The 54,864-nt window shown below is 74.7% G+C and carries 60 protein-coding genes, 4 tRNA genes and 1 pseudogene (1 of these 65 only partly in view); 29 read left to right on the top strand and 36 right to left on the bottom strand.

The window, feature by feature from the left end:
• Positions 1-96: pseudogene (locus tag KVT14_RS09805) on the bottom strand (ArsR/SmtB family transcription factor) (its annotated part extends 81 nt beyond the left edge of the window); the annotation flags it as partial.
• A 344-nt stretch (positions 97-440) separates the two neighbouring features.
• Here KVT14_RS09805 and KVT14_RS09800 point away from each other — a divergent pair.
• Entirely contained in the window at positions 441-800 is a 360-nt protein-coding gene (locus KVT14_RS09800) for a lipopolysaccharide assembly LapA domain-containing protein (RefSeq protein WP_217615489.1), read from the top strand.
• Positions 797-1,234, top strand: a complete 438-nt coding sequence (locus tag KVT14_RS09795; protein WP_217615488.1) for a hypothetical protein — start codon at positions 797-799, stop codon at positions 1,232-1,234. Before KVT14_RS09800 ends, KVT14_RS09795 begins: the two co-directional genes overlap by 4 nt.
• A gap of 320 nt (positions 1,235-1,554) precedes the next feature.
• Here KVT14_RS09795 and KVT14_RS09790 read toward each other — a convergent pair whose 3' ends face one another.
• From KVT14_RS09790 to KVT14_RS09755, 8 genes are all read right to left on the bottom strand, one after another.
• Positions 1,555-1,896, bottom strand: a complete 342-nt coding sequence (locus KVT14_RS09790) for a hypothetical protein (protein WP_147794187.1) — start codon at positions 1,894-1,896, stop codon at positions 1,555-1,557.
• A 314-nt stretch (positions 1,897-2,210) separates the two neighbouring features.
• A complete protein-coding gene (locus KVT14_RS09785) occupies positions 2,211-3,197 on the bottom strand; it encodes an acyl-CoA desaturase (RefSeq protein WP_217615501.1) in 987 nt (328 codons plus the stop codon).
• A gap of 117 nt (positions 3,198-3,314) precedes the next feature.
• Positions 3,315-3,779, bottom strand: coding sequence for a hypothetical protein (locus tag KVT14_RS09780; RefSeq protein WP_217615487.1), 465 nt, complete (start codon positions 3,777-3,779; stop codon positions 3,315-3,317).
• A gap of 54 nt (positions 3,780-3,833) precedes the next feature.
• Complete coding sequence (locus KVT14_RS09775) at positions 3,834-4,190, bottom strand: lipopolysaccharide assembly LapA domain-containing protein (RefSeq protein WP_217615486.1); 357 nt, start codon at positions 4,188-4,190, stop codon at positions 3,834-3,836.
• 417 nt (positions 4,191-4,607) lie between these two features.
• On the bottom strand, positions 4,608-4,961 hold the full coding sequence (locus KVT14_RS09770) for a DUF6221 family protein (RefSeq protein WP_217615485.1): 354 nt from the start codon (positions 4,959-4,961) through the stop codon (positions 4,608-4,610).
• Positions 4,962-5,007: 46 nt separating this feature from the next.
• Entirely contained in the window at positions 5,008-5,400 is a 393-nt protein-coding gene (locus tag KVT14_RS09765; RefSeq protein WP_217615484.1) for a hypothetical protein, read from the bottom strand.
• 403 nt (positions 5,401-5,803) lie between these two features.
• A complete protein-coding gene (locus tag KVT14_RS09760) occupies positions 5,804-6,280 on the bottom strand; it encodes an ATP-binding protein (RefSeq protein ID WP_217615483.1) in 477 nt (158 codons plus the stop codon).
• A 240-nt stretch (positions 6,281-6,520) separates the two neighbouring features.
• Positions 6,521-6,850, bottom strand: coding sequence for a four-helix bundle copper-binding protein (locus KVT14_RS09755; protein ID WP_217615500.1), 330 nt, complete (start codon positions 6,848-6,850; stop codon positions 6,521-6,523).
• A 59-nt stretch (positions 6,851-6,909) separates the two neighbouring features.
• On the opposite strand from KVT14_RS09755, the gene KVT14_RS09750 reads away from it, so the two are divergent.
• On the top strand, positions 6,910-7,305 hold the full coding sequence (locus KVT14_RS09750) for a hypothetical protein (protein WP_217615482.1): 396 nt from the start codon (positions 6,910-6,912) through the stop codon (positions 7,303-7,305).
• Positions 7,306-7,464: 159 nt separating this feature from the next.
• Entirely contained in the window at positions 7,465-7,998 is a 534-nt protein-coding gene (locus KVT14_RS09745) for a helix-turn-helix transcriptional regulator (RefSeq protein ID WP_308160997.1), read from the top strand.
• Between the two features lie 164 nt (positions 7,999-8,162).
• On the opposite strand, the gene KVT14_RS09740 is transcribed toward KVT14_RS09745, so the two are convergent.
• The 4 genes from KVT14_RS09740 to KVT14_RS09725 form a co-directional block, all read right to left on the bottom strand.
• Positions 8,163-8,345, bottom strand: a complete 183-nt coding sequence (locus tag KVT14_RS09740) for a hypothetical protein (RefSeq protein ID WP_217615480.1) — start codon at positions 8,343-8,345, stop codon at positions 8,163-8,165.
• Positions 8,346-8,506: 161 nt separating this feature from the next.
• Positions 8,507-8,938 carry a hypothetical protein gene (locus tag KVT14_RS09735; protein ID WP_217615479.1) on the bottom strand — a complete coding sequence of 144 codons (432 nt, stop codon included), beginning with the start codon at positions 8,936-8,938 and terminating at the stop codon, positions 8,507-8,509.
• Positions 8,939-9,224: 286 nt separating this feature from the next.
• Complete coding sequence (locus tag KVT14_RS09730; protein ID WP_217615478.1) at positions 9,225-10,697, bottom strand: hypothetical protein; 1,473 nt, start codon at positions 10,695-10,697, stop codon at positions 9,225-9,227.
• Entirely contained in the window at positions 10,694-11,599 is a 906-nt protein-coding gene (locus KVT14_RS09725) for a tyrosine-type recombinase/integrase (protein ID WP_217615477.1), read from the bottom strand. Before KVT14_RS09725 ends, KVT14_RS09730 begins: the two co-directional genes overlap by 4 nt.
• Positions 11,600-11,916: 317 nt before the next feature.
• On the opposite strand from KVT14_RS09725, the gene KVT14_RS09720 reads away from it, so the two are divergent.
• The 6 genes from KVT14_RS09720 (at position 11,917) to KVT14_RS09695 (ending at position 18,108) form a co-directional block, all read left to right on the top strand.
• Positions 11,917-13,614, top strand: coding sequence for a hypothetical protein (locus tag KVT14_RS09720; protein ID WP_217615476.1), 1,698 nt, complete (start codon positions 11,917-11,919; stop codon positions 13,612-13,614).
• 121 nt (positions 13,615-13,735) lie between these two features.
• A complete protein-coding gene (locus KVT14_RS09715) occupies positions 13,736-14,698 on the top strand; it encodes a hypothetical protein (RefSeq protein WP_217615475.1) in 963 nt (320 codons plus the stop codon).
• Between the two features lie 258 nt (positions 14,699-14,956).
• Positions 14,957-15,029, top strand: a tRNA-Lys gene (locus KVT14_RS09710).
• A 166-nt stretch (positions 15,030-15,195) separates the two neighbouring features.
• The gene (locus KVT14_RS09705) at positions 15,196-15,438 is read left to right on the top strand and encodes a helix-turn-helix transcriptional regulator (protein WP_217615474.1); all 243 of its coding nucleotides are present in this window, start codon (positions 15,196-15,198) and stop codon (positions 15,436-15,438) included.
• Positions 15,435-16,718, top strand: coding sequence for a HipA domain-containing protein (locus KVT14_RS09700; RefSeq protein ID WP_217615473.1), 1,284 nt, complete (start codon positions 15,435-15,437; stop codon positions 16,716-16,718). Before KVT14_RS09705 ends, KVT14_RS09700 begins: the two co-directional genes overlap by 4 nt.
• Positions 16,719-16,791: 73 nt before the next feature.
• A complete protein-coding gene (locus tag KVT14_RS09695; protein WP_217615472.1) occupies positions 16,792-18,108 on the top strand; it encodes a glycoside hydrolase family 3 N-terminal domain-containing protein in 1,317 nt (438 codons plus the stop codon).
• Positions 18,109-18,159: 51 nt separating this feature from the next.
• Here the strand turns inward: KVT14_RS09695 and trpS are convergent, their stop codons facing one another.
• A complete protein-coding gene (trpS, locus tag KVT14_RS09690) occupies positions 18,160-19,149 on the bottom strand; it encodes a tryptophan--tRNA ligase (protein WP_308160996.1) in 990 nt (329 codons plus the stop codon).
• 210 nt (positions 19,150-19,359) lie between these two features.
• Positions 19,360-19,935, bottom strand: coding sequence for a GNAT family N-acetyltransferase (locus KVT14_RS09685; RefSeq protein WP_217615470.1), 576 nt, complete (start codon positions 19,933-19,935; stop codon positions 19,360-19,362).
• A 139-nt stretch (positions 19,936-20,074) separates the two neighbouring features.
• On the opposite strand from KVT14_RS09685, the gene KVT14_RS09680 reads away from it, so the two are divergent.
• Complete coding sequence (locus tag KVT14_RS09680) at positions 20,075-20,710, top strand: hypothetical protein (RefSeq protein ID WP_217615469.1); 636 nt, start codon at positions 20,075-20,077, stop codon at positions 20,708-20,710.
• A 70-nt stretch (positions 20,711-20,780) separates the two neighbouring features.
• Here the strand turns inward: KVT14_RS09680 and KVT14_RS09675 are convergent, their stop codons facing one another.
• The 3 genes from KVT14_RS09675 to KVT14_RS09665 are packed head-to-tail and all read right to left on the bottom strand — an operon-like array spanning position 20,781 to position 24,127.
• The gene (locus KVT14_RS09675; RefSeq protein WP_217615468.1) at positions 20,781-22,892 is read right to left on the bottom strand and encodes an alpha-galactosidase; all 2,112 of its coding nucleotides are present in this window, start codon (positions 22,890-22,892) and stop codon (positions 20,781-20,783) included.
• Between the two features lie 51 nt (positions 22,893-22,943).
• Entirely contained in the window at positions 22,944-23,531 is a 588-nt protein-coding gene (locus KVT14_RS09670) for a hypothetical protein (protein WP_217615467.1), read from the bottom strand.
• Positions 23,528-24,127 carry a DUF2231 domain-containing protein gene (locus KVT14_RS09665; protein WP_308160995.1) on the bottom strand — a complete coding sequence of 200 codons (600 nt, stop codon included), beginning with the start codon at positions 24,125-24,127 and terminating at the stop codon, positions 23,528-23,530. The genes KVT14_RS09670 and KVT14_RS09665 overlap by 4 nt, the downstream gene beginning before the upstream one ends.
• Positions 24,128-24,341: 214 nt before the next feature.
• Between KVT14_RS09665 and KVT14_RS09660 the strand changes: the two genes are divergently transcribed.
• Genes KVT14_RS09660 through KVT14_RS09650 form a run of 3 tightly spaced genes read left to right on the top strand, consistent with a single transcriptional unit; the run spans position 24,342 to position 25,893 of the window.
• Complete coding sequence (locus tag KVT14_RS09660) at positions 24,342-25,007, top strand: hypothetical protein (protein WP_217615466.1); 666 nt, start codon at positions 24,342-24,344, stop codon at positions 25,005-25,007.
• A 56-nt stretch (positions 25,008-25,063) separates the two neighbouring features.
• Complete coding sequence (locus tag KVT14_RS09655) at positions 25,064-25,438, top strand: helix-turn-helix transcriptional regulator (RefSeq protein WP_217615465.1); 375 nt, start codon at positions 25,064-25,066, stop codon at positions 25,436-25,438.
• Positions 25,435-25,893, top strand: a complete 459-nt coding sequence (locus tag KVT14_RS09650; RefSeq protein WP_217615464.1) for an SRPBCC domain-containing protein — start codon at positions 25,435-25,437, stop codon at positions 25,891-25,893. Before KVT14_RS09655 ends, KVT14_RS09650 begins: the two co-directional genes overlap by 4 nt.
• Before the next feature lie 45 nt (positions 25,894-25,938).
• Here the strand turns inward: KVT14_RS09650 and KVT14_RS09645 are convergent, their stop codons facing one another.
• Positions 25,939-26,547: a TetR/AcrR family transcriptional regulator gene (locus tag KVT14_RS09645; RefSeq protein ID WP_217615463.1), complete on the bottom strand. Its 609-nt coding sequence runs from the start codon at positions 26,545-26,547 to the stop codon at positions 25,939-25,941.
• A gap of 188 nt (positions 26,548-26,735) precedes the next feature.
• On the opposite strand from KVT14_RS09645, the gene KVT14_RS09640 reads away from it, so the two are divergent.
• The 3 genes from KVT14_RS09640 (at position 26,736) to KVT14_RS09630 (ending at position 27,946) form a co-directional block, all read left to right on the top strand.
• The gene (locus KVT14_RS09640; protein WP_217615462.1) at positions 26,736-27,083 is read left to right on the top strand and encodes a VOC family protein; all 348 of its coding nucleotides are present in this window, start codon (positions 26,736-26,738) and stop codon (positions 27,081-27,083) included.
• Positions 27,084-27,232: 149 nt separating this feature from the next.
• Positions 27,233-27,556, top strand: a complete 324-nt coding sequence (locus tag KVT14_RS09635) for a hypothetical protein (RefSeq protein WP_147794528.1) — start codon at positions 27,233-27,235, stop codon at positions 27,554-27,556.
• A 120-nt stretch (positions 27,557-27,676) separates the two neighbouring features.
• Positions 27,677-27,946, top strand: a complete 270-nt coding sequence (locus KVT14_RS09630) for a GlsB/YeaQ/YmgE family stress response membrane protein (protein ID WP_147794529.1) — start codon at positions 27,677-27,679, stop codon at positions 27,944-27,946.
• Between the two features lie 168 nt (positions 27,947-28,114).
• On the opposite strand, the gene KVT14_RS09625 is transcribed toward KVT14_RS09630, so the two are convergent.
• Together KVT14_RS09625 and KVT14_RS09620 are read right to left on the bottom strand one after the other, a co-directional pair.
• Positions 28,115-28,399, bottom strand: coding sequence for an adhesin (locus tag KVT14_RS09625; protein WP_217615461.1), 285 nt, complete (start codon positions 28,397-28,399; stop codon positions 28,115-28,117).
• Between the two features lie 305 nt (positions 28,400-28,704).
• Positions 28,705-30,633 carry a mechanosensitive ion channel domain-containing protein gene (locus tag KVT14_RS09620; protein ID WP_308160994.1) on the bottom strand — a complete coding sequence of 643 codons (1,929 nt, stop codon included), beginning with the start codon at positions 30,631-30,633 and terminating at the stop codon, positions 28,705-28,707.
• Positions 30,634-30,809: 176 nt separating this feature from the next.
• Here KVT14_RS09620 and KVT14_RS09615 point away from each other — a divergent pair, with 176 nt between their 5' ends.
• Both KVT14_RS09615 and surE read left to right on the top strand, forming a co-directional pair.
• The gene (locus KVT14_RS09615) at positions 30,810-31,823 is read left to right on the top strand and encodes a PfkB family carbohydrate kinase (protein WP_308160993.1); all 1,014 of its coding nucleotides are present in this window, start codon (positions 30,810-30,812) and stop codon (positions 31,821-31,823) included.
• Positions 31,824-31,880: 57 nt separating this feature from the next.
• Complete coding sequence (gene surE / locus KVT14_RS09610) at positions 31,881-32,660, top strand: 5'/3'-nucleotidase SurE (RefSeq protein WP_217615458.1); 780 nt, start codon at positions 31,881-31,883, stop codon at positions 32,658-32,660.
• A gap of 8 nt (positions 32,661-32,668) precedes the next feature.
• Here the strand turns inward: surE and KVT14_RS09605 are convergent, their stop codons facing one another.
• The 6 genes from KVT14_RS09605 to KVT14_RS09580 are packed head-to-tail and all read right to left on the bottom strand — an operon-like array spanning position 32,669 to position 38,042.
• Complete coding sequence (locus KVT14_RS09605) at positions 32,669-33,541, bottom strand: prenyltransferase (protein WP_217615457.1); 873 nt, start codon at positions 33,539-33,541, stop codon at positions 32,669-32,671.
• Entirely contained in the window at positions 33,538-33,876 is a 339-nt protein-coding gene (locus tag KVT14_RS09600; RefSeq protein WP_217615456.1) for a lycopene cyclase domain-containing protein, read from the bottom strand. The genes KVT14_RS09605 and KVT14_RS09600 overlap by 4 nt, the downstream gene beginning before the upstream one ends.
• Positions 33,873-34,238, bottom strand: coding sequence for a lycopene cyclase domain-containing protein (locus KVT14_RS09595; protein WP_308160992.1), 366 nt, complete (start codon positions 34,236-34,238; stop codon positions 33,873-33,875). The genes KVT14_RS09600 and KVT14_RS09595 overlap by 4 nt, the downstream gene beginning before the upstream one ends.
• Entirely contained in the window at positions 34,235-35,911 is a 1,677-nt protein-coding gene (crtI, locus tag KVT14_RS09590) for a phytoene desaturase family protein (protein WP_217615455.1), read from the bottom strand. Before crtI ends, KVT14_RS09595 begins: the two co-directional genes overlap by 4 nt.
• A complete protein-coding gene (locus KVT14_RS09585; RefSeq protein ID WP_217615454.1) occupies positions 35,908-36,867 on the bottom strand; it encodes a squalene/phytoene synthase family protein in 960 nt (319 codons plus the stop codon). The genes crtI and KVT14_RS09585 overlap by 4 nt, the downstream gene beginning before the upstream one ends.
• Positions 36,864-38,042: a polyprenyl synthetase family protein gene (locus KVT14_RS09580; protein ID WP_217615453.1), complete on the bottom strand. Its 1,179-nt coding sequence runs from the start codon at positions 38,040-38,042 to the stop codon at positions 36,864-36,866. Before KVT14_RS09580 ends, KVT14_RS09585 begins: the two co-directional genes overlap by 4 nt.
• 263 nt (positions 38,043-38,305) lie before the next feature.
• On the opposite strand from KVT14_RS09580, the gene galE reads away from it, so the two are divergent.
• Complete coding sequence (gene galE, locus KVT14_RS09575; protein ID WP_217615452.1) at positions 38,306-39,265, top strand: UDP-glucose 4-epimerase GalE; 960 nt, start codon at positions 38,306-38,308, stop codon at positions 39,263-39,265.
• 6 nt (positions 39,266-39,271) lie between these two features.
• On the opposite strand, the gene KVT14_RS09570 is transcribed toward galE, so the two are convergent.
• From KVT14_RS09570 to KVT14_RS09560, 3 genes are all read right to left on the bottom strand, one after another.
• A complete protein-coding gene (locus tag KVT14_RS09570) occupies positions 39,272-40,204 on the bottom strand; it encodes an LLM class flavin-dependent oxidoreductase (RefSeq protein ID WP_217615451.1) in 933 nt (310 codons plus the stop codon).
• A 32-nt stretch (positions 40,205-40,236) separates the two neighbouring features.
• Entirely contained in the window at positions 40,237-42,147 is a 1,911-nt protein-coding gene (locus KVT14_RS09565; protein ID WP_217615450.1) for a DUF4914 family protein, read from the bottom strand.
• 164 nt (positions 42,148-42,311) lie between these two features.
• On the bottom strand, positions 42,312-42,656 hold the full coding sequence (locus tag KVT14_RS09560; protein ID WP_217615497.1) for a metallopeptidase family protein: 345 nt from the start codon (positions 42,654-42,656) through the stop codon (positions 42,312-42,314).
• Positions 42,657-42,752: 96 nt separating this feature from the next.
• Here KVT14_RS09560 and KVT14_RS09555 point away from each other — a divergent pair.
• From KVT14_RS09555 to KVT14_RS09545, 3 genes are all read left to right on the top strand, one after another.
• Positions 42,753-42,825, top strand: a tRNA-Glu gene (locus KVT14_RS09555).
• 38 nt (positions 42,826-42,863) lie between these two features.
• Positions 42,864-42,937: transfer RNA gene (locus KVT14_RS09550), tRNA-Asp, on the top strand.
• 41 nt (positions 42,938-42,978) lie between these two features.
• A tRNA-Phe gene (locus tag KVT14_RS09545) sits at positions 42,979-43,051 on the top strand.
• A 65-nt stretch (positions 43,052-43,116) separates the two neighbouring features.
• On the opposite strand, the gene KVT14_RS09540 is transcribed toward KVT14_RS09545, so the two are convergent.
• A complete protein-coding gene (locus KVT14_RS09540; protein ID WP_217615449.1) occupies positions 43,117-44,769 on the bottom strand; it encodes a cell wall metabolism sensor histidine kinase WalK in 1,653 nt (550 codons plus the stop codon).
• Positions 44,766-45,806, bottom strand: coding sequence for a response regulator (locus KVT14_RS09535; RefSeq protein ID WP_217615448.1), 1,041 nt, complete (start codon positions 45,804-45,806; stop codon positions 44,766-44,768). Before KVT14_RS09535 ends, KVT14_RS09540 begins: the two co-directional genes overlap by 4 nt.
• Before the next feature lie 106 nt (positions 45,807-45,912).
• Here KVT14_RS09535 and KVT14_RS09530 point away from each other — a divergent pair, with 106 nt between their 5' ends.
• Together KVT14_RS09530 and KVT14_RS09525 are read left to right on the top strand one after the other, a co-directional pair.
• A complete protein-coding gene (locus KVT14_RS09530) occupies positions 45,913-46,257 on the top strand; it encodes a hypothetical protein (protein WP_217615447.1) in 345 nt (114 codons plus the stop codon).
• Positions 46,258-46,386: 129 nt separating this feature from the next.
• Entirely contained in the window at positions 46,387-46,725 is a 339-nt protein-coding gene (locus KVT14_RS09525; protein ID WP_168216894.1) for an STAS domain-containing protein, read from the top strand.
• A gap of 24 nt (positions 46,726-46,749) precedes the next feature.
• Here KVT14_RS09525 and KVT14_RS09520 read toward each other — a convergent pair whose 3' ends face one another.
• Entirely contained in the window at positions 46,750-47,076 is a 327-nt protein-coding gene (locus KVT14_RS09520) for a DUF2087 domain-containing protein (RefSeq protein ID WP_217615446.1), read from the bottom strand.
• A gap of 171 nt (positions 47,077-47,247) precedes the next feature.
• Between KVT14_RS09520 and KVT14_RS09515 the strand changes: the two genes are divergently transcribed.
• From KVT14_RS09515 to KVT14_RS09505, 3 genes are all read left to right on the top strand, one after another.
• Positions 47,248-47,910 (top strand): hypothetical protein, encoded by a 663-nt coding sequence (locus KVT14_RS09515; protein WP_217615445.1) that lies wholly within the window; start codon positions 47,248-47,250, stop codon positions 47,908-47,910.
• A 167-nt stretch (positions 47,911-48,077) separates the two neighbouring features.
• Positions 48,078-50,447, top strand: coding sequence for a penicillin-binding protein (locus tag KVT14_RS09510; protein ID WP_217615444.1), 2,370 nt, complete (start codon positions 48,078-48,080; stop codon positions 50,445-50,447).
• A gap of 117 nt (positions 50,448-50,564) precedes the next feature.
• Positions 50,565-51,083: a hypothetical protein gene (locus tag KVT14_RS09505; protein WP_217615443.1), complete on the top strand. Its 519-nt coding sequence runs from the start codon at positions 50,565-50,567 to the stop codon at positions 51,081-51,083.
• A 24-nt stretch (positions 51,084-51,107) separates the two neighbouring features.
• Here KVT14_RS09505 and KVT14_RS09500 read toward each other — a convergent pair whose 3' ends face one another.
• Positions 51,108-51,272, bottom strand: a complete 165-nt coding sequence (locus tag KVT14_RS09500; RefSeq protein WP_168216895.1) for a hypothetical protein — start codon at positions 51,270-51,272, stop codon at positions 51,108-51,110.
• A gap of 167 nt (positions 51,273-51,439) precedes the next feature.
• Between KVT14_RS09500 and KVT14_RS09495 the strand changes: the two genes are divergently transcribed.
• Positions 51,440-52,045: a D-alanyl-D-alanine carboxypeptidase family protein gene (locus KVT14_RS09495; protein ID WP_217615442.1), complete on the top strand. Its 606-nt coding sequence runs from the start codon at positions 51,440-51,442 to the stop codon at positions 52,043-52,045.
• Positions 52,046-52,162: 117 nt separating this feature from the next.
• Here the strand turns inward: KVT14_RS09495 and KVT14_RS09490 are convergent, their stop codons facing one another.
• Positions 52,163-53,710: a GAF domain-containing protein gene (locus KVT14_RS09490; RefSeq protein WP_217615441.1), complete on the bottom strand. Its 1,548-nt coding sequence runs from the start codon at positions 53,708-53,710 to the stop codon at positions 52,163-52,165.
• A gap of 116 nt (positions 53,711-53,826) precedes the next feature.
• Entirely contained in the window at positions 53,827-54,579 is a 753-nt protein-coding gene (locus tag KVT14_RS23140; protein WP_217615440.1) for a helix-turn-helix transcriptional regulator, read from the bottom strand.
• Positions 54,580-54,864 lie beyond the last annotated feature (285 nt).

Below are 54,864 nucleotides of genomic sequence, written 5' to 3'. Positions count from 1 at the left end.
CGCCCAGACCCCGCGCTTCTCACGGGTGACGAAGCCAGCCTCGGTAAGCACCTTGAGGTGGTGGGACACCGTCGGCTAGGACAGTCCGACAGGCTGTGGCCGGCGGTCATGTACGCGGCCTGTTGGGCGGTGGTGGGCCAGTAGATGCTGGCGAGATCCGCTCACCATACTGAGCGGCCCGGGCGCGAGCGCCGGCACGAGCGGCGCCAGGGTCACGACCACGGCGAGCGCGCTGGAGGAGGAGCGTGTTCGCCCCGAGCTCGGCGGCGAGGATTGCGAAGAGGACCAGGAAGCCGGTTGCGCAGAGGATCGCCCGGACGTTGTCGGCGCCGGTCGAACTGGACGGTCAAAGCTGAGGTCGCGGGCGTAGAGTGGGAACTAGCCCGGTGTCGAGGACCTCCTAGCGAGGCGACGACCCGGATCCAGCATCGGAGGGCGTCATGCCCGTCCAGCCTGCTTCCCACTCCACTCCCGCCCGCAGCCGGCAACCCCTCGAGCCCACGGTCCGGGCACCTAGCCCCAGCGAACCCACCCGGGCCTCGGGCACCCGCACGAGCGCCGCATGGTTCGGCATCTGCGTCGGCGTCCTGGTCCTGGTCGCGCTCGTCGTGTTCATGCTGCAGAACACCGGCCCCGTCGCGGTCTCCTTCCTCGGCATGACCGGGACAGCTCCGCTTGCCCTGACGCTGCTCATCGCAGGCTTAGGCGTGGGCATCGTGGTCCTGGTCTTCGCCTCTCTGCGCATCGGCCAGCTCCGCCGCCGTTCCGCCAGCGGCCACCCGACCGGAGCACGACGGTGACCGCCTACGGCGAGCTCGCCACCGGCGAGCAGCCGCTCCGGCTCGCGTCGATCCTGACCAGCGCCCTGCCTGCGCTGCTCGGAACGAGCCAGGCGCCGACGCAGTACACGGTCCCGGCCGTGTTCTCCCGCCAGGTGTCCGTGCCCGAGAAGACCGCGATCGAGGGACCGGAGACCGTCCGCCGGCTCACCGAGCGCGGCTACCCGCAGGTGACGCTGCAGGTCTCGGACAGGCGCCTGCTCATCGGCCGCACCAGCCTCGAGCAGCTCGAGGACGGGCTCGCGCACGAGATCGCGCTGATGCTGACCGACGTCGGGCGCGCCGTCGCCCGTGAGCGCGACGAGCGAGCGGCCGCAGCGACCGCGCGTCAGTCCGTGGAGGCGGACCGCGCGGTCGACGTGCAGCGGTCGGTGGACCGCATCGTCTTCGAGTAGGCGTCGCCGTTCGACGGCGCGATCCGGGTCGAGCCCGTTCGAGCCGAGGCGCCGGCGGCCGCGCCACAGCGCACGCTGCTCGGCTCGTCCGCGGGCGCAGGGGGTCCGCGGGCGAGCTCGACTGGTACAGAGACGTATCAAGTTGCGACGAGTAGCCCGGGCGCAGCGGTGGTTCGAGTCACCGACCGCGGCGAAGCGCGGCGCGGCTGATCTCGGGCGTACCCGCGAGCCTCCCCATCCCGGCGCGTCAGCCCGACGCAACAGGCCACGAGGTGCGTGGCTCGGGGGGACTTTCGGCTGTCACCGCGCGTCGGCGGGCCTCAGCGCCCGGATCCGAGGTCGTCAGCAGGGAGCTGCGCCGTCTCGTGAGGCGTCAGATCGGGTGCAACCACCGGCAGCGCACCGAGGCCGATCGAGTCGAGCACCTCGTGCAGGCGGGTCTTGAGCTCCCGCTCTGCGTCGGCCTTGCCCTGCAGGTAGGCGAGCTGTGCTGCTGCTCCGACTGCTGCGCCGGTGCTGCGGTACGACCCCCAGATCTCCTCCTCCGCGAACGTCCCGCTGTGGAGGCGGACGACCTCGACGTACTCACCTCGCTGACGACCCGTCCAGTACGTGTGGTCGGCGGTGTAGTCACGCCAGCCTGGCTCCTGCATCGTGGGCACTTCGCACCATCCTCATCGAGTTTCGCCGTGCGCGTCACGCTCCCCACGGGACGGGTCGGGCCCGGGGCTGGTCGGCGGCTCGCCAGGTGTACCGGGGCCGTCGGCGTCGCGGTCGGCATCGGTCGGGGAGTCGTAGGACGGGTTGATGTCGTCGAGGTTCGCTCCCGGGCTCGCCGAGGGCGCGGGTACCGCGTCCGACGATCCGTCGCGGCGTGCGGGGTGCGGCACAGGCGTGGTAGCGCTCATGGTGCTGGGTCCTCTCCGACCCTGAGGGCCAGGCGTTGGATCGACCAGGGGTTGTCAGGCGAGGTGGGTCACCGCGACGAGCGGTACTGCGCAGCCAGCGGGCATTGGAAGGGGTCGGTGGCGGCGAGCCCGACCTTGTTGAGGTGGCGGATGACGATGCCGTAGGACCGGTGCAGGCTGGTCTCGGTGTACGCGATGCCGTGCGCGGCGCAGAACGCGCGCACGGTCGGCTGCAGCCGGCGCAGGTTCGGACGCGGCATGCTGGGGAACAGGTGGTGCTCGATCTGGTAGTTCAGGCCGCCCATGAACGTGTCGATGACCCGGTTGCCGCGGATGTTGCGGCTCATGAGCACCTGCCGGCGCAGGAAGTCGATCCGCACGTCCCGCGGGACCAGCGGCATACCTTTGTGGTTGGGGGCGAACACGGCCCCCATGTACAGGCCGAACAGCCCCAGCTGCACGCCCAGGAACGCGAACGCCATCCCGACCGGCAGCATCCAGAACACCAGCGCGAGGTACCCGCCCAGGCGGAGCGTGATGAGCACGATCTCCACGGGGCGGCGCTTGACCGGCCCGCGACCGAAGATCGTCTTCACGCCGGACACGTGCAGGTTCAGGCCCTCGAGCAGCAGGACGGGGAAGAACAACCAGCCCTGGCGCCGGGTCAGCCACCCCGTGAGGCCGGTGCGAGCCGCCGGCAGGTCCTCGGTGTGGAACACGATGACGTCGGTCGCGATGTCGGGGTCCGCGCCGACCTGGTTCGGCTTGGCGTGATGACGGGAGTGCTTGTGCTGCCACCAGCCGTAGCTCATCCCCGCGTACAGGTTCGCGATGATCAGGCTCGACCAGTCGTTCCAGCGCCCCGACTCGAAGATCTGGCGGTGGGCGGCGTCGTGCCCCAGGAACATCACCTGCCCCAGCACCGCGGCCAGGACAGCGGCGGTGACCAGCTGCCACCACGAGGGGCCCACGGCAACGAACGTCACGACCGTGGCCACCAGCAGGGCGGTGAGCACCAGGAACCGCGTCCAGTAGTACCCGTGGCGGCGGCGCATGAGACCGGACTCCTGCACCTGGCGGCTCAGGTCGGTGAACTCGCTGACCTGCCGCTCCCGTGCCGGCCGGACCGGCGCCCTCCCGGTCGGGGCTGACGTGCGGGTGTCCACGGGGCCCTACTCGAACGTGATCGCCGACACCGCGGCATGCACCGTGGCGGTGCGGCGGCGTTCATCCTGTACATGCACCTCGGCGACCGCCGCACGTTCGTCACCGACTCTGCGCAGCTCCCGCCCCAGCTCCTGGAGCATGTCGTTCAGCGCACGGGCCAGCCCGTCGCGGAGCTGCTCGAGCGTGGTGCCCTCGACGAGCAGACGCCGGTCAGACACGACCAGGTGCAGGCCAGGGCTCCCGCCGCACTCCTCGGCGATGCTGGCCGCGGTCCACGGATCCTCGATGTGCTGACGTTCGTGCGGGCTCACGCGGCGCGAGAAGATCAGCGGGACCGTGTACGAGGCGGGCTGGGCGGCCGTGCCGAGCTCAACAGGGAGGCCGGACTCGAGCACGGACACCACACGCAGGAAGTCACCCGCGGTGTTGTCGGTCCGGGAGGTGGAGGAGACGGGCGAGAGTGCGGTCATGGCAGGACCTCGGTCCGGTGGGTGGGCGGCGAACGCACGGCGTCGCCGACGTGCTCAGAGCGCGAGACGCTGCTCGCTGTTGCGCAGACGGCGGCGCAGCTGCCCGATCCGCAGGCCGCCGACGAGCAGGACCACCAGGGCCGCCCCCAACGCCGCGATCAGCAGGATCACGGCCAGCGGAGCCGCGCCCATCATGCCGAGGAAGGACACCGTCACGGATTCGGTGTTCTGCAGCATGAACACGACCAGCGCGATCATGATGAGGACCCCGACCGTGATGCCGAACCACGCGGCGCTCGTCCGGGTGCCCGAGCCGCGCTGACGCACGTCGTCCTGGGGGTCGCGGATCTCGGGCAGCACCGGCTCACGGCCATGCTGCGGGCGAGAGCGGGAGACTGGCTGGACGGGCATGACGCCCTCCGATGCTGGATCCGGGTCGTCGCCTCACTCAGAGGTCCTCGACACCGGGTTACTCCGAGCGTACGCCTCCAGGCCCCGGGCCGCCGCTCGGCGCCATCGCCCCGGGATCGGGGTCTGCGCTGATCACCGCGCCTCGCCGAGACAGGGCGTGAACCGCCCCGGGTTCCATGAAGGCGCCGACTCGACGCGAGAAACTCGCAGTTGATGAGAGAACTGGTTGCTGACCTGGTGCAACGTCATGACCGGGCACCGGCCCCGACGCCATCGGCGCGTCCTCGATGTAGCGCCTGACGTGCGGACACACCGCATCGCACGGTGAGACGAGTCCTCTCACCTGGTTGATACTCGTCCTAGTGGCGCGCCGACCACGACGATGCCGTCGATGTGAGGGCGAGCACGGCCTGCCGCTCAGGCCCGCCAGGTCGGTCGAAAGTCGGGGTGCCCCTCGTACAGCGACGCCATGGCGCGCAGGATCCGGTCACCGACGTAGTGCACGCCGCTGTCGTGCCGCGAACCGGCCTCGCGCTCCATGTCCACGGTCTCGTCGAGGCCCGTCGCCTCGTCCGCGAGGACGATCAGCTCCCGCCGGACGCGGCACTCGGCCAGGACGCGCACCGGGTCCGCGGGATCCCTGCGGTAGACGGCGTCGTCCGTTCGATCCGCTCCATGGCGGAGTCCGCCGTGGCCGCCGCCCTGCAGCTGACGACGGGCGGCAGCCTCGCTCTCGGCGATGCGCTCGAGGAGGAAAGCCGTGAGCGTCATCGAAGGAGCGTCCTCGGATCGGGATCTCTGCGGCACGTGGTCGTTCTCATCCGCCTGCGCGTGCCCGTTCCCGCCAGGCATCGCGCTGGCCGCCCGCGTGCCGCAGCGCTGCGGCCAGCAGGTCCAGTCGCCGGGGCCCCACGCGGGTCAGGTCCCCCAGCCGCACGGCCGGGGCCGCGTCGACATCGGACAGCGACGCGGCGAACAGCAGCACCCGCCGCTCGGAGGGCGACATCGGACCCACGTACGCGGAGACGGCCGCGAAGTCGATCCACGCGACGCCCCGGCCGTCTGCGCGCCCTGGCGCCCGGCATACCCATGGGTGCGTCGGCCCAGCCAGGCCCGCACGGATCAGCAGCTCCGTTGCGGCCTCGAGCGCATCGATCCCGCGCGCCCATGCGCGGAGGAGGTCGTGCAGCTGCCCGCCCTGCGCAGGCACCGATCCTGCAGGTCGGCGGTCCGCTCCAGAAGGGACCGTGGTCACGAGAACGCGATCGCGTCAGCGAGGGGCCGGGCGTCGGCGGCGTGCGTGAGCCGTCGGCGCCGGGCCATGGTCGCGGGATGGGCGGGCATTGCGGACGGGACGGGCATGACGCCCTCCGAACGAACGATCCGGGACGAGGCGCACCAAGAAAGATGAGGTCGCTGCCGGGCTGCTCCCTAGGCTACGCCTCGGACCGGCCGACGTACCCGCCCCCGGGTGTGAACGGCTCCGGATCAGCCCGGGCCCGGGTTATCGCGCGGCGTCGCGGCCCTCAGCACCCGTGCGGAGCGGCTGGGGAGGACACGATCGCTGGCTCGAGATCGGTGCTCTGGTCGAACGAACCGGCAGCTCGCCTGCGTCACGGCTCGATCGCGAACCACACGGTCTTGCCGGGCGTGCCGGGTCGTTCACGGTGTCCCCAGCTCGCGGCGAGGAGATCGACCAGGCGCAGCCCCTGGCCTCCGACGGTCAGCGGACCCGTGTCCCGCAGCACCGGTGGGCTCGGCTCGGTATCGGACACCTCCACCGTGACCCGGCCGCTGGTCTCGCGGTACCGGACCTCGAGCTCACCGCCGCAGCCGTGGACGAGCACGTTCCCGACCAGCTCGCTCGTGAGCAGAGCGATGTCGAGCTGGAGATGCTCCGCGACGCCGCTGTCTCTGGCACGGTCGGTGATCCAGTGCCGCGCGATCCACACGACGCCGCGGTGCGCGGGTACCCGCAGCTCGATCTCCGTCTGCGCCGGATGGTCACCGAACGACTCGCGCCACCACACGACGCGGTCACCGTCCAGATCCTGCAGCAGGACGTGGACGTCCGGGCCCTCGGTACCCATCGCTGGCTCCCCGCTCCTCGGCGCACCCCACGCCGGATGCGTCCGGAGGTGCGACCGCCGGGAGTCGAGCCGGCTGACGACGGTTGGGTCAAGAATCACACTCCCGAGCGGATCCGGCACCTCGTGCACGCGCCTGCGCAGCTCACCCACAGAGGTCCGCGCCGGAGCGGTCGACGGCCCACCAGGCTCGCGACGAGCGCGACCGCCAGCCGCAGGTACATCTTCATCGCGCCGGCCCGCTCAGGAGATGGTCGCGTGGAGGTCGCGGCACGCCTGCTCGCATGCGCGGCACGCCTCGGCGCAGACCCGGCAGTGCTCGTGCATGCCGGCGTGCTGCTCGCACTCGTCGCCGCACGCGCGGCACGCGGCGATGCACGCCTCGAGGTGGGCCCGGGTGAGGTCCGCGTCGTACCCGGTGTGCCGGGACAGGATCCGCGCGGTGGTGCCGCAGCTGTCGGCGCAGTCGAGGTTCGTGCGGATGCACGTGCGCAGGTCGGCGACCATCTCCTCGCTCAGGCAGGCGTCGGCGCAGGCGGTGCACGCCTGGGCGCACTCGACCAGCGACTCGATCGCGCGGGCGAGCGCCTCCCGTACCCGCGTTGCTGCAGCGCGGTCTTCCCGGACCCGCCATGGTCCTCGTGTCGCTCGTCGCCGTGTTCGTGGGCGCGGCCCCCGTCACCGGGGACGACGAGATCGCGCTCGCGCTGGGCGACGAGGTCACCTGCACCGTGCAGAACCGCTGGGAGGGCGCGCAGCTCACCCTGGCCAAGCAGGTCGACGGCGGCCCGGGCGCGCCCGTGGAGTGGACGCTCACCGCGGACGGACCGACCGCCGTGGCGGGCGCGTCCGGGGCCGCCGAGGCCACCGCGGCGGGGGTGACGCCGGGCGACTACACCCTCGTGCCGGTCCCCTCCGGGGGGGCAACGGGCTCAACGGCGTGCAGAACACGACCGTGCCCGACCTGCGGCCATCGGAGGGGCGTACGGGGCCTGTACCCGGATGCGTCCGCCCGGCGCCGCTCGTAGCGTGGCCGGGCGCTCAGGCAGCGGGCCGATCCCGGAGACTCACCTCAAGGGAGGCCGCGGCCGAGCGGACCTCGCTCCCAAAGCGAGACCTGACCGACGCCGGACGAGGGCGTACCGTCGGTATCCCAAGGGATACCTGGCTTTGCGGAGGTGGTCACCGTGAGCGCGTCGGTGATCCGCGCTGCGCGGGAGCGCGCCGGCATCACGCAGGGCGAGCTGGCTCGTCGGGCCGGGACGTCGCGCCCGACAGTGTCGGCGTACGAGGCCGGCAGGAAGTCGCCGAGCCTGGCGACCGCGCAACGGCTGCTCGCTGCCCTGGGGGCCCACCTGGTCGCCGAAGACGACATCGTATTCACCGACGTCCCGGTCGGCAGAGGCCGCACCGTCGCCGTCCCGAACCGGCTGCCACGGCTTCCCGTCGAGCGGGCGCTGGCGGTCGTAGAGCTGCCGTTGCACGTGTCCTGGTCGACAACGGATCGGCGCGTGGACCTCGCGGACCGTCATGCGCGAGCCCGAGCGTACGAGCTGCTCCTCTCCGAGGGGACCGCGCCGGACATCGCTGCGATGGTCGATGGGGCACTGCTCGCGGACCTGTGGGCACAGCTGGTCCTACCTCGCGCGGTTTGCGAGGCATGGGCGCCACTGGTTGCGGAGGCAACGGGCCGCCTGGCGTCAGCAGTCACCCACCGCTGAGCTCGGTTCAAGTCGAGCTCATCTGACTGTTTCGCGGGTTGACGAGGGCCGACAGGGCATGCGCGAGGCCGAGCTCGGCGCGCCCGCCTGAACGGACGCAGCGGCGACCGCGGCTGACGATCACCTTCGGAGGAGCGGGCCTGTCGAGGCTCCATGCAAGAGCCTCATCGGCCCAGCATCCGGCGCAACAGATTCGGCCTGCGCGACGTGGAGCGGTGCCCAACCGCGCGTGCGCGGCGAGATGCGAGGTCGAACTCGATCTCCTGCCGGAGCGCCGCGAACTTGGCGGCCTGCTCCGGGGTGAGTGCACGCTTCGGCAGTCGCACCGGATGGAACTCAGTCGTCACGTCATCCCTCTCTGTCGAGACCGGGCCCGGCCGCACCAGGCACGGGCACAGGCCCGATCGCTGCCGCGGTCAGCACCGTTCAGCTCCATGATCCACACGCTTCTCGCACCGTGCCGCAACGGGCTGCGGCTTCACGACGAGGCGGGCCGCGGCCGCCCCGGTCACGAGATCGTGCGGGCCCACTCGGGACGGAGCGGCACGTCGGGAGCGGCCGTGCGTGCGTACATCGCCGCCGCATCATCAGGCGCCAGCGGTCGGATCTCGGTGACCACTCGTTGAAGCCGCCATTCGTAGTCCAGCGACCCTCCGCGCGGGTCGGTGAGGTAGTACGCGCGGGCACCGCACCGGATCTCGTTGGCGGTGGACTCTCGTGTCGTCGGGTCGTAACTGCGGACCCTGACCAGCGGCACCCACTCGTCGTCGAACGCGAAGCGCGGTGAACCTACGCCGTGGCTTCTCAGCAGGAGCCCCTGGACATCGACGAAGTAGCGAGTGGGAGAGGACGAAGCAACGACCCACAGGCCCGACGCGATCGTCAGGTCCAGGACGGCTGTAGCTGATCGGTCCCGCCCCACGAAGGGATCCCGCGTCATCGGTAGCACCTCCGTGTGAGGCGATTGCCCGAGACGGGCCTCGGGCGACCGTGCTGCGCGTCGACCGGCTCCGTACGGAGGCCGACGCAGCTTGAGAACAGAACAGTGGGAAGGCCACGAGAGCAGGCCCCGGCACCGGTGTGTCCCCGGAGGGGAGGTGATGAGGACGGACACACCGCGCCGGAGCGGCAGGCTTCGAGGTTCAGCACGTCGCCACAGCGTCTCCCGAGAGGAGGTGAGGTAGCAGGGCGCGGCCGCGACGTGCGCACCACCGTAATCACGGCGCTCACCGTCGACCCTGGCGGATGCCACGGGTGGAGGTGCCTCCGCGCGCGGCGACCGACTCCGTGATGGCGTTGTTCAGCAGGGCGAACGCATAGATGTCGAGCAGGCCACGCCGCCACCCCAGGCTCATGGCCCGGTCCACGAGCAAGGTCCGTTTGAGGTTGGCGTGGAAGGACTCGGCGTCCGAACGCAGCCCGCGTAGGCGCAGTGAGTCGGCGTCGTCGTCCGGGACGGCACGGAGGTTCTCCGGCCGAGCCGAGTTGCCCGCCGTCCCATGGGGCGACAGCCAGACGGTGAAGTCCCCTGCCGGGCACTGGACGTCGTACCCGAGGTTGAAGTGGAAGCGGCCGTCGGAGCGTCGTGACCTCTTGATGGGTCCTCGCCGCGGCGTCGCGACCACGACGGGGTCTCCGCCCTCGTCGAGGTCCAGCTCCACCACTCGCCCGTTGATCGTCGCGAGCACATGGCTGCAGGCTCCGGTGGGCGTGTCATGGTTCGCGAGACCGAGCGGGTAGCTCTTGGCCATGCGGCCGTTGCCGAGCCGGACGGCTTGCAGCGCGTGGTCGGGCCCGTCGCTCGTCGGCATCTTGCTGATGACGAGGTACCCGTGCCGGCGCATGACTTCGTCGATGTGCACGCCGCGGAACGCGCCGTCGTACACGACGAGCTGGATGCCGTCGCGCGCGTGACGGGCCACGTCGGCGAGCAGGCGCAGGGAGCACGCCGCTTCTTGCCCGGGGGCGTCGATGTGGTCGACGCCCAGCACGACCCGTTGGTACGTCGCCGCGCCGCGGGTGTGGAAGGCGACGTACCCGTGGCCGAGTACCGGCCCGAGGTGACCGTGGTGCTCCGCCAGGTCGGGGTCGAACCGCCCCGCCGGGTGGTCGAGCAGCCGGCCGGTGCGGGGATCGGGGTAGCGGGGAGTGACCGAGCCGTCCGCCTCGTGCACCCGCACGGCCTGGGGCGGTTGGTAGATCGGGCGCACGATGGTTCCGTCGCCGTAGACCGTGCGGCTGGCGTCGGGGTGGGTCAGGGAGCCGGGCCCGTTGGAGGCGAGCTGCCCGATGGATCGAGCCAGCTCGACGGCGAGCGGCGGGAACTCCCGGCCGAGAACACCGAGCCCGTCGTCGGTGCTGAGCGTGCGGTCCCGGAACCAGCGCCACTGCTCCCACGTAGGAGGAACAGCCCCGGGTGGGGCGACGTCCAGGCCGTGGTTCCGGATCGCGTCGATCGTGACCGATCGCGCGTACGTCCACGTCGCCGCGTTGGACAGGTCCAGCTCCACGCGCACCGCCGACCGGGCGAGCCTGGCCAGTGCGGCGAACTGGAGCATGACGTACGGCGGGTGGACCGGGCGGCGTCCGACCCGGTGCTCGACGGCGAGCTCAGCCCCGAGACGGATCAACGTGGGTGACGCCATCACCGCGCCCAACCGGTCGATCGTGCCGATTCGCCCGGCGATCCTCGCGGTCATGCCGCTCGCCAATCCAGGGCGATGTCTGCGGCCACTGCATCCAGACTGCGGGCTCCCAGGCGGAGCGCGACCTGCTCGATCGGCATCCCGTCGACGTAGAGCCGCCGACCCGCCCAGTTGCGCACGGAGGCCGGTCGCACGTCGGCCTCGTCCCCGAGACCCGCGGCGCGGAGCGTCTCGGCAATGGCGTTCGCGGCCGACGCCTGGGCGACGTGTTGGCCGGGCACCGCCCGACCCCGATAGGTCAGCAGGACCGTGGTCGGGGCGCCCGTGTCGAGCAGGACCTCCACCTGGCGGCGCACGATCCGCGATCCCCAGTCGGTCAGCTGACCGAGTCGTGGTGCGGCGCGCTTCGAACCCATCAGGCGCACCCAACGGGGCTGATCCTCGTCGTCGAGATCGGCGACTCGGACCTGAGTGATCTCGCTGGTGATCGCGGTGGCCTCGGTGAGTGCCCAGCACACAGCGCGCTGCAGCGACGTGGCGCCTGCGCGGCCGAGCCTGACGGCGTACCGGCAGGCGATGACCTCGTCGTCGGTCAGCGGACGAGCCGCGGTGGTCGTCCGCGGCGGAAGGACGAGGTCGAGGGTCGGATCGCCTGAGGCGAGTCCGAGGTCACGCAGCGTACGGAAGTAGGTGCGCAGGATGGTGCGCCGAGCGTGCTGGGTCGCCAGCTCCGTCGGGCGTCCGCTCAGGCCGTGGGCGTGAACGAAGCCCGCGCAGACGGCAGGAGTCAGGTCGTGGACTGTCCGCGCGCCCTGAACGGACGCGCGGGTCGTGAACCGGGTGACGGTCTCGAGGCTGCGCAGCCGGGTCTGCGGCGAGAAGGCGTCGTCGACCTCCCACGCCGCTCGCACCATGGCGAGCAGGTGGTCGAGATCGCGGCGCTCCGTGTCGTCCATGTCGGCTCCCGGTCCGACCGTATGACCGGACTCGTCTCGACCGACAGAGCGAGAACGGTCCGTTCGGGGACCGAGAACGGGTTCGGAGGTGTCTCCGGCCCGGCCGGGGTGCAGCGCCCGTCATGCCCGGTTCGGGCCGGCCTGTCTGGGGCAAACGACCGAGACGTCTCCGTCAGACGACGGTGCGTCTACGTCAGACCCCCGAGAGGTGCGCGTCGGAACTTCCGTCAGCTGCCGGATGTGGCAAGGGCACTGCCGGCGCGAACGTGGTGGGGCTGGCAAAGCCCGCAGCCCTACTCACCTCGCACAAGGCAGTCATGACCACCACCACTTCCCAGACCGTCCTTCGCGCCCGAACCGCGGAAGAGCGCGTCCGCCACTCCGGGACCGCGCGCAGGAACGACGGAGACCGGATCGTCGACCTCTTCGGGTTCCGCGGTCTCGCCGACCTGTCTGGTCCCCTCGAACGACACCGCGCCCGGAAGGACGCGCGCGGGCGGCCTTCCAGGTATCCCCCGCTGGCGCTGCTGGCAGCGCTCGCCTCGGCGCGGATCACCGGTTCGCTCGCGAGCGCGCTGACCGCGCTCGACGACCCGATCCTGTGGCAGCGCTGCCGGATGGCCTTCGAGGACCGGACGGGGATCTGGCTGCCCGAGAGCCCGCCTACGCGCGACCACGTCTTCGAGATCCGCAAGGACCTCGCGAAGCAGGACGCCACCTTGGTCGACATGATGACGACCTTCACCCGGTCCGCTGTCCGCCAGGCTCAGAAGCTCGGGAACCTGCAGCCGGGACTGGAGCCGGACTGGGCGGAGCCGGACGTGCGGAACGCGATCTTCGGCGACGGGACGATCATCGCCCGGTACAGCGACGTCACCGTCACCAGAGACCCCGAGACGAACGAGGTCATCGACGCCAGGGGAAGCAGGGCGACCGCGGCGAAGCGTGCTCGCTACCAGTCGGCGTTCCGCAGGTCCGGGTCGGACGACAAGAAGTCGGACGGCATCAACCACGTCACCATGCACACGCGCACCGCCCACGGCCTGGTCGTGCTGGCCGTCGGCACCGAGCTGGGCGCGGAGCAGTGGACCGCGCTCGACCTGATCGACCGGGTCGTCGCCGAGGCCGGAGACGGCGTGCACACGCTGGTGTACGACCGTGCCGTCACTGGCTGGGCGGTGGAGTACGCGATGGCCCGGCACGGAGTCCAGGCGATCTCGAAGATCTCGGCGAGGTCCGCCCGCCGGGTCAAGAACGAGGGTGACGACCCGGACTGGGACCTGGACTCGTACGACTACACGACCGAGGAGCTGCGCTCCTATGTGCAGGACGTCGTCCGTGAGCGCGGGCTGCCGCGCACGGCGAGGGTGGCTGAGTCGCTCCGAGCGGAGTTCCTCGGCCAGATGTTCCGAGGCGAGCGGCCCATGCAGGTCGGCTCGAGCCTCTACCCCTCCAGCAACAAGGACGGGTACGAGCACGTCCAGAGCACGTACGTCTTCGTCCCGGCTCACCACACACGAGCGGACGGGTCGCGCTGCGTGCACAGCCTTGTGATGGATGACGGAGCGCTTTTCTCTGTCTCGATCGACCCGGTCATCGAGATCCTGGTGAAGGAGGAGTATCTCCCCGCGATCACGAGCGTCCGTCACCAGCAGCCGAACGGCGCGTGGGGCACTACCACCTCGTACCTCGTGCCGTGTTCCGACGAGGACTTCGTCTGGGAGATCCTCTGGAATCCGAGTACGAAGCGGTTCCACCGCGACTCGACCGAAACGGACCGGTCGCCGGCCGATCCGCTCGGCTGGCGACTGCGAGCCGTGCCTCGGTGCGACTACGAGCGGTTCGGCCGCATCAACGCCGGGCGCAACGACAGCGAGTCCTTCAACCGCTGGTACAAAGACACGCTCACGAACAAGCGTGGCGCGACGATCGACGGCCGACGCCAGCTGCTCGACCTCATCCTGGGAGCCGTGGTCAAGAACTCCGACACGTGGTCGGCCTACAACGGTCGCTGATGCCACAACACGAAGGCCCGTCCCGGGAGGGACGGGCCTTCGTGTTGTGCGGCGACTGCGCCGAGACGACAACGCCGGACAAGTCATCGGGTCAGTTCGCATCACGACCCGAGGAACTCCGATGGCCACGCAGCTCAGCGTCCTGCTCAAGCACTACTCGCTCACCGAGGTCGCCGACGACTTCGCCGCCTTCGACGCCCGGCACGGCGTCCTGCCCGCCGCGTTCCGGGACTCGTTCGAGGCCGCGTTTGGCGAGCTGCTGGCTGCGGCGACCGAGCGCGGCCTCGGCACGGCGCACCAGCTGCTCCGCGAGCACGGCGCACTCCTGCGGGACATGGTTCAGGTCGACCGCTTGACCGGACGTCATGCGCTGGCGGACCGGACCCGGCTCCACACGCTCCGTAACGTCCTGCTGACCGTGGTGCTGGGCGCCGCGCACCACGCCGAGATCGACACGGCCGGTATCGCAACGTCCGTCACGACGCTCACCCGTCGCAGCGACACGACCGACCGGGCGCTGCTCGACGACGAGATCGCGCTGATGCGGACCCGGGCGGCACTCGCGATGGGCAACGCCAAGGCCGCACAGGGCGCCACCCTCTACGCGCTTTGCGACGCCGGCTGCACGACCGGCGAGGCGACCGCCGTCACGCCAGCGGACCTCGACGGCACCGACGACCCTTCGCTCGTCCAGACCAGCGGCGAGGGCCGGGTCGAGGCGCGCTTCCTGCCGCTCGACGGCTTCCACGCCAAGACCGTGCGCACCCGAGTCGCGATGGGGAACGTCGCGTTCGACCGCCCGGTCGCCTACAACCCGCGCAAGCACGCCCCGGGCAGCAAGGACGCCGGCGTCTCCGCCCACATCATCGTCACCCGCTACCTCAAGGAGCTCGGGCTGAAGCACTCGGACACCACGGCCGCCTCGGTCCGGCGGTGGCGCGTCGCGACTGCGTGGCGCGAGTCCGGCCTCCCGGCGGCGATGGAGATCGCCGGCCTGAACGAGCGCGACACCGTCCGCCTCGCACCGCCGGAGCCGACCGCACACACCCGCACGGTCCGATACACCGAGGACGACGACTTCTGATCCACATCGCGTCGAACGACGAAGGGCCCTGTCACCAGACAGGGCCCTTCGTCGTTTGCGTGACCGGCGAACTACACGGTGATTCTCCCGAGCCTTCCACCGAACCCGCGGTGGCCTGTCGCCGCGCCAGCATCGTCTTGAACGGACGCTCCGCGGACGCGGTACCTTCGACTTCGTCGCTGTCGGGGCGTCTCCACGCTCCGGCCGGTGACACGGGAGTTCTCCCGAGGGATCCCCTGTTCAAACCCCTCACCTCCCGGGCCTCTAGCTCAACTGGCAGAGCAGCGGACTTTTAATCCGCGGGTTGTGGGTTCGATCCCCACGGGGCCCACCTCAGCGACACCTCGCGCCCGCTCCGGGACCGTGGGCCGACCGGCGAGGTCCCACTGGCCACGTCGACGCGCGCCGAGCTCGCGCGAGATGTCTACGTACGCCGACATGATGTGCCATGTCAGCGTACGTAGACAGCCGATCGAACGTCGCCGTACGCTGACATCATGCCGGTCATCCCCGCGCGCACGCTGGCCCAGCTCGGCCTCGCCGTCCGCCGCGTGCGCGACCGGCGCGGTCTGAGCCAGGCCGAGCTCGCCGCACGCGCCGGGGTGTCACGCCAGTGGGTGATCGCGGTCGAGCAGGGCCGCACGAACGGCCTGGAGGTCGGCCTGCTCATGCGGGTGCTGGACGCCCTGGACGCCTCGCTCACCGTCCGCGACGACCTCGACGAGGGGCCCCGCGGATGAGCTCCGCGCTGACCGTCCTGCTCGCCGGCGAGGTCGTCGGCACCCTGGAGCGCACCCGGCAGAACGTCCTGCGCCTCACCTACGAGTCCGACGCCACCAGCACAGGTCGAACACCCGTGTCCCTGTCCCTGCCGCTGGCCGCCCGCTCCTGGAGGGGTGAGCCCGTCGAGCGGTTCCTGCGGGCGCTCCTGCCGGAGTCGACCGGCGCCCTCGTCGCGATCGAGCGGCAGCACCCGGGAGTCGACCGCCACGACCCGCTGAGCCTGCTCGCCGCGATCGGCAAGGACTGCCCCGGCGCAGTGCAGTTCTGCCGACCCGAGGAGGTCGAGTCGACGATCGCCCGGGTCGGGACGCTCGAGCCGCAGTCCGACGGGCAGATCGAGCAACGGCTCGCGCAGCTGCGGATCGACGAGGACGCGTCGTGGACGATGCCGGGCGAGCACTGGTCCCTCGGCGGCACCCAGCCCAAGTTCGCCCTGCGGCGCGTCGAGGGCGAGTGGTTCGAGGCCCAGGGCGCGCAGCCGACCAGCCACATCCTCAAGCCCGGTGTGCACGGCATGAGCTCTCAGGCGCTGCTCGAACATCTCAGCATGCGCGCCGCGGCTGCGTGCGAGGTCGACACCGCCCGGACCGAGTACCTCGCGGTGAAGTCCGAGAGCGCCATCGCCATCACCCGGTTCGACCGCCGGACCGAGGGCACGACGCTGGTGCGCCTGCACCAGGAGGACCTGTGCCAGGCCCTCGGTCTTGCCGAGAAGTACGAGGAGCACGGCGGACCGACGGCGTCGCACCTCATCCGGCTGCTGCGCGAGCGGTCCACCACCGCGGCGGCCGCCCGACGGAACGTCGACGCCTTCGTCGACACCCTGGTGTTCAACACCGTCATCGCGGCACCGGACGCGCACGCCCGCAACTACGCCGTGCTGCTCGACGGGGACGACGTGCGCCTGGCCCCGGCCTTCGACATCTCGACCAGCCTGGCGTACGACCCGCCGCAGCGCGGGCGGGTGCTGTCGATGTCGATCGGTGGAGAGTTCGTCGCCGACCGCATCCGGCGGGAGCACTGGCAGCGGTTCGCCGACGAGAACCGCCTCGACGTCGAGCGACTCGTCGACTTCGCCGGGCACGTCGCGGAGACGGCTCCCGGCGCGATGCTCGACGCCCTGGCCGAGGTCGACGACTGGGACGGCTCCGCGTCGCGGCTCCGGGAACGGCTCGAGGGACCGTTGCGCGACCTGCCCCGCGTCACCGACGCGTGGGCGGGCACGGACGGCAGCTGAGTCATCGGCGGCCGCCTCCCGGCCAGACGCGCCCTCCGCGGGTTGTGGGGGCCCACCCACGTAGCCTGCCGTGGTGAGCCTCCCGACGACCCCCGGCCCGCCCGGCCGGCCTCCGCAGCACGCCCGGCGCGTGCGCCGGTCCCGTCGTGGGCCCGCGGTCCTGCTCACCGCGCTGATCGCCGCCGCCGCGACCGCCGTGCCCCTCGCCTGGGCCGCGGACGATGACCCCGCCGACCCCGCACCCACCGTGACCGGGCCCGTCGCCGTCGCCGCCGCGCCGACGTCGCAGCCACCCGCCCCCACCCCCACGTGCACCCCGCAGCCCCTCGAGGCCCGCGCCGCTGCGGTGCTCGTCGTCGGGCTGCCCGGCGTGACGCGCGCGGACGATGCGCTCGCGCAGCAGGTCGTCGGGCTCGGCGTCGGCGGCGTCTTCCTGGCGGGCGGGAACGCCCGGAGCGCCGAGCAGGTGTCGGCGCTCACCACCGGGCTGCGCGCCGCGGCGGGCCGGCCGCTGCTGGTGTCGACGGACGAGGAGTCCGGCCGGGTGGCCCACATGCGCCAGGTCGTCGGCGCAGGGCCGTCGCCGCGGCGCATGGCCCGGGAGGAGTCGCTCGACGAGGTCCGCGCCCGGGCGGCGGAGACCGGCCGCGTGCTGTCGGGCGTCGGCGTGGACCTGGACCTCGCGCCGGTGCTCGACCTGGACGACGGCCCCGCGACGGGCGTGATCGGCGACCGGTCCTTCAGCGCCGACCCCCAGGAGGCGGCCACCTACGGGCTCGCCTACGCGCGCGGGCTCGACGACGCGGGCGTGACATCGGCGGTCAAGCACTTCCCGGGGCACGGGCGGTCGGCGGTCGACTCGCACCGCGAGTCGTCGCTGGTCGAGGCGGGCCTCGACGAGCTCGCGACGACCGACCTGGCGCCGTTCCAGGCGGCCGTCGACGCCGGAGCGCCCGTCGTCATGCTCAACCACCTGCAGTACGCGGCCCTCGACCCCGACCTGCCGGCGTCCCTCAGCCCGCGCGCCTACGCGCTGCTGCGCGAGATGGGTTTCGAGGGGGTCGCGATGACGGACTCGGTCGGGATGGGCGCCGTCAACCTGCGCTGGGACTTCCCCGACGCGGCGGTGCAGGCCGTGTCCGCCGGCGCCGACGCGGTCCTCGCGACCGACGGCAACCACGCGACCCGGATGCGCGACGGGCTCGTGGCTGCGGTCCGCTCCGGGCAGCTGCCGGAGGCGCGGCTGTCGGAGGCGGCGGCGCGCGTCACCGCGCTGGCGGGCGGCGACCCGGTGGCGATGTCGTGCCTCGACGTGGAGCTGCCGCGGCTGGCCGCGGGCGCGGGCGCCGACGCGGCCGCCGGGGCGGAGACGGCCAGCCCGGCCCCGTGACGCCGGGCCGGCCAGCAGGTCCCCCGGTCCGTGCGGACCCGCGCGACACGGTCACGCCACGCCCAGCAGCCCGATCGCTTCCCGCGCCCGCGCCGCGGTCGCCACCGCCCGGGGCGCCACGGCGTCCCGGCCGGCGCGCAGGACCCGCTCCACCTCGGCCGGGTCCGCCTCGAGCTCGGCGTACCGGCGTCGGAACGGGTCGAGGGCCGCCACCACCGCCTCGGTCACCGCGGACTTGAGCGCCCCGGCCCCCCGCAGCCCCGCGAGCGCCTCCTCGGGTGACCTGCCCGTGAGCGCGCCGAGCAGGGCGGCGAGGTTCGCGACGCCGGGTCGTTCCTCGGGGTCGAACGCCAGCGACGGCTCCCTGTCCGTGACCGCCCGGCGCACCTTCGCCGCGACGGTGTCGGGGTCGTCGAGCAGGAACAGCACCCCCGCGCCGTCCGACCCGGTCTTGCCCATCTTGGAGCGCGGGTCCCGCAGGTCCTTGAGCCGTGCGGTCGTCGGCGGCGTGCTCCCCCGCGGGATCACGAAGGTCTCGCCGTAGCGGGCGTTGAACCGGCGGGCGAGGGCCGTGGTGAGCTCCAGGTGCTGCCGCTGGTCCTCGCCGACGGGCACCACCTCCGTGTCGTGGGCGAGGATGTCCGCCGCCATGAGGGCGGGGTAGGTGAGCAGCGACAGCCGGATCGAGTCGCTGCCCGCCGACTTCTCCTTGAACTGGACCATCCGCGTCATCTCGCCGTACGTCGCGGTGCACTCGAGGAGGTCCGCCAGCTCGGTGTGCGCCGGGACGGTCGACTGCACGAACAGCCGGGCGCTCGGGTCGAGGCCGCAGGCCAGCAGCGTCGTCGCCATCTCGCGGGTGCGCGCACGGAGCAGCGCGGGGTCGTGCTCGACGGTGAGGGCGTGCAGGTCGGCCACGCAGACGACGACGTCCGCACCGGGGTCCGCGGCGAGGTCGAGCAGCGGACGGATCGCGCCGAGGTAGTTGCCGAGCTGCAGGCTGCCGGTGGGCTTGAGGCCGGTGAACACGCGCGTGGGCACAGGAGGACTCCTTCGGGGTGAGGTGCGCCCACGACGGTCGGAGCCCTGCGAGGAACGTGCGAGCGGCCGCCCGAGGTGGGCGGCCGGGGACATGAGGTCAGGCGGCGCCCTGCGAGCGCCACCACCAGCCGTTGCCGGACGTCAGGAACCTCATGGGGTCACTGTGCCGCAGCCGCCCGGGGCGGGCGCAAGCCCTCTCCCCCGCCCGGCTCAGCGTCGCGCCGCCCACTCCTCGCGCAGCAGCGCGTACGCGTACGAGTCGAGCCACCGCCCGTCCCGGTGCAGCGAGTCCGCCCGGTACACCCCCTCGCGCCGCATCCCGACCCGCTCCATGAGCCGCCAGGACGGCGCGTTGTCCGCGAAGCACAGCGCGGTGAGCCGCCGCAGGCCGAGGTCGGTGAAGCAGACGTCGAGCAGCCGGCGGACCGCCTCGGTCGCGAGGCCCCGGCCCTGCGCGGCGGGGTCGAACGCCCAGCCGACCTCCGCCTGGGTGCCCTTCGCCTGCTCGGCGACCTCCGTCTGCCCCCAGCCGTCCTCGATGCGGACCATGAGGTCGCCGACCACGGCGCCGTCGCGCTCGACGACGAGGGTCGGGCCGAGGCGGTCGGGCTCGACGAACCGCGCCGCGAACGCCTGCTGGTCGTCGGGCAGCGCGGTCATCCACCGGGCGACCTCGGGGAGCCGGCGGTAGGCCCAGACCGCCGACGCGTCCTCCGCCGTCGCGGGGCGGAGCAGGAGGCGCTCGGTGGTGATCGGCCAGGGGGCGTCCAGGTACGGGGCGGTCACACGGGCAGGCTAGCCGCGCCCGACAGCCTGTGGACCCCCGCGGACAGGTTGTGCCGGACGACCGCCGCCGGGCCCGCCGGTCGGCTTACCTGTCCTCGGCCCCGGGACGGACCGGGCGCGCCGAGCCAGGAGGACCCCCATGTTCAGCCGCACCCGCCGTGCCTGGCGGCGCTTCGCCGAGGCACGTCCCGCCGTCGCGGAGTTCGCCCTGTTCACCGGCATCAGCATGGCCATGACGGTCCTGCAGCTCGCGCTCATGCCCGTGCTCAAGTGGGTGTTCGGCCTGACCCCCCTGGTCGACACCGCGTTCCAGGTGCTCGGGGTCAACACCAACGCCGACGGCAGCACCTTCTTCATCTTCGACTACGCCGCCGGGGCGCTGCCCGAGGGCGGCGGCGGGCTCGCCTACTTCCTGGCCGTGCAGATCACGCTGGCGATCGCGCAGATCATCAACTTCTTCCTGCAGCGCAACGTGACGTTCAAGTCGGACACGAACGTCTGGCGGGCCGCCGCCTGGTACGCGTTCGCGTACGTCGTCATCACGTTCGCCGCCGCGTGGCTGCAGGGCTTCTACAAGGCGCCGATCTACCGCTGGATGATCGACCGCTGGGGCAGCACGGGCGAGGCGGGCGCCGACGTGGTCACGATGATCATCAACGCGCTGATCTCGTTCGTGGTGTTCTTCCCGATCCTCAAGATCATCTTCCGCGACGTCCCGGCGGACCCGGCGGCGCCCGCCACCGCCCCGGCGCGGGCGGGCGCGGGAGCGCGCTGACGCTGTTCTCGCTTATCGCGGTAAGCGAGAACAAGCGCCCCGCTGTTCTCGGTTGTCGCGCCGTCCGGCGTCACACCGCCGTCAGCCGCAGCACCGCCGCCTGCTGCGGCGTGAGCAGCGGCCACGCCAGCCCTGTCTCCGCGAGCGCCCGGCCGGGCAGCACGACGGACCCGCCGCCGACGACCGCGTCCCACCACGCCGGCGCCCCGGCGTCGAGCACCCGCGGCAGGCCCGCCCCGAGGTCCAGGACCTCGACCCGGTAGGACCGCTCGGGGTCCAGGCCCGGCACGCGCGCCGGTGCGGGCCGGGACACCCCGGGCGCCGACAGCGCCACCAGCGCCACGACGGCGGCCGACCGGTCCTCGGCGACGACGCCGTGCACCGCGAGCGCCGGGTCCGCGACGTCCTCCCGCACGACGGTCCCCGCGTGCAGCAGCCCGCGCAGGTTCCGGTAGGCGGCGGCCCAGGTCGCGACCGCGGCGCGCTCGTCCTCGGACGCCCGGGTCAGGTCCCACTCGATCCCGGCGTGGCCGAACAGCGCCGTCGCGAACCGGAAGCCCAGGTCGCTCGACCGCCCGGTCGTGTGCGCACGGGCGTCGCCGAGGTGCGCGCCCAGGTGCTCCGGCGGGACCAGCACCGACGTCCAGCGGTGGATCTCCTGGCGGTCGAGCGGGTCGTTGGTGTCCGACGGCCAGAACCGGTCGACGCGGTCCAGGATCCCGAGGTCGACCCGGCCGCCGCCGGACGCGCAGGACTCGATCTCGACGTCGGGGAACTCCTCCCGGAGGGCGTCGAGCAGCCGGTACAGGGCCTCGGTCTGCCGGTGCGCGGAGCCGCCGAGCAGGTCGCGGTTGTGGTCCCACTTCAGGTACGCGATCGGGTACTCGCGCAGCAGCGCGGCCAGGGCGTCGTGCACGTGCGCCCAGGCACCCGGCTGGGCGAGGTCGAGGACGCGCTGGTGCCGCCACTCCGGCGTCGACGGCCGGCCGAGCACCCACTCGGGGTGCGCCCGGGCCAGGTCGGAGGCGGCGCTGACCATCTCCGGCTCGACCCACAGCCCGAGCTCCATCCCGGCGTCCCGGACGAGCGTGGCGAGCGGGTGGAGGCCCTCGGGCCAGACGGTGGCGTCGACCGTCCAGTCGCCGAGCGAGGTGCGGTCGTCCCGGCGGCCGTGGAACCAGCCGTCGTCGAGCACGAACCGCTCGACGCCGGCCGCTGCGGCGGCGTCCACCAGGCGCGCGAGGGTCGGGAGGTCGTGGTCGAAGTACACGGCCTCCCAGGTGTTGAGCACGAGCGGGCGGGGGCGCAGCGGGCCGCGGCGGCGCCGGTGCCGGCGGTGCAGCCGGTCGCTCGCGCCGTCGATCCCGGCGTCCGACCAGGTGGCGACGAGCCACGGCGTGGCGAGCACCTCCCCCGGCGCCAGCACGACCTCGCCCGGGTCGAGCCGCTCGCCGCCGCCGACGGCCGACGGCCCGAGCGGGTTGCGCTCGGCCCAGAGCCGGCGGTCGCCGCTCCACGCGACGTGCGCGGTCCACACCTCGCCGGACCGGAAGCCGAACCCGGGCGTCCCCGCGGCGAGCAGGTACGCGTCGTCGTGGCCGGGCCGGCCGTGCCGCGCCTCGCGCAGCCACACCCCGTGCCCGGGGGTCAGCCGCTGCGGCCGGCGCTCGTGCGACCACAGGCCGGTGTGGTCGGCGACCTCGCGCGCGCGGTCGGGGACCGGCAGGACGACGTCGAGAGTGCCCACGTTCAGCGGAGTGCCGTCGACGTTCCGCAGCTCGTGCCGGACCGCGAGCACGCCCTCGGGCGACAGCCGCAGCTCGGTGCGCACCTCGAGGCCGGCCTCGGCGTCGCCGACGTCCACCCGCAGCACGTCGTCCCAGTCGACGGTCAGGCGCTCGACGGAGAGCAGCGTGGGGTCGACGTCGAGCCGGCCCGACCGGTGCACGGCGAGCGCCTGCTGGCCCGACCAGCCCTGGGACAGGGTCGGCAGCAGCGAGAGCCGCAGCGGGTCGTCGACCGAGCTCGGCGGCACGGGCGGTACGAGCGCGTCGGCCAGGGCCGCGAGGGCGTCGTCGTCGAGATGCCCGAGGTCGGCACCCCAGTGCAGCACGGCCGGCACCGCGGTGCCGCGGGCGTCGACCAGGAGGCTGACGCCCCCGGCGCGCAGATGGTGGATCATCGGTTCCCTGCTTCGTCGAGGGGACGGCGTTCGCCTCCGTACTCTGCCAGGTCAGGCGCGCCGTCCGGCGACCACGCCCGCCCCGACCAGCGCGAGGCCCGCGGCCAGCGACCCGATCCCGCCGAGGGCCATGTCCCCGATCGTGTCCCGGTACCCCACGTGGATCGAGGCGTCGATGTAGGTGTTCCCGAGGTACTCGCCCACCTCCCACAGCACGCTCAGCCCGAGCCCGAGCGCGGTCGTCACGCCGACCGAGCCCACCCGCGTGCGCCGGGCTGCCGGCAGGACCGGGTCGACGACGGCGCCCGTGGCGCGCGCGACCACCAGGTGCGCAACCGCGGCGATCAGCCCGGTGACGACCAGGTGCATGACGACGTCGAGCCACGAGATCCGCTGGTAGAGGTCGAGCGCCCCGGACCACCCGGCCGCGAGCAGCCCGACCCCGTACGCCGCGTCGAGCCGCGGGTCCGCCCGCACGACCGGCGGCACCACGAGCCCGGCCAGCACGAGCAGCAGCAGCGCCGCCCCGACCGGCCCGTCCACCACCGCCGCGACCACCACGCTCACGACCCCGAGCACCCGGACGGCGCCGCCCGGGCCGCGCAGCAGCAGCGCCACGGCCGCGCGCCGCTGCGTCACGCCGTCGCGTCTGCCGCCGTGCCCTCGCGGCCCTCCGGCTCCGCCGGACCCGACGCCGACGTGGGCGGCGAGCCGAGCCGCGACGCCATGTGCCCGCCGAGGTAGCCGCTGGCACCGAGCACACCGCCGGCCCCGAGCGCGACCGCGACGCCGAGCCCGCGGTGCCCGCGCCGGCGCAGCAGCCAGGAGGTGCCGTAGAGGCCGAGCGCGACGTTGTTGAGGAAGCCGTGCACCGTGCCGACGCGGAGGGTCTTCCGGTCGGAGACGGCCCAGTCCGCGAGGCCGGTGACCGCGGCCGGCACGGCGGACAGGATGCCGAGCCCGAGCAGCCGGTCGGCGGCGCGGCGGCGACCGTCCCCGCCGCCCGGGGTCAGGTCGAGGACGGTCGCGCTCACCCAGAAGCCGATCGGCGCGTCCGTGAGCAGCGGGTGCGCGGCGTGGCCGAGCGGCCGGCCGTGCAGCAGCGACGCGAGCCGCGGGCTGGTGCGCAGCGCCTTGAGGACGACGGGCTGCACCCGGTCGACCGCCTCGTCCAGGGCGGTGGCGCGCTCCAGGCGGCGGGTCGCGGTCAGCAGGGGGCTCTCGTCGGCGTGCACGGTGTCTCCTCGTCGGCCGGGGCGGGGGGCGTCCAGGGGTCGAGCATCACCCCGCCGGGTCGCGACCGCACGGCGGGAGCGCCTCGGGTGCGGTCCGACCAGCCCCGACGCATGCTGGACGCCGCGTCCGGCATCGGCGCGGCCCGCACGCCCCGGCCTGCGTCGTCCCGGCGTGCGCACCGGGGCCGCACCGCACCGGAGGACCCTCGTGACCGTGTCGCCCACCACCGGGACCACGCGGGCGGCCGACGCCGCCGGTGCGGTCCTGCGCGCGCTCGTCGGGGCCGTCGACCGCCTCCGGCCCTCCCCCCGGCCGCTGCACCCGCGCGGCGTCGTCCGGCACGGGACGCTGCTCGTCGACGCCGACGGTGCCCCGGGCGCCCTGGAGCTGGGCGCGCCGCTGGTCGTCCCGGCCGTCGCCCGGGTGTCGCGGGCCGCCGGCCTGCCCGATCCGCTCCCCGACGTGTTCGGCGTGGCGGTGCGGTGGGAGGCGGACGGGCGGACCCAGGACCTGCTGCTGTCCGGGACGGGGCTCGGCCGGCTGACCCGGTTCGTCCTGGTGCCGCGCCGGCGACCGCTCGACGGCCCGCACGGGACGCTGATGCCGTTCCTCGACGGCGAGGGGCGGGCGCTGGTCGTGGCCGCGGTGCCGACGCCCGGCGCACCGCGGGACGGCGGCGTCGACCTGGTGCTCCTGTCCGCGCGACCCGGTGGCCGCTGGCACCGCCTGGGCCGGCTCGTGTGCCCCGCGCGGCCCGGGGACGGGGACGACCCGGACCTGCGGTTCGACCCGGTGCGGCACGTCCCCGGCGCCCTGCGGGTCCCGGGCTGGGCCGCGCGCCTGCGGCTGCCGTCGTACCGGCGCGCCCGCGAGGGCTGAGCCGGCCCCGGCGACAGGCATTGTGCACCGATCGGTTCAGCGTTACGGTGAACTACATGGTTCAGCAACAGCGCCTGGACGAGGTGTTCGCCGCCCTGTCCGACGCGACCCGGCGCGACGTCCTCGTGCGTCTCGGCGACGGCCCGGCCACCATCGGCCAGCTCGCCGAGCCGTACGGCATCACCCTCACCGGCATGACGAAGCACGTGCGGGTGCTCGAGGACGCGGGCCTGGTCGTCACCGAGAAGGTCGGGCGCGCCCGGCAGTGCCGCCTCGGGGCGGAACACCTGGACGACGCGATGTCCTGGATCGGGTTCTACCAGCGGCTCTGGGAGCGCCGGCTGGACGGGCTCGAGGCCTTCTTCACCCTGCAGCGCGGGCGCGCCGACGAGGCGGCCCGCCGGACGCCACCGGAAGGACCCACGCCATGACCACCGACGCCACCGACCTCGAGCTCCGCGCCCAGCGCGTCCTGCCCGCCACCCCGGACGAGGTCTTCGACGCCTACACCGACGCCGAGAAGCAGCGCACCTGGTTCGCGATCCTGGACACGGAGCCGGGCATCGTCGAGATCGAGGTCGACCTGCGGGTCGGCGGGCAGCAGACCGCGGTCTGGGGCCCGAGCCGCGACGAGCTGTTCCGCGAGACCCAGACGTTCCTGGAGATCGACCGCCCGCACCGCCTGGTCACCGACTCGGTCGGCAGCAGCCCGGACGGCGCGACGATGGCGACGCGCGTGGTCGTCACGTTCGAGGCGGTCGACGACGGCACGCTGATGAGCGTCGTGCAGAGCGGCTTCCCGACGCCCGAGATCCGGGACTTCTTCGCCGAGCACGCCTGGGAGGGCGCGTTCGACCGGATCGGCGCGTACCTGTCCCGGGCCTGAGCCGCCGGGCCGGCCGCGACGACGGCGCCCGCCCCGGGGTCGACCTCAGGGGCAGGCGTCGCCCGCGCCGTACCGCAGCCCGTCGACGACCAGGTCGAGCAGCCCGCGCACGCGCTCGGCCCACCGGTCGGAGTCGGGCACGTTCCACACGCCGCCCATCGCGAGCATGACCTGCTCGCCGTCGACGTCGGGGCGGACCGAGCCGTCCGCCCGGCCGGCGGCGAGCAGCTCGTCGATCGCCGCGATGATCCCCGCCTTGGTGTCGGCGAACAGCGACGAGTCCGAGCCCACCGCCGTGCGCAGCGCCGCGCCCATCCCCCGCTTCGTGGCGGCGTACCGGACGAACCGGCCCATCCAGTCGCGCAGCGCCTCCACCGCGGGCCGGTCGTCGTCGAGCAGCGCGGGCGCGGCGTCGCACAGGGCGCTGACCTCCTGGCGGTAGGCCGCCTCGACCAGCGCGCTGCGCTCCGGGAAGTGCCGGTACAGCGTGCCGATCCCCACGCCCGCCTGCTGGGCGATCGACTCCAGCGGGGCGTCGCCGTCCTCGGCCAGCGCGGTCGCGGCGCACTCCAGCAGCCGGGCGCGGTTGCGCGCGGCGTCGGCCCGCAGGGGACGCGGGGCGGGGCGCTCGGCGGGGGCGGACGGGGTGGTCACGGGACTGCTCCTCGGGATTGCTCTTGCGATGCGGAGGCTCCTCCGGTTAGAGTCGAACGCGAAACGGAGGTTCCTCCGTTCCAGGGTACGCCGCCTCCGACGCCCGGTCACCTCCCCGCCCCGCGGGGAGCCGGGCACCGTCGACGCCGGCCCGCGAACCCGCACCACGACCACCCCAGGAGGCCCCCATGGCCAGCACCTTCCACGGCGTGACGTTCGACGCCTACGACGCCCAGGCCGTCGCCCGGTTCTGGGGCGCCGCGCTCGGCCGGGACGTCGCCCCCGGCGCCAGCCCCGAGCACGCCGAGCTGCTCGACCACACCGGCGCGCCGCGCCTCGTCTTCGACCGCGTGCCGTCCGGCGGCGTGGTGCGCAACGCGCTGCACCTCGACCTGGTCACGTCCGACCTCGAGTCCGAGTCCGAGCGGCTCGTCCGCCTCGGCGCGCGCCGGGTCGGCGCCGTCGGCGGCACCGCCCGGTGGGTCAACCTCACGGACCCCGAGGGCAACGCCTTCGCCCTGCTCCCCGCCGCCTGAGCCCGGCCACCGCGCCCGCCACCCGTCCGGGTGACGGGCGCGGTCTCGACGGGCGGCTTTGTCGCATTCGCCCTAGTTTTCGGCGTGCCGCCCCGATGGCGGCCGGATCTGCGCACCACCCGTGCCGAGAACGAGACAGGGGACATGCCATGACGCACCCGTACGGTCAGGACCCGCACCAGCCCGCCGCCTCGACGCCGCCCGCCGCACCGCCCGCAGGCGCAGCCGGCTACGGCGCTCCCGCACCGGTCGGCGCGAGCACCGGCACCCCGGTGCTGTCGATCATCACGTTCGTCCTGTCGGCGATCGCGATCCTGTTCCTGCCGATCGTGTTCGGACTCGCCGGCATCGTCACCGGCATCGTGGCCGTCGTCCGCAAGGAGCGCCTCGGCAAGATCGCGCTGATCGTCGCGATCGTCGCCACGATCATCGGCTTCGCGCTCGGGGCCCTCGTCGTGAGCCAGATGTCCTGACGACCGCGCGCCGGACGCGGCGCGGACCGCTCACCAGCAGGCCCGCACGCGTTCCGGATGCGGACCGCGACCACCCGTGTCACGGTTCTCTCCGTCCGAACGAGTTGTTGGAGGTGCCAGATGGGATTCTTCGCTTTCCTGCTGCTGGGTCTGATCGCGGGGGCTATCGCGAAGGCGATCCTGCCGGGGCGTCAGGCCGGTGGCTGGTTCGTGACGCTGCTGCTCGGCGTGATCGGGGCCCTGCTGGGCGGCTGGCTGGGCAGCGTGCTGTTCAACCGTCCGCTCGAGGACTTCTTCTCGATCCAGACGTGGCTGCTCGCCATCGGCGGCTCGATCATCGTGCTGCTGATCTACGGCGCGCTCACCGGCCGCAAGGGCGCTCGCGCCTGACGCACGGCCGGCCGTGACCCGGTCCGGCGACGGTGGGAGACCGTCGCCGGACCGTTGCCGGACACCAGCCCCGGACGGTGGGAGACCGCCCGGGGCGCCCGGCACGACGAGGGCCCGCACATCCGCACCAGGCGGATGCGCGGGCCCTCGCTGTGTGCCCGGGGGAGATCAGCCCTGGGGCGCCAGGGTGAAGCCCGGGGCGCCGGTCGCCGACGGGTCGGCGTCGAGCGTGAGGTCCGCGAGCGCGGTCGACGTCTCCGGGGAGACGAACACGGTCGCACCGTCGGAGTCGATGACGTCGTCGCCCGGCACGGCCTCCGGGACGAGCGCGAGCTCGAACGAGCCGAGCTGCTGCTGGGACTCGGCGATGCGCAGACCGCCCGAGTCGGGGAGCCCCGCGCGGGTGGTGAGGTCGCGGACGGCGGTGCTGGCGTTCTCGGTCAGGGTGAGCACGGGTGCTCCTCTCGTGGCCGGTGGCGGTCGTGACGCCGGGGCGCCGCGACCATCGGACCCTTCCACCGTCGGCGGGTCGTCGCCGGGACGCAACCGCGCGTCCGCTGGGCAAGACCGCGCGCGTCCGCTGCGCGGAGCCCGCTGGACACCCGCGCCGCGATCCCGCACCCTCCTCCCCCTCCACCCTCCGCACGCCCCGCAACCCCGCTCGCCGAGATGGCAACTCTCGGCTGCGCGGACGTGGTTGCACACAGCCGAGAGTTGCCATCTCGGCGGGGCACGGGGCGCGGGGCGCGCGGGGGGGGTCAGCGGGTGGGGCGGTCGCGGGGGTCGATCGGGGCGCTGCGGACCGAGCGGCGCGTCGGCGGCGCTGGAGTGTCGTCGGTCGGAGCGGCCGAGGCGGCCTCGGTGGTGGCCGGGGTGGCCGGGGTGACCGGGGGGTCCGCCGGCGCAGCCGGGGACGCGGGGACCGCGGGCTGGACCTGGGTCTCGCCGGTCTGGCCGGTCGGCGTCCGGTCCGCGCCGTAGGCGGGCAGGATCATCGTCCCGGACTCCCCCGGTGCCGGCGACGCGGACCCGTCGGGTCGCTCCGCGGCGGCCGTGGGCGTCGTCGCGGCCGGGGTCCCGGGCGGCAGGGTCTCGGGTCCCGGCGCCGGAGCGACGACGCCGGAGGACCCGGTCGTCCCCGCGGCCGACGCCTCGACGCCCGAGCCGGTCGCCGCCCCGGACGGCGCCCCCGCCGCCGCGGCGACCGTCGTCCCCGTCCCGGACCCGCTCCCGGGCGCCGGCGCCACCGGCACCGCGTCGGGCGTCCCGGCGCCGCCCGCGGCGGCTGCGGCCTGCGGCACCGCGTCCGTCCCGGGCGCCGGCACGACGTCGACCTTGCGTCCGCCCGAGGACCGTCCTGCGGTGACCTCCGCCTCCTGCCGGGCCTCCGCGGCGTGCTCCTCACGCTCGGCGATCACGTCCTCGCCCGGGCCGGCGAACGACCCCGCGCGCTGCATCGCCTCCACGCTGCCGGTGAACAGCCGGGCGTCGAGCTGCCCGGTCTCGGTCGCCGGCTCGACGACCGCGTGCGCGCCGGTGCGCGGCCGCCGGGACGGCGCGGGCGCGGGCTCGACGACCGGCAGCGGCGTGCCCTTCGTCGTCTCGATGCGGGTGCGGGGCAGCCCCTGCGGGGCGTTCCGCTGCAGGTAGGACACCAGGCCCTCGCGCAGGTAGCAGCGCAGGTCGAACAGGGTCGGGGCGTCCACGGCGCTCGCCAGGGCGCGCAGCCGGACGACCCCGCCGACGGCGTCCGTGACCTGGAGGATGCCGACCCGGTGGTCCCACAGGTCGGTGTCGGCGAGCAGCCGGTTGAGCTCGGCGCGCAGCTCGTCCACCGGCACCTGCCAGTCGACGTCGATCTCGACGGTGCCCAGCAGCTCGGCGGCGCGCCGGGTCCAGTTCTCGAAGGGCGTCTGCGTGAAGTAGGTCGACGGCAGGATGAGCCGGCGGTCGTCCCAGATGTGCACGACCACGTAGGTGAGGGTGATCTCCTCGATCCGGCCCCACTGCTGCTCGACGATGACGACGTCGTCGACCCGGATGCCGTCCGTGAACGCGATCTGCAGCCCGGCGAACACGTTCGCCAGGGAGCTCTGCGCCGCGAGACCGGCGACGACGGACAGCAGACCGGCGGACGCCAGCAGGCTCGCGCCGAACGCCGAGACGCCCGGGAAGGTCAGCAGCACCGCGGCGACGCCGACGACGACCAGCACCGCGACCGTGATGCGGCGGAGCAGCTGGACCTGCGTGCGCACCCGGCGGGCGTGCCGGTTGTCCTTCACGTCGACCCGGTAGCGCTGCAGCGCGAGGTCCTCGACGACGAACGCCAGCGTGCCGACGAGCCAGGTCGCCGCGGCGATCAGCGCGATGAGCAGCACGTGCCCGATCGCCCGCATCCACGAGGTCTCCCAGTCGGCGTCGGACACGGAGATGGCCAGCGCCACCCAGACCGCGATGACGATGAGCACCGCCCGCAGCGGGCGCTTGGACCGGCGGGCCAGGTCGGCGGCGAGGGCGGACCGCTTCGCGACGGTGCGGACGAGGGCGCCGATGAGCACCGCGACCAGGAGGGCGACGACCACGGCGCCGGCCACCCAGAGCACGGGGACGAGGACGTCGCGGGCGGTGTCGACGGCCTCCTCGGTCGTCGCGGCGGGCACGGAGAGCGGTGTTGCTGCACGGATCACGCGAGCCATCGAACACGCCCGGTCGCGCCGTCACCACCCGTGGCCGGGCGCTCCGCCGACCCTGCGCACGACCTGCACACCGCGCGGGGCCGCCCGGGATGCCGCCCGCTCCGGTCGCACCGCGCGTCGCCGCACGTCAGCATGGGTCGGGACGACCCCGAGCCCAGGAGGACGCCGTGCCGACCAGCCGCAACCCCCGCGTGTGCGTGCTCGCCCCGACGCCGATCCTCACGGTCACGCTGGAGACCGGCTCCGACGACGAGACCCCGGAGCTGCACGTGCACTCCGGCGGCCAGGGCCTGTGGGTGGCGCGGATGGCGTACTCGCTCGGCGCGGAGGTCGTGGTGTGCGGGCCGTTCGGCGGCGAGACCGGCACCGTGCTCGGGCACCTCGCGGAGACCGAGAACCTGCGGGTGCGGCGGGTGTCGTACGCGGGCGGCAACGGCGCCTACCTGCACGACCGGCGCGGCGGGGAGCGCACCGAGCTCGCGTTCATGCCGCCGGCGCGGCTGGACCGGCACGAGATCGACGACCTGTACGGCACGATCCTCGTCGAGGCCCTGGACGCGGACGTCTGCGTGATCACGGGCGCGTACCCGTCGCCGCTGCTGCCGGCGTCGTTCTTCGGCCGGCTGATCGGCGACCTGCGGGCCGCGGGCGTGAAGACGGTCGCCGACCTGTCGGGCAAGGCCGCCGTCGAGGCCGCGAGGGCCGGCGTGGACGTGCTGAAGATGTCGCACGAGGAGCTGCTCGAGGCCGGGCTCGCGGAGGACGGCTCGGTGGACTCGCTGCGCGAGGGCGCCCGGCGGCTGCTGCGCCCGGAGCCGGGGCTGCCCGAGGGCCACGGGGACGAGTTCCCCGACGACCCCATCGACGTGGACGCGGAGGCGCCCGGGCAGGTCGGGGCGATGGTGGTGTCCCGCGCCGCCGACCCGGCGCTGCTGGTGACCGCGTCGGGCGTCTCGGAGGTCGTGGCGCCGTCGGTGACGACGGTCGACCACCGCGGCGCGGGCGACTCCATGACCGCCGGCATGGCGGTCGGCGTCGGGCGCGGGCTCCGGCTGACCGAGGCGGCGCGGCTCGGCGCCGCGGCGGGCGCCCTGAACGTCACGCGGCGCGGGCTGGGCACCGGCCACCGCGAGCAGATCGAGCGGTTCGCCGAGCAGATCGTGGTGCGGGAGGTCGGCTGACCGCCGGCACGGACGACGGACGACCCCCGGTGCGGCCGGGGACGAGGAGGAGCGACCATGCGCGTCCTGGTGACGAACGACGACGGGATCGAGTCCGAGGGGCTGGCCGTCCTGGCCCGCGCGGCGCTGGCCGCCGGCGCGGACGAGGTGGTGGTCGCGGCGCCCGCGCGGGACTCGTCCGGCGCGAGCGCCTCGCTGCTCGGCGCCGAGCACGACGGGCGGCTGGTGGTCGACCGCAAGGACGCCCCCGGCCTGCCCGACGGCGTCGACTCGTTCGCGGTCCGGGCGGCCCCGGCGCTGATCGCGTTCGTCGCGGCGCACGGCGGGTTCGGCCCGGAGCCGGACCTGCTGCTGTCCGGCGTGAACCGCGGCGCCAACACCGGGCACGCCGTGCTGCACTCCGGCACGGTCGGCGCCGCGCTGTCGGCGGCCACGCACGGCATCCGCGGGCTCGCGGTGTCGCTCGGCGACGCCCGGCCGCAGCACTGGGCCACCGCCGAGGCGTACACCACGCACGTGCTCCGCTGGATGCTCGACCAGCCGCAGCAGCGCGACCGGGTGGTGAACCTCAACGTCCCCGACCGCCCGCTCGCCGAGGTGCGCGGGCTGCGCCGGGCGCCGCTCGCCGCGTTCGGCGCGGTGCAGGCGCGGGTGCACGAGGTCGAGCACGGCAACCTCATGCTCACGTACTCCGAGCTGGCCGCGTCGCAGGAGTCGGAGACCGACGCGGGCCTGCTCCTGCGCGGCTGGGCGACGGTGACGCTGCTGCACGCGCCGGCGTTCGAGGCGGACGCGCCCCTCCCGGAGCTGCACGCACCGCTGGGGCCCGGGGTCTGACCCGCGGGCTAGGTGGTGAGCGCGATCGCGATCAGCAGCATCGTCACGAGGAACCCGACGACGAGGTTGAGCCACAGGAACGTCCACCACCCGGCGTTGGCCCGCTCGCAGTCCTCGTCCCGCACGGACCAGAAGCGCGCGGTGCTCGCGGCGTAGACGAGGGGCAGCACCGCGGCGAGCCACCCCGGCCACGGCAGCACCAGCAGCACGGCGGCGGCCAGCACGTACGCGCCCGTCGCGAGCACGACGGTCGCGTGCGCGCCGAGCACCGTCGCGACCGAGCCGATCCCGCCCTCGCGGTCGGCCCGCACGTCCTGCACGGCGCCGAACGCGTGCGACGCCATGCCCCACAGCACGAACGCCACCAGCACCGGCCACACCGACCGGGACCCGAGGTCGGCCCCGACGAGCACCAGCGCGTAGAGCAGCGGACCGACGAAGTGCATCGCGGAGGTCGCCGAGTCGAGGACCGGGCGCTCCTTGAACCGCAGCACCGGCGCCGAGTACGCGACGACGAGGAACACCACCAGCAGCAGCGTCAGCCCGGCCGCGAGGGACCCGACCGCGAGCAGGTAGACCAGGAAGGGCAGCACCGACAGCGCGCTCGCCCACAGGATCCGCCGGTGCACGACCCGCGCCACCGCCGGGTCGGCGAGCGCCCCCTCGATGCCGCCCTTGCGCGGGTTCTGCAGGTCGGAGGCGTAGTCGAACACGTCGTTCACGCCGTACATGAGCAGGTTGTACGGGATCAGGAAGAACAGCGTCCCGATGACGAACGTGAGGTCGACCCGCCCGTCGGTCGCCAGCAGGTAGCCGGCGGCGAACGGGTAGGCGGTGTTGATCCACGAGAACGGCCGCGAGGCCGCGAGCACCTGCCTCACGCGACGTCCCCCGGGGCCCCGGCGCCGGGCGCCGCCGACGCGCGCGCCGCGGACCGGCGCTCCAGCACGGTCCACAGCACCGGCATCGCCAGCGCGGCGACGACGGCGTAGAAGAAGTCCTCCAGCGGAGCCCCCCACAGGTAGACGCCGAGGATCTTGTCGGCGTCGAAGACGTACAGGTCGGCCGCGATCATCAGGGTGTCGAACACCATGGTGAGCACGCACAGCACGAGCGCGGCGCCGGCGACGGGCCCGAGGCGCAGCCCGCGCAGCACCCGCCAGGACACCGCGACGACCGCGGCGAGCACGAGCACGTTGAGCACGATGTTGGTCACCGGGCCGCCTCCCCCGCGGCACCGGCGGGCCCGGCGGCCCGCGTCCGCCGCCACGCCAGCGCCCGGTCGATCCCGCGCCAGGCCAGGAGCGCGTTGTAGCAGAGCAGCGTGAGGAACACAGCCTCCTCGACCGGGAGGTCCGGCGCCAGCAGCAGGCCGGTCATGTGCGGGCTCTCGCCGCGCGCGAAGATCCCGAGCAGCAGCCCCGCGACGTCCCAGAGCAGGAAGCCGACGACGCCGATCCCGACGCACAGCGCGGCGCGCCGCGGGGCGTCCCAGAACGCGAGGCGCCACCGGCGGTCGATCAGGGCGAGGCCCCCCAGCGCGAGCAGCAGCGCGCCGAGGTACGCGAACCGGATCACCGCGCCCCCGCCGGGACGGCGTCGGTCCAGGCGCCGCGCCGCCGGGCGGCGTCGAGGTAGCCGCTGCGCAGCGGCGTGGGCAGCGGGCTGGGCGAGGTCTCGCCGAGCAGCCGCTTGGCGACCAGCTCGGCGCTGATGAGGCACATCGGCAGCCCGACGCCGGGGACGGTGCCGCCGCCGACGTGCAGCAGGTTCGGCACCCGCGGCGACCGGTCGCCCGGCCGGAACATCGCGCTCTGGCGCAGCGTGTGCTCCATGCCGAGCGCGGTCCCGCGCCATGCGGAGAAGTCGCGCGCGAAGTCGGCGGGGCCGACGACCTTCCGGGTGACGACCCGGGCGCGCAGGTCCGGCACGCCGGCCCAGCGCGCGACCTGGTCGAGGTACCGGTCGGCGTACGAGTCGAGCTCGGCGGCCCCGGCCGGGCCGGCGCCGATCGACGCGTCCGCCGGGAACGGCACCAGCACGAACAGGTTCTCGTGGCCCTCCGGCGCGGCGGACGGGTCCGTGGCCGTGGTGCGCGAGACGTACAGCGAGGCGGAGTCCGGGACCCGGAGGTCTTCCGGGCGCGACGAGCGCCCGGGACCGAGGATCGCGTCGAAGTTGCCCGGCCAGTCGCGCGTGAAGAACAGCGAGTGGTGCGCCAGCTCGGGGAGCGCGCCGCGCACCCCCGCCATGACGAGCAGCGCGGAGATGCCCGGGCCCCGGTCCTGCCACCAGGCCTCGGGCAGCGTGCGGTGCTCGGGCGCGAGCAGCGCGGTCTCGGTGTGGAACAGGTCGGCGCCGGACACCACGACGTCCGCGGGGACGACCTCGCCGGACGCCAGGCGCACGCCGCGGGCGACGCCGGTGCGCCGCGGGTGCCGGGCCGAGCGCCCCGCGCCGTCGACCTCGACCGCGACGACGTCGGAGCCGGTCCGGATCGTCACGCCCTCCTTGACGGCGAGCCGCTCGATCGCCTCGATGAGCGTGTACATGCCGCCGCGCGGGTACCGGACGCCGTCGACGAGGTCCAGGTGGCTCATCAGCGAGTACAGCGCGGGCACCCGGTACGGGGACGAGCCGAGGAACACCGCGTGGTAGCCGAGCACCTGGCGCAGCACCGGGTGGTCGGTCGTCGCGGCGACCTTGTCCGCCAGCGACCGGGTCAGCAGCGACGCCAGCGTCCCGGAGCGCCGCGCGACGTCCCCGGTGATCGCGCGGTCCGGCCGCTCGAACGTCGTGTAGAGGAAGTGGTCCAGCGCCGTGCGGTACGCGTCCGTCGACTCCGCGGTGTACCGGCGGAACGCCTCGCCCGCCCCGGGCTCCATGGCCTCGAACGTCGCCCAGTTCGCCTCGGGGTCGCCGACGACGTCGAACGGCTCGGACGCCGCTCCCGGACCCGCCGCCGCGTCGGGCTCGGGGAACAGCCGGTAGGCCGGGTCGAGCCGCACGAGGTCGACGTGGTCCTCGACCCGCTCTCCGAGCAGCGCGAAGAAGTGGTCGAACACCTCCGGCATGAAGTACCAGGACGGCCCGGTGTCGAACCGGAACCCGTCCTGCTCCCAGGTGCCGGTACGGCCGCCCACCCGGTCGTGCCGCTCCAGCAGCGTGACGTCCGCGCCGCCCCGCGCGAGCAGGGCCGCGGTCGCGAGGCCGCCGATCCCGCCGCCGACCACGACCACCCGACCCGTCACGCCGCACCTCCGTCGTCTCGTCCGTCCCGGGCACCCGAGCCCGAGCTCCCGCGCCCGCCGCGCGACCGCGCCGCGTCCACCGCCTCGCCCGCCAGCGTCCGGGCCAGCACCGCCACCTTCCGGGGCGTGCTCACCCGCACCCGCGTCGCCAGCACCCGCTCGGGGGGCGTCGCAGCCAGGTCGGCCAGCAGCGTGTCGTAGAGCGCCAGCGTCGCCGACACCGCCGCGCGCGCACGCCGGGGCAGCCGCGGGAGCGCCGCGCGGGCCCGCGCGAGGTCGGCGCCGATCTCGTCGAGGATGTCCGCGAGCTGCCCGTCGGTGGGTCCCTCGGGACCGACGCCGGGGAAGTACAGCCGGCCGAGCTCGCCGGAGTCGGCGCCGAGGTCGCGCAGGAAGTTGATCTTCTGGAACGCGGCGCCGAGCGCCCGCGCCCCGTCGACCGTGGGCCCGTCGGGCCGGCGCACCGGCTCGCCCGGCGCGCGGTCCGCGTTGAGGAACACCTGCAGGCACATGAGGCCCACGACCTCGGCCGACCCGTAGACGTACCGGAGGTAGGACTCGCGGTCGTGCACCCGGACGGTGAGGTCGGCGCGCATGGACGCGAAGAACGGGTCGACCTCGGCCGCGCCGATCCCGGTGCGGCGCGCGGTGCGCGCGAACGCGTGCACGACGAGGTTGGTCGAGTACCCCGACGCCATCGCGCGGGCGGTCTGCGCCTCGAGCTCGTCGAGCAGCGCCGCCGCGTCGTCGCCGCCGCGGGTGTCCACCACCTCGTCGGCGATCCGGACCAGGGCGTACACGGCCTCGATGTCCCGGCGGGCACGCGGGCCGAGCAGCCGGGTGCCCAGCCCGAACGACGTCGAGTACCCCGCGAGGACGGCGCGGCTGGCCCGGGCGGCGGTGCGGTCGTACAGCGCGGCCGACGCGGCCCGCACGGGGAGCCGGGTCGCGGTCACCCGGCCACCCCGGCGGTCGCGTCCACCAGGTCGACGAGGTAGCCGGCCAGCGGCTCGGGCAGCCCCCCCGCCGCGGTCGTCCGCGCGGTGCGCACGGCGTCCGCCCGCACCAGACGCGCCTCCGCCAGCGCCCCCGACGCCGCGATGACGTCCCGGACGCGCGCGGCGTCGCCCTCGGTGAGGTCGGGCCGGCCCACGGTCGCGTCCAGCACCGCCCGCTGCGCGTCGTCCGCGCGCAGGTAGGCCAGCCGCAGCAGCTCGGTCCGCTTGCCCTCGCGCAGGTCCGAGAGCACCGACTTGCCGGTCGTCGCGGGGTCGCCGAACACGCCCAGCTCGTCGTCGAGCAGCTGGAACGCGACGCCGAACGCGGTGCCGAACCGGTCGAGCACGCCGAGCACCCGGTCGTCGGCGCCGGCCAGCACCGCGCCGGCTGCGAGCGGCGTGCAGCAGGAGTAGACGGAGGTCTTGAGCTCCGCGACGCGCAGCGCGTCGACGGCGGTGGGCCCGTGCAGCGCGCCGGTGACGTCGAGCAGCTCCCCCGCCACCGTCGTGTCGACGGCGCGGGCGAGCGACCGCACGACCCGCAGCGCGGTGGCGGCCGGGACCGGCGCCGACGCGACGAGGTCGAACGCCGCCGCGATCGCGAGGTCGCCGCCCAGCAGCCCGGCCGCGAGCACCGGGTCGTCGGCCGCCGGGCCCGCGACGCCGCGCGCGGCGAGCCGCCGCCGGACCGTGCCGGTGACGTTCGGGCGTCCGCGGCGGGTGTCGTCGTGGTCGAGGACGTCGTCGTGCACGAGCATCGCGGTGTGCAGGACCTCCTGCGCCGCGGCGACCGGGGCGACGGCCGCGAGGTCGGTGCCGCCCAGGCCCAGGTACGCGGCCACCGTCAGCCGCGGGCGCATGAGCCGGCCGCCGCCGATCTGCTCGCCGACCGCGCGCCACAGGGCGGCGTGCTCGGCGGCCAGCTCCCGCGCGCGCGACCGGCGTGCGGCGGCGTCGTCCACGAGCAGCAGCCGGACGGCGGCGACGCCGTCCTCGACGCGGGCGGCGAGGCCCGGCTCGTCGGTGGTCGTGGCCGCCGCGCTCACGTGCGGGCGGCTGCCCGCGCGGGCGCGCGGCGGGGCGTCGGCGACCAGACCGCCGACTCCCTCCGCTCGGGTGCGGGCACTGCGCACGCGTCCTCCCCAGGCTCGAGTGGATGCTCAGCATACTGAGCATCTCGCGCGCCGCCACCGGAGCGCCGGGCACGGCGCCGGTCGCCGCGACCGCCCACCGGCGGCCTGCGGTGCACTCTGCCTCATCGGGACCGGATGCACGACCCCTCGGGCCGGGCGCGCCGCGGCGGGCCGGCGGCCCGCCCGCCCGCTTCACCTCCGCACCGAACACAAACCACCGCTTCCGCGCAGAAAGCACCACCGGGACGCGCTAGGGTGGTCGCATGACGTGGCTGGTCACCGGAGGCGCTGGGTACATCGGCTCGCACGTGGTGCGGGCGTTCGGGCAGGTGGGCATCGGGGCCGTGGTCCTCGACGACCTGTCCTCGGGGCACCGGGGCTTCGTCCCCGACGACGTGCCGTTCGTGGAGGGCTCGGTCCTCGACACCGACCTGGTCACCGCGACGCTCCGCGAGCACGACGTCACCGGCGTCGTGCACCTGGCCGGGTTCAAGTACGCCGGCGTCTCGGTGCAGCGCCCGCTGCACACCTACGACCAGAACGTCACCGGCACCGCGCGGCTGCTCGAGGCGATGGCCGCCGCCGACGTCCGGCGGATCGTGTTCTCGTCCAGCGCCGCCGTGTACGGCACCCCCGACGTCGACCTGGTCACCGAGGACACCCCGACGGCGCCCGAGTCGCCCTACGGCGAGTCGAAGCTCATCGGGGAGTGGCTGCTCCGGGACCAGGGCCGGGCGACCGAGCTCGCGCACACCTCGCTGCGCTACTTCAACGTCGTCGGGTCGGGCACGCCCGAGCTGTCCGACACCAGCCCGCACAACCTGTTCCCGCTCGTGCTGGACGCGCTCGCCGCGGGCCGCACCCCGCGGATCAACGGCGACGACTACGACACCCCCGACGGCACCTGCGTGCGCGACTACGTGCACGTCGCCGACCTGGCCACCTCGCACGTCGCCGCAGCGCGCGCGCTGGACGAGGGCCGGGAGCTGCAGCGGGTCTACAACCTCGGCTCCGGGGACGGCGTCTCCGTGCGGGAGATCATGTCCGCGATGGCGGAGGGCACGGGCATCGCGTTCGAGCCCGAGGTCGCCCCCCGGCGGCCGGGCGACCCGGCGCGGATCGTCGCGTCGGGCGAGGCCGCGGCCCGCGACCTCGACTGGGTCATGCGGCACACGCTGACCGAGATGGTCACCAGCGCGTGGCAGGCGCGGCAGGCCCGCTGACGGTCGTCACCGCCCCAGGCGGGACAGCCCCTCGGTCAGCACGTCCTCGGACCCCGCGTAGATCCCCTCGGCGCGCGGCCAGTGCACCACCACGTCCGTGAACCCGAGGTCCGCCGCGCGCTCGACGCCCTCGACGAGCGTCGCGGCGGACTCCAGCGAGAACACGGGCGCCCCGTCGAGGTTGAGGTACAGGTCCGGCACCCGGCCGCCAGGTGCGAGCCGGCCGGCGATCTCCCGCAGCTGGTCGACCTGCTCGGCGAGCCCGGCCCACCACGCCTCCTGCGCGGCGGCCGGCGACGCGGGCTGCTCGTCGGGCGCGAACACCGGCCCGTAGGTCGCCCAGCCCTGCCCGTACCGCGCGGCCAGCGCCATCGTGCGCGGGCCGCCCGCGGCGACGACGAACGGGGTGCGGGGCCGGGCGATCGTGCCCGGGTGCATCCGCGCGCCGTGCGCCTCGTAGAACGTGCCCTCGTGGTCGGTCACCGGGTGGGTGAGCAGCCGGTCCAGCAGCTCGACGAACTCCTCGAACCGCCGGGTGCGCTCGCCGCGGGTCGGCGCCGGGCCGAGCACGCCGGCGTCGAAACCCTCGCCGCCCGCGCCGAGCCCCAGGAGGAACCGGCCGCCGGCGACGTCGTCGAGCCCCATGACGTCCTTGGCGAACGGCACCGGGTGCCGGAAGTTCGGCGACGCCACCCAGGTGCCGAGCCGGATCCGCTCCGTGACGGCGGCCGCCGCCGCGAGCAGCGGGACCGTGGCGAACCACGGCTCGTCGGCCAGCGTCCGCCACGCCAGGTGGTCGTAGGTCCAGGCGTGGTCGAAGCCGAGCTCCTCGGCGCGCCGCCAGGTGTGCCGCGCCTCCGCCCAGCGCTGCTGGGGCAGGAGCACCACGCCGAGGCGCGGGCGGGCGGGGCGGGCGGCGTGGGTCGTCTCGGCGGTCACGCACCCGAGCGTAGCCACGCCGCGCGCGGGGCCTACAGGTGCAGCGGCGTCAGCTCCTCGTACGCCTCGACCGGCGCCCCGGCGAGGCACAGGTCGATGATCTCCCGGCCGAGGGGGTCGAGGTCGTCGGTGCGGAACTGCTGCAGCTCGTGGGCGAAGAACCCCTGGAGCACCGCGGCGCCCGCGTCGTACGCGTCCGCGCCGACGTTCGTCTGGTACTCCGGCTGCAGCAGCGTCGGCCGGATCTGCTGGCCGTCGAGCTTCATCTCGGTGGGCCGGTAGCCGAACAGCGCGCACCGGGCCGGGGCGAGCTGCTCCCGCCGGATCCGGCCGCCGCCGCGCCGGGCCAGGTACTCGCGGGTCAGCCACTCGGCCGAGAAGCCCACGTGGTACGCCCCGATGTGCTGGTTCGGGGTCAGCACGTACCGGGTGCGGTCGTGCTCGACCAGCTGGCGCAGCAGCAGGTTCGCGGCCGCGACCTTCGTGCCCGTCGAGAACGGCCAGTACGAGCCGACGCCCTCGGCCACCATGCCGCCGTGCGCGAGTGCCGCGGTGACGTCGGCGCTCTCTCCGATCGACGGGTTCTTGTCGCCGCGCGGGGCGATCAGCCGCCAGATCCACGCGAGCGCGGGCGGCACCACGTGCATCATTCCCATGATCCCGTAGGTGGGCGCGTCCCGGGTGCAGAGCGGCATCCGGACGCCGAAGGTGCGCACGTCGACGGGCTGCGGCTCGGCGACCACGTTCTTGATCGACGACCGCGGGATGACCACGCGCGGGTTCGGGCACCGCCGCCCCGTGGAGTCGAGCGTGTGCTCCCACGGCAGGGCCGTGGCGCCGGGGACGCCGTCGATCGACAGGAACACCAGCGGCTGGTCGGGCTCGATGACGGCCCGCTCCAGCGCGACGTCCTCGCCGTACGCCGTCAGGTTGTCGACCCGGACGAACCAGCCCGCCTCGGCGTCGGAGACCGTCAGGCGGCCGTCCCCGCCCTGCACCGACGGGTGGCACAGCGTCATGTCGTCGGTGACCGGCGCGAGCGCCGACGTCTCGCCGAGCGTCAGGTGGTACGGCTCGTCCCGGACCACGTTCGTGCCGACCAGGATGCGCCCGTCGTCCTCGCGCCGGATCTCCTGGCACATCTCGGACTTGCCGCCGCCCGAGGCGCCCTCGTGCATGATCACGGTCTCGTTCTCGTACGGCGTGGTCACCCGGACCGACGAGGCGTGCGCGGTGAGCCAGCCCTCGCGCTCGCCGATGTCGAGCAGCACCGAGAACACGCCCTTCTTGGCGCTCGGCCCCGGGTACAGGTTGTAGGCCCACACCTCGTGCAGCCGCTCCGACCGGTCGTGGACGACGACCTGCCGGCCGCCGAACCGGGTGTGCCGGAACGGCGGGGCGACGTACAGGATCGACCGCGGGTCGAACGGCCCGAGCTCCTCGAACGTCACCCAGCCCTGCAGGTCGACGAGGGTGAGCGCGAAGAACGCGGCGTTCGCCGGGCAGATCGCGAGCGACGGGTAGCCGACCGCGGGGCCGCCGGCGCGGAACGGCACCACGACGAGCTCCTGCGTCGCGAGCCACGCGAGGGTCTCCGCGCGCACCGGGTCGAAGTCCTCGCCGTAGACGTCCCTGTACCGGGGCTTGTCCGTCGGCAGACCGTCCGCGATCCGCATGCAGTCCGGGTCGCGGCGGCGCATGTAGTCCTCGGGGTAGTTCACCGCGAGGCCGTTGCGGCACCGCGCGATGTCCGCCTCCCGGTACGGCGCGCCGTCGACGTCGTACTCGACCGCGAAGGTCGGGCCGCCGTCCGGGCCGAGGGCCAGCTCGTACAGCTCGGCCCGGGTCTGCGGCACGATCACGCGGGGGCTCGCGTCGAGGACGGCGTGGACGTCCCGCGCCAGGTGCACGCTGGACAGGTCCAGGGTCAGGTCCGCGGTCATGGTGGGGCTCCCTACGCGTCGAGGCCGCGGGGCGGCCGCGAGGGGTGCCCCGGGGCGCGCCGCGGCGCGACGGGGGTCGCGAGAGCGCGCTTGACCCGGACTTTACGAGCGCGCGGGTCGCCCCGGACGGGACCTTGGCCCCCACTCAGGCGCCGGACCGCGCGTCACGCCCAGCCCAGCTCGTGCAGCCGCTCGTCGTCGATGCCGAAGTGGTGCGCGATCTCGTGCACCACCGTCACCGCGACCTCCTCGGCCACCTCGTCGCGGTCGGCGCAGATCGCGAGCGTCGGCCGGCGGAAGATCGTGATGCGGTCGGGCAGGGAGCCGGCGGCCCAGAACTCGCCGCGCTCGGTGAGCGGGACCCCCTCGTACAGCCCGAGCAGGTCGGGGTCGTCGGCCGGCGCGTCGTCCTCCACCAGCACGACGACGTTGTCCATCCGGGCGGCGAGCTCGTCGGGGATGCGGTCCAGACCGTCCCGGACGGCGTCCTCGAAGTCCTCGCGCGACATGTCGATCACCTGCCCATCCTCGCCGATTTGGAGGATCCGCAGACCTACCCGTAGAGTCTTCCTCGGTCTGAAGACGCCTCGACGTCAGGGGCGCGAGCCCCCATCGTCTAGCGGCCCAGGACCCCGCCCTTTCACGGCGGTAGCACGGGTTCGAATCCCGTTGGGGGTACGAGTTCCGTGCATGTGGAAGAATAGGTCTCACAACGAGGCCCCGTAGCGCAGTTGGTTAGCGCGCCGCCCTGTCACGGCGGAGGTCGCGGGTTCAAGTCCCGTCGGGGTCGCTCGATCACACCGGTCCACTGGGCCGGTGTCGTCGTATCAAGGCTCTGTAGCTCAGTTGGTAGAGCGTTCGACTGAAAATCGAAAGGTCACCGGATCGACGCCGGTCGGAGCCACCGAGGAAGCCCCGCATCGCCCCAGGCGACGCGGGGCTTCGTCGTTCCCGGGCCCGTCCGCGCGCTCAGCCGGCCGCCGGCTCCCGTCGCCGGCGCGGCAGGACCGCCGTGAACGTGGTCCCCTCCCCCTCGGTGCTCGTGACCTCCATCACGCCGCCGTGCGCCACGACGACCGACCGGGTGATCGCCAGCCCCAGCCCGACACCGGGCACGGCGTTCCGGGTCGCCGTCGTCGTCCGGAAGAACCGGGAGAACAGCCGGTCGACCTCCTCCGCGGGGATCCCGAGCCCGGTGTCCGCCACCGCCAGCCGGACGTGGTCGACGGTCGCCGCGACGCGGACCGTGACGGTGCCCCCGGCGGGCGTGAACTTCACCGCGTTGGACAGCAGGTTGTCGCACACCTGCGCGAGCCGGACCGCGTCGGCGCGGAGCGGCACCGGGCCGTCGGGGACGTCGAGCGCCAGGTCGACGCCGGCGCGGTCCGCGGCCGGGCGCGCCGACTCGACCGCCGCGCGCGCCACCTCCGCCACGTCGACGTCGGCGACCGCGAGCGGGAACCGCCCGGCGTCCACCCGGGCCGTGAACAGCAGGTCGTCCACCAGCCGCAGCAGGCGACCGGCGTTCCGCTCGGCGACCTCGACGGACCGCTGCTGGTCGGGCGTGAGCGGGTCGTCCCGCAGCAGGTCCAGGTGGCCGACGACCGCGCTGACCGGCGTCCGGAGCTCGTGCGAGATCATCCCGGTGAACTGGTCCTGCAGCCGGGCTGCCTCGTGCACGGCCGTGGCGTCCGTGGCGACGAACAGATAGCCGGCGGGCCGCCCCTCGCCATCCAGCCGGACCGTGGTCGACACCTGCACGGGCACCGGCGCGCCGTCGGCGCGCAGCCAGGTCCACTCGGACGCCTCGGGCCGGCCGGGTGCGACGTCCGCCACGAGCGCCGCGAACGGCGTGACGGTCCCGGCCTGCCGCCAGCGCTCCTGCAGCTCCGCCGGCTGGACGAGGGCGTCGGCCCGCAGGACGCCCTGGGCCTCGGCGGCGGTCCGGCCGAGCAGCCGCTCCGCGCCGGGGTTCCACACGTCGACGAGCCCGTCCGGGTCCGTGCCGACGACGGCCTGCTCGGTCACCGCGTCGAGCACGCTGCGGGTGAGCCGGTCCGCGTCGCGCAGCCGCGCGAGGTGCCCGCGCAGGCGGCGCGCGAGCTCGTTGACCGTGAGCGCGGCGAGGGCGTAGACGACCGGGGCGAACCCCGCGCGCCACCACGCGAGGTCGTCCGGCTGCCCATCCGGCCACGGGAGCGCGGGCAGCAGCAGCGCGACGCACGACGCCCCGGCGGCCAGCACGACCGCCCACCGCCCGGGCTCGGCGGCGATCCAGATGACCGGCAGCACCAGCACCGCGCCGAACAGCGAGCCGGAGCCACCGGTGCCGGCGCGCAGGAGCCCGACGGCCAGCACCGACGCGAGCGGGACCGCGACCGCCCAGCCGTCCCCCGCGGCCCAGGCGTCGACGGCGCGGCACGTGGCGGCCGGCGGGTGGAGCGCCGCGACGACGGCGAGGGCCGTGGCGACCACCAGGACGAGCGCCCCGGCGACCACCGCGCCGGGGTCCGTCACCGCCGTCCCCGGGGCCGCGGCGGCGAGCGCGCCCCCGAGCAGGACGGCGAAGAGCGTCGGCGCGTGCTTGAGCAGCACGGTGCGGTCGCGCGGCCGGGACGTCACGCCGCGCCCGCCGCACCCCCGGGGACCACCCCGGGGCCCGGGCCGCCCGTGTCCCGGACGATCTCCAGCGGCTCCACCGCGCGCCCGGTGCCGAACCGGGACCAGTACCGCGCCGTCGCGCGCACGAAGTCGGGCTCGAGGTAGTCCCGGATGCCCGCCTGGGACGCGAAGCACGCCAGCATCGCGAGCTTGGTCTCCAGGTGGTCGTCGACGGTGACGAACCGGTTGGGCCGGAAGCCGACGGTCGCCGACGGGCTCTGGAAGCAGGCGACCGTGCCGATCCCGCGGGTCGCGACCATCGTCGCGTCGTGCACCGCGCGGTGGTCCTGGTGCCGGTCGTTGGCGCTGTGCGTGTAGACCACCGAGGGCCGCACCTCGGCGACGACGCGCTCGACGATCTCCAGGGTCGGCCCGGCGACCGGGACCTGGGTGTCCGGCAGGTCCTCCAGGAGCAGGCGCGCACCGATCAGCCCGGCCGCCGCCCGCGACTCCCCTTCCCGGTCCGCGACGTCCCCGCCCCGCGCGCCCCGGGACAGCGTGAGGATCACGACCGCGTCCCCGGCGGCCCGGTGCGCCGCGAGGATCCCGCCGGCGCCGATCTCGACGTCGTCCGGGTGGGCGCCCACCGCGAGCACCACCGGGCGGGCGGCCAGGGCGGCGCGGCGGCGCTCGCCCAGCCGGCGCACCACCTCGACGAGCTGGCCCGCGGGGACCGGCTTGGTGAGGAACTCGTCGGCGCGCTGCCGCAGGGCGCCGACCGCGTACTCGACCGAGACGTGCGCGGTCATGACGACCACGCCCACGTCGGGCGCCCGCTCCCGCAGCAGGCCCGCGAGCTCCAGGCCGGACGTGCCCGGCATCTCGATGTCGGTCACCACGACGTCCGGGTCGAACCGCGCCAGCGTGCCCGCGATGTCCGAGGCGTCGTGCAGCACGACCACCTCGCAGCCCGCGCGGCGCTCCAGCACCGTCCCCGTGTACGCCGCGACGTCGGGGTCGTCGTCCAGCACGACGACCCGGAGCGCAGAGCCCGTCAAGCAGTCCTCCCAGCTGGTGCACCTGGCCGGACGGCCCGGCGGCCCGCCCCGGCCATGCTCGCAGATTCACCCGCGCGGCGGCGGTCGGGCCGCGAGGGCCGCGCGCATGATGCCGTCATCGGACGGGGAGGCGACGATGCCGCACCACTCGGACCTGCCGCGCCTGGCGGCGCTCGACGACGCGACCCTCGCGCGGGCCCGGACGGTGACCGTCCACTCGCCCGACGCGTCCGGCGACGGCGACCTCGTGTGGACCCTGACGGTCCGGGACGGCGAGGGCGAGCCGCTGGGTCGGGAGCGGCTGAGCGCGCCCGACTGGCCGACGCCGCTGGCCGAGATCATCGCGCCGCACCTCGACGTGGCGGGGCTGCGGGTGGTCGGCGGCTGGCGGACCGACCTGGGCGACGACGACCTGCCGCGGCACGAGGCCCGGGTCCGGCCGGACGCGTGAGGGGGGGCGGCATCGGGCCGCGTCGGGTCGGGCCGGGTCGCAGCACCTGGACGCGCGCCGCACCGCCCGGCGCGGTTGCCTACGCTGGGGCGGGTCGGCGCACGCCGGCGCGCGGCGGAAGGGGCGGACGTGGAGATCGCGGTGCAGCGGATCGGGGGGCCCGTGGTGGTCCTGCGGCCCCGGGGGCGGCTGACCGCCGGCGACGCCCCGGAGCTCCGCGCGGTGGTCGCCGACCTGGTCGAGCAGGGGCGCACCAAGCTCGTCGTCGACCTGGAGGAGACGACGTTCCTGGACTCGTCCGGCCTCGGGGCGCTCGTCGCCGGGCTGCGCGCGACGCGCACCGCCGGGGGCGACCTCACCATCGCGCGGCCCACCGGCCAGGTGCTCGACGTGCTGACCCTGACCACGATGATCCGGGTGCTGCCGCCGCACGAGACCGTCGCGGACGCGTTCGCCGCGCTCACCTGACGCACGCCGGGCGGCCCGCGGCGGTCAGAGCGGGTCGAACTCCGTCACGCGGGTCCGCCAGTACTCCGCACCGTCGCGGGTGCGGGTGACGAGGCCCGCCTCGACGAGCTCCCGGCGCAGGCCCACCGGGTCGCGCGCCAGCCCCGCCAGCCGGTCGGTGAGCACCCGCTCGCCGACGGGCTCCTCCAGCGGCAGCGCGCCCTGCGCCACCCACCGCAGCACCAGGTCGCGGTCCGCCCGGCGCCGGGGAAGGTTCTCGAGCCGCCCGCGCACCAGGAACCGCGCGGGGTCGGCGGGCGGGGGCGTCGGGGCCGCGGGCCGGGCACCCGCGCGTGCGTCGTCGTCAGCCACCCCGGCAGCGTAGGCAGCGGGCGCGCCGGGTTCCCACTCGATTCTCGCGAGCCCGCCCGACCCATCGGGTGGCTTCGCGAGAACCGGGTGATGATGCCGGGAGGACCGGCGCGGGAACCGGCGCCCCGACCGGGGCGTTTGACCCGGGGACGACCACGAGAGGGGACGACCATGGGCTTCCTGGACCGTCTGCTGGGCCGCGAGCCCCGGCAGGAGCAGCCGTACCGGCAGCCGTACGGCGCACGCCCGGCCGACGCGCGACCGCCCACCGACCCCGACCAGGCCGCGGTCGAGCGGTACCGGTACCTGCTGCGCACCGCCCCGCCCGACGCGATCGAGCAGGCGCACGCGGAGGCGTTCGCGCAGCTGACGCCCGAGCAGCGCCGGCAGGTCCTCGACGGCCTGGCCGCGGAGGTGCCGCCCGCCGAGCGCGCCACGGACGACGACCCGCGCTCGCTCGCGCGGATGGCCACCCGAGCGGAGCTGCGGCAGCCGGGCACGCTGGAGCGGTCGTTCGACCGCGCGGGCGGCATGGGCGGCGGCATGGGCGGCGGCATGGGGATGGGCGGCATGATCGCCGGCTCGCTGCTCGCCAGCGTGGCCGGGGCGTTCGTCGGCACGGCGATCGCGGACAGCCTGTTCGACCTGTCCGACCAGGGCGACGCCGCGGCGGACGCGGGGGGCGACCCGGGCGCCGACGCCGGCGCGGACGGGTACGGCGACGGCGGGGACGTCGCCGCGGACGGCGGCGGCTGGGGCGGTGACGGCGGCGGCTGGGGCGACGTCGGCGGCGGGGACTTCGGGGGCGGCGACTTCGGGGGCGGCGACTTCTGAGCCCCCGGGGGCGCCCACCCCGGGCGCCCCCGCGCCGCGGCACCGCGTCGCCCGTGCCCCGCCCTCACCCGGCGGGGATGAACTCACCCCGCTCCCGGGCGCGACCTGCGCGCGGACCCCCTACCGTGGCGCACATGGCACCCGGCGGGGGTCGAACCGCCCGGCGCATGACCGTCACGAGGGCGGTCGCGCTGGTGCTGGCGTTCGTCCTCACCGCCGTGCTCGGCGGCGTGCTCGCCGCCGCGCTCGTGCTGCCGACCGTGGCCGTCGCGAACGGCACCACGGACCTCGCGGTCGAGGCCTTCGAGGACCTCCCGTCCGAGATCGAGCGCCAGCCGCTGTCGGAGCGCTCGACGGTCCTCGCGTCCGACGGCACCACCGTCCTGGCGACGTTCTGGGCGGAGAACCGGGTGGTGGTGCCGCTGACGGCCGTGGCCGAGCCGCTGCAGCAGGCCGTGATCGCCATCGAGGACAAGCGGTTCTACCGGCACGGCGGCATCGACCCGGAGGGCATGGTCCGCGCGCTCGTCCGCAACCTGCAGTCGTCGGGTCGGACCGAGGGCGCCTCCACGCTGACCCAGCAGTACGTCAAGAACGTCCTGATCGAGCAGGCGGTCCGCGCGGGCGACCCCGCCGGGGCCGAGGCCGCGCGCGAGGCGAGCGGTCCCGAGGGCTACGCCCGCAAGCTCCGCGAGGCCAAGCTGGCGATCGCGCTCGAGAAGGAGATGACGAAGGACCAGATCCTCGAGGCGTATCTCAACATCGCCCAGTTCGGCGTTAACACCTACGGCGTCGAGGCGGCGGCGCGCCGGTACTTCAGCAAGCCCGCCGCGGAGGTGACGTACCTGGAGGCGGCGACCATCGCCGGCGTGACGCAGAGCCCGACGGCCTACGACCCGGTGCGCAACCCCGAGGCGGCGCAGGAGCGGCGCGACCTCGTGCTCCGGCTGATGCACGAGCAGGGGTACCTCACCGCCGACGAGCTGGCGACGGGGCTCGCCATGCCGATCGCGGACACGCTGCACGTCGACACCCGGCCCGTCGGCTGCATGGCCGCGGAGACCACCGTGCCCGGCTCCGGCTACTTCTGCGACTACGTGACCAAGGTGATCCGGAACGACCCGGCGTTCGGGGCGACCGAGGCCGAGCGGGTCGACCGGCTGTACCGCGGCGGCCTGACCATCACGACGACCCTCGACCCGCGGGAGCAGACGCTCGCCGCCGCCGCGGTCCAGGCCGGCGTGCCGGCGGACGACCCGTCCGGCGTCGCGACCGCCCTGGTCACGGTCGAGCCCGGCACCGGGAAGATCACGTCGATGGCGCAGAACCGCCGGTACAACAACACCGAGGACCACGGGGACCGCGAGACCGCCGTCAACTACAGCACCGACTTCGCGTACGGCGGGGGCAGCGGGTTCCCGCCCGGGTCGACGTTCAAGCCGTTCACCCTGGCCCAGTGGCTGAAGGAGGGGCACAGCCTGTCGGAGCGGGTGAACGGCACCCGGTTCTCGTACCGGTTCAGCGAGTTCCGGACCTCGTGCACCCGGCTCGACCCCCGCACCGAGTACCGGTTCGCGAACGCCGAGGGCCCGCGGTCGGGCGGGGTGATGAGCGTGCTCGACGCGACCCGGAACTCCGTGAACTCGGGCTACATCGCGATGGCCTCGCAGATCGACATCTGCGGGGTGTTCGACACCGCGACCGCCCTCGGCATCCACAAGCCGGGCGGCTCGTCGGGCGAGGGCCCGTTCGACCCGCTGCCCGCCAACGTGCTCGGCTCCAACTCGGTCTCCCCGCTGTCGATGGCGGCCGCGTTCGCGGCGTTCGCGAACAGCGGGACCTACTGCGTGCCGGTGGCGATCCTGTCCGTGACGGACACCGACGGGCAGGCGCTGCCCGTGCCGCCGGGCGGCTGCACGCCGGGGGCGCTGGAGCCGCGCGTCGCCGACGCTGTGACCTACGCGCTGCAGAACGTGTGGAGCGGCACCGCCGCCACCGACCCGCCGCCGTTCCCGTCGGCCGGGAAGACCGGGACCACGTCGCACAACGAGCACACCTGGTTCGTCGGCTACACGCCGTTGCGGGCGACCGCGGTGTGGGTCGGCTTCGCGGACCGGATGCTGCCGATGCAGCGCATCACGATCAACGGGCGGTACATCCGGAACGTGTTCGGGTCCTCGGTCGCGGTGCCCATCTGGAAGTCGTTCATGATCCCGACGCTGGAGGGGCAGGCGGTGCCCGCGTTCGCGCCCCCGGGCCAGGACGAGGTGCTCGGCAAGCAGCTGCCGGTGCCGCGGGTCGTCGGGCGGGACGTCGCGGGGGCCCAGGCCGCGCTGCAGCGCGCCGGGTTCCGGGTGTCGGTCGCCGCGGCGGTCCCGGACCCGGCGCCCGCCGGCACCGTGCTCCGGCAGAGCCCGTCCGGGACCGCCACCGCCGGCGCCACGGTGACGATCGTGCCCTCGGGGGGACCGGCGCCCGCGCCGCCCCCGGAGGCGCCGCCCGCCGCTCCCCCGGCCGCTCCCCCCGCGCCGCCCTGACGTCCGGGACCGCCCCCGGGCGGAGCCGCGGGTCCGCCTGCGGGATGACCGGCCGGCGGGTACGACCGTCCCCCGAGCCGACGCGCCCGCGCGGGCCCGGCCCCTAGCGTCGAGGGCATGGACGGCACCCCGCTCACCAGCACCCCGCCGCGCACGCCCGAGCGCCGGCTGCTCGGCGCGTTGTCGCTCGCCGCCGCCGCGGCGCTCTCGCTCAGCGCGTGCGGCGGCGCGGTCGCGAACGCCCTCGGCCGGCAGCCCGACCCGCGGGCCACGACCTTCGCCACCGGCGCGGACGCGAAGGCCGACGCCTCGCTCCCGGGGTGGGCGCCGGACGGCGCCACCGACGTCCGGGTCAAGCAGCGCCCGGGCGGGGACGAGCGGATCGTCACCATGCGCGCCGCGCTCGCCGACCTGCCGGACGACTGCGTCCCGGTGTCGGCGGAGCACCCGCTGGCGCCCCGCCCGGCGCAGGGCGACCCGGCGGACTTCCGCTCGGTGTCGACGCTCACGGCCGACTGGTGGCCGGCCGAGGCGGAGCAGGACGCCACCGTCATGTGCGGGGCGTGGTGGGTGGGCGAGCGCGACGGGGTGCTCTACGCGTTCACGCCCGAGCGGCGCACGGTGCCGGTGAGCTGACCGGCGACCGCCGCCCTGGCCGGGTCAGGCCGAGACGGCCAGGGGTGCGGGCTCCTCGACCGTCGCGACGACGACCAGCTCGCCCGTCTCCTCGTCCACCACGGCGACCGCGCGGGTGCCGCAGGCGCACAGGAGCTCGACGCCGTCGCCGTCGTCGAACCAGATGCACACGTGCCGCTGACTCCTCATGGCCACGACGGTACGCACGACCACCGACACGCCCCGGTTCCATACCCCGCGTGTCGCGATCTGCCGCGTGATCCCGCGGGACCGCGCCCCCGGGAGCGACGCGCGCCTCAGGACGGGCCGCCGCCGGCCGATGGGCACGGTGCACCCCGGGGGAGGAACCGCACCGCATGAGCCTCGACGGCCTCGCGTCGATCAACCAGCGCATCGCCGCCATCCAGGCGACCATCGGGTCGCTGGCGCCGACGCCCACGACCACCACCAGCGACGCCGCGTTCGCGCAGGCGCTCGCGCAGGCCGTCGGCCCGGCCGCCTCGGGCACCGCGGCGGCCGGCGCGACCGGAACCTCCGCCGCGGCGGGGGCCGGCACGGCGCGGGACGCCGACGGCGTACCCCTCGCGCTGGCCGGCTACGGCAACGGGAAGATCCCCGCCGACGCGCTGCACGAGGTCGGCAGCACCGGCCACCGGCTGTGGGCGCCCGCGGCCGACGCGCTCGAGAGCCTGATCGCCGACGCCGCGCGCGACGGCGTGAGCATCGGCATCACCGACTCGTACCGGTCGTACGAGGCCCAGGTCGACGTCGCCGCGCGCAAGGGCCTGTACTCGCAGGGCGGCCTCGCCGCGGTGCCGGGCACGAGCGACCACGGCTGGGGCATGGCGGTCGACCTGAAGCTCGACGACGCGGCCCAGTCGTGGATGCGCACCAACGGCGGCCGCTACGGCTTCGTCGAGGACACCCCGCGCGAGCCCTGGCACTGGGCGTACGAGGGCTGACCTGATGCGCCCCGGGTCCACCCCGGGCGGGCGATCCGACAGTGGACGGCCGTGACGGGCACGCCGTCGGCGTGTCCGTCACCACCTTCCGCAGTCCCTGGGGGCCGTGCGCCCGGGTCAGTCGAGGATCGCGCGGGTGACCGCCACCTGCTCGGTCAGCACCCCGCCGATCGTCTGCTGGGTCTCGTTGATCCGCTCCACGACGCCGCCGATCTGCGCGAGCGACGCGATCACCCCGTCGACCTGGTGCTGGATCGTCCGCACCTTGTCGCCGACCTGGGTGGTCGCCGCGGCGGTCTCGTTGGCGAGCTCCTTGACCTCGTGCGCGACGACGGCGAACCCGCGACCCGCCTCCCCCGCGCGCGCCGCCTCGATCGTGGCGTTCAGCGCGAGCAGGTTGGTCTGCGCCGCGATGCCCTGGATGACGGTGACGACCTGGCCGATCTCGGCGCTCGACTGCCCGAGCCCCGCCACGTCCCGGTTGGCGTCCTGGGCGATGCGCTGGCCGTCGGTGGCCACCGTCGTGGCGGCGAGGACGTTCCGCTCCACCTCCTGGATCGACGCCACGAGCTCCTCGCCGGCGGTGCGCAGCCGGGCCGCGCCCGCGTGCCGCTCGAGCGCCTGCGCCACCAGGAACGCCGTGTTGCGCAACGCGTCCGTGCGCCCCTGCGACAGCGTCAGCGTGGTGGTCGCGAAGAAGTCCATGGTGCCGATCACCTGCCCCGCCACGACGATCGGCAGGCAGACGCCCGACTTCACGCCGACCCGCTGGGCGGCGGGCGCCCGGACGCAGTCGGTGAGCTCGCCGAGGTCCGGCACGAACACCAGGTCCCGCGCCCGCCAGGCCCGGCCGGCGAGGCCGACGCCCTCGCGGAACGACGCCGCCCGCGTCACCTCGCGGAACTCGGCGCCCGCGTCGCCCGACTCCTGGACGAAGGTGAGCGCGCGCTGCTGCTCGTCGACCCGCCAGTAGGACCCGTACGCCCAGCCGAACCCCTCGCGGATGGCCGCGAGGGCGCGGTGCAGCGCCTCCTCGGCGGTCGGCGCGCCGGTGACCTCGTGGATGACCCGGTTGACAGCCTCGATGTCCTGCAGCGCCTCGGCCTGGCGCTCGGCCGTGGCGACCCGCTCGATGGCCTGGCTCACCAGGACCCCGATGCTGCGCAGCGTCGCGAGGCGCTGCGGGGACGGGCTGAGCGTCTCCGTGGTGAAGAAGTCCATCGTGCCGGTCACGACGCCGTTCTCCAGCAGCGGGAAGCAGATGCCGGAGCGGACGCCCGCCCGCTGCGCCGCGGGGGCGCGCACGCAGTCCGTGAGCTCGCCCAGGTCCGCCACGAACACCAGGTCGCGGTGCCGCCAGGCCCGACCCGACAGCCCGACGCCCTCGGTGAACGACGCGGCGCGGGTCACCCGGCGGAACTCGTCGCCGGCGTCGCCGGACTCCTGGACGAAGTGCAGCGCACGATCGGGCTCGACCCGCCAGTACGAGCCGTACGCCCAGTCGAACCGCTCGCGGACGACGTCGAGCGCCGCGCGGACCGCCTCCTCGGACGTGGACGCCCCGGCGAGCGCGTGCACGACCGCGGTGACGGCGTCGATGTTCGCGCGGGACTCGGACAGCTCGGTGGCCGCGGTCGGCGGCTGCGGGCGGGTGCGGGTGAACACGTGGCTCCTCGTTGGGTCGGTACCCCTTGCGAGGAACTCATCGACGTCCGCGGAGCCCGCGTGAGCGGATCACGCGCCACGAACCGGGTGATTCGGGCAAACGCGGCCGTTCGGACTCAGGTGCGGGGCGGGCGCTCCGCGGGGACGCCCCCGGCGCCGCGGTCGGGGTCGGCCGCGGGGTCGGCCGCGGGGTCGGCCGCACGGCGGTCCGCGGGGTCGACGACGCTGTCCTCGGCGGGGTCGTCGTCGGGGATGACCACGCGCGCGCCGAGGTCCCACGGCTGGAACACCCGCTCGCCGTCCATCCGGAACCGCAGGGTCCGCTGGGTGCGCACCCGCGGGCCGGGGGCGGCCTCGGGATCGGGCTCGACGACGTCGCCCACGGCGGGCACGGCGGGCACGGCGGGCTGGGCGGGCGGGGCGGACGACGCCGACGGGACGTGCGGGGCGGGCGACGCCGGTGCGGCGGGCCGCGCGGGCCGGGTGGGCCGTGCGGACCGTCCGGGCTGTGCGGCGGCGGCGCCGGACCCGCGGACGTCGGGCCGGTCCGCACCCTCCCCCAGCAGGACGTCGTCCAGCCGCCGGTACCGGAACTCCGCCTCGCGGCGGTTCCGCTCGATCCACATCGTCATCAGGTCGAGCACCTCGGTCTCCAGGTGCGCGGGCCGGCGCTGCGCCTCCCGCCGACGGCTGACGAGCCCCGCCTCCTCGAGCACGCGCAGGTGCTTGGACACCGCCTGCGGCGAGACGTCGTACGGCGCCGCGAGCGCGCCGACCGTGGCGTCGCCGGACGCGAGCCGGGCCACCAGGTCGCGGCGGAGCGGGTCGGCGAGCGCCGCGAACACCTGCGACAGGGGGTCGGCGGCCACGGGTCCTCCTGACGGGTGGGTGGGTGACGGCTGCCGTAGCGTGCCACGCCGCCCGCCGCGACCACAACCAGGCAGTTGCGCAACGCACCGCGCGCGGGGGGTGGTCGCGGCCGGGCGCGGGGGCGGGCGCGGGCGGGCGCGGGCGGTCGCTCCCGCGCGCCCGACCCCTCCCCGGGGCGCGCGACGACGGGCGCGCGCCCGGCGGGAGGGTACCCCCCGCGTCGCCCGGCCGCCCGCCCGGTGCCGGACGGTCGGCGCCCCATCGGGGCGGGCCCCGCCGTCCAA

Origin of the sequence: Cellulomonas sp. GbtcB1 (assembly GCF_019091725.1) — a bacterium.
GTDB lineage: Bacteria > Actinomycetota > Actinomycetes > Actinomycetales > Cellulomonadaceae > Cellulomonas.
Note: the sequence above shows the minus strand (reverse complement) of the source record. Positions and strands in the feature narration are given on the sequence as shown.

Excerpts from the sequence above, each read along its gene's own strand:
- KVT14_RS09500 (WP_168216895.1), bottom strand. The coding sequence starts at position 51,272 with ATGAGGAGTCAGCGGCACGTGTGCATCTGGTTCGACGACGGCGACGGC.
- KVT14_RS09720 (WP_217615476.1), top strand. The coding sequence starts at position 11,917 with ATGACCACCACCACTTCCCAGACCGTCCTTCGCGCCCGAACCGCGGAA.
- KVT14_RS09650 (WP_217615464.1), top strand. The coding sequence starts at position 25,435 with ATGACCACCGACGCCACCGACCTCGAGCTCCGCGCCCAGCGCGTCCTG.
- KVT14_RS09675 (WP_217615468.1), bottom strand. The coding sequence starts at position 22,892 with ATGATCCACCATCTGCGCGCCGGGGGCGTCAGCCTCCTGGTCGACGCC.
- KVT14_RS09560 (WP_217615497.1), bottom strand. The coding sequence starts at position 42,656 with ATGTCGCGCGAGGACTTCGAGGACGCCGTCCGGGACGGTCTGGACCGC.
- KVT14_RS09770 (WP_217615485.1), bottom strand. The coding sequence starts at position 4,961 with ATGACGCTCACGGCTTTCCTCCTCGAGCGCATCGCCGAGAGCGAGGCT.
- KVT14_RS09640 (WP_217615462.1), top strand. The coding sequence starts at position 26,736 with ATGGCCAGCACCTTCCACGGCGTGACGTTCGACGCCTACGACGCCCAG.
- KVT14_RS09800 (WP_217615489.1), top strand. The coding sequence starts at position 441 with ATGCCCGTCCAGCCTGCTTCCCACTCCACTCCCGCCCGCAGCCGGCAA.
- KVT14_RS09715 (WP_217615475.1), top strand. The coding sequence starts at position 13,736 with ATGGCCACGCAGCTCAGCGTCCTGCTCAAGCACTACTCGCTCACCGAG.
- KVT14_RS09530 (WP_217615447.1), top strand. The coding sequence starts at position 45,913 with ATGATGCCGTCATCGGACGGGGAGGCGACGATGCCGCACCACTCGGAC.
- KVT14_RS09635 (WP_147794528.1), top strand. The coding sequence starts at position 27,233 with ATGACGCACCCGTACGGTCAGGACCCGCACCAGCCCGCCGCCTCGACG.
- KVT14_RS09730 (WP_217615478.1), bottom strand. The coding sequence starts at position 10,697 with ATGACCGCGAGGATCGCCGGGCGAATCGGCACGATCGACCGGTTGGGC.
- KVT14_RS09515 (WP_217615445.1), top strand. The coding sequence starts at position 47,248 with ATGGGCTTCCTGGACCGTCTGCTGGGCCGCGAGCCCCGGCAGGAGCAG.
- KVT14_RS09760 (WP_217615483.1), bottom strand. The coding sequence starts at position 6,280 with ATGGGTACCGAGGGCCCGGACGTCCACGTCCTGCTGCAGGATCTGGAC.
- KVT14_RS09680 (WP_217615469.1), top strand. The coding sequence starts at position 20,075 with ATGTTCAGCCGCACCCGCCGTGCCTGGCGGCGCTTCGCCGAGGCACGT.
- KVT14_RS09505 (WP_217615443.1), top strand. The coding sequence starts at position 50,565 with ATGGACGGCACCCCGCTCACCAGCACCCCGCCGCGCACGCCCGAGCGC.
- KVT14_RS09700 (WP_217615473.1), top strand. The coding sequence starts at position 15,435 with ATGAGCTCCGCGCTGACCGTCCTGCTCGCCGGCGAGGTCGTCGGCACC.
- KVT14_RS09785 (WP_217615501.1), bottom strand. The coding sequence starts at position 3,197 with ATGCGCCGCCGCCACGGGTACTACTGGACGCGGTTCCTGGTGCTCACC.
- KVT14_RS09780 (WP_217615487.1), bottom strand. The coding sequence starts at position 3,779 with ATGACCGCACTCTCGCCCGTCTCCTCCACCTCCCGGACCGACAACACC.
- KVT14_RS09775 (WP_217615486.1), bottom strand. The coding sequence starts at position 4,190 with ATGCCCGTCCAGCCAGTCTCCCGCTCTCGCCCGCAGCATGGCCGTGAG.
- KVT14_RS09510 (WP_217615444.1), top strand. The coding sequence starts at position 48,078 with ATGACCGTCACGAGGGCGGTCGCGCTGGTGCTGGCGTTCGTCCTCACC.
- KVT14_RS09495 (WP_217615442.1), top strand. The coding sequence starts at position 51,440 with ATGAGCCTCGACGGCCTCGCGTCGATCAACCAGCGCATCGCCGCCATC.
- KVT14_RS09705 (WP_217615474.1), top strand. The coding sequence starts at position 15,196 with ATGCCGGTCATCCCCGCGCGCACGCTGGCCCAGCTCGGCCTCGCCGTC.
- KVT14_RS09735 (WP_217615479.1), bottom strand. The coding sequence starts at position 8,938 with ATGACGCGGGATCCCTTCGTGGGGCGGGACCGATCAGCTACAGCCGTC.
- KVT14_RS09750 (WP_217615482.1), top strand. The coding sequence starts at position 6,910 with ATGGTCCTCGTGTCGCTCGTCGCCGTGTTCGTGGGCGCGGCCCCCGTC.
- KVT14_RS09565 (WP_217615450.1), bottom strand. The coding sequence starts at position 42,147 with ATGACCGCGGACCTGACCCTGGACCTGTCCAGCGTGCACCTGGCGCGG.
- galE (WP_217615452.1), top strand. The coding sequence starts at position 38,306 with ATGACGTGGCTGGTCACCGGAGGCGCTGGGTACATCGGCTCGCACGTG.
- surE (WP_217615458.1), top strand. The coding sequence starts at position 31,881 with ATGCGCGTCCTGGTGACGAACGACGACGGGATCGAGTCCGAGGGGCTG.
- KVT14_RS09630 (WP_147794529.1), top strand. The coding sequence starts at position 27,677 with ATGGGATTCTTCGCTTTCCTGCTGCTGGGTCTGATCGCGGGGGCTATC.
- KVT14_RS09655 (WP_217615465.1), top strand. The coding sequence starts at position 25,064 with ATGGTTCAGCAACAGCGCCTGGACGAGGTGTTCGCCGCCCTGTCCGAC.
- KVT14_RS09725 (WP_217615477.1), bottom strand. The coding sequence starts at position 11,599 with ATGGACGACACGGAGCGCCGCGATCTCGACCACCTGCTCGCCATGGTG.